General features: G+C 45.1%; 55 protein-coding genes and 1 riboswitch (1 of these 56 cut by a window edge). Of the genes, 26 read left to right on the forward strand and 29 right to left on the reverse strand.

All coding sequences use genetic code 11. The annotated features are described in order from the left end of the window. Positions 1 to 749 precede the first annotated feature (749 nt). The 6 genes from WC958_00820 to WC958_00845 all read right to left on the reverse strand — a co-directional run bounded on the left by WC958_00820 (position 750) and on the right by WC958_00845 (position 5,589). On the reverse strand, positions 750 to 1,097 hold the full coding sequence (locus tag WC958_00820; GenBank protein MFA5628796.1) for a hypothetical protein: 348 nt from the start codon (positions 1,095 to 1,097) through the stop codon (positions 750 to 752). A gap of 40 nt (positions 1,098 to 1,137) precedes the next feature. Beyond that, complete coding sequence (locus tag WC958_00825; GenBank protein MFA5628797.1) at positions 1,138 to 1,947, reverse strand: cytochrome b/b6 domain-containing protein; 810 nt, start codon at positions 1,945 to 1,947, stop codon at positions 1,138 to 1,140. 144 nt (positions 1,948 to 2,091) lie between these two features. Next, on the reverse strand, positions 2,092 to 3,228 hold the full coding sequence (dnaN, locus tag WC958_00830; protein MFA5628798.1) for a DNA polymerase III subunit beta: 1,137 nt from the start codon (positions 3,226 to 3,228) through the stop codon (positions 2,092 to 2,094). Between the two features lie 77 nt (positions 3,229 to 3,305). Continuing rightward, the gene (locus WC958_00835; protein MFA5628799.1) at positions 3,306 to 3,911 is read right to left on the reverse strand and encodes an XTP/dITP diphosphatase; all 606 of its coding nucleotides are present in this window, start codon (positions 3,909 to 3,911) and stop codon (positions 3,306 to 3,308) included. Further along, a complete protein-coding gene (gene fbp, locus WC958_00840) occupies positions 3,912 to 5,012 on the reverse strand; it encodes a fructose-1,6-bisphosphate aldolase/phosphatase (GenBank protein ID MFA5628800.1) in 1,101 nt (366 codons plus the stop codon). A 37-nt stretch (positions 5,013 to 5,049) separates the two neighbouring features. Then, entirely contained in the window at positions 5,050 to 5,589 is a 540-nt protein-coding gene (locus WC958_00845; GenBank protein ID MFA5628801.1) for a cob(I)yrinic acid a,c-diamide adenosyltransferase, read from the reverse strand. A gap of 154 nt (positions 5,590 to 5,743) precedes the next feature. On the opposite strand from WC958_00845, the gene WC958_00850 reads away from it, so the two are divergent. Beyond that, positions 5,744 to 6,511: a fumarylacetoacetate hydrolase family protein gene (locus WC958_00850; GenBank protein MFA5628802.1), complete on the forward strand. Its 768-nt coding sequence runs from the start codon at positions 5,744 to 5,746 to the stop codon at positions 6,509 to 6,511. A 439-nt stretch (positions 6,512 to 6,950) separates the two neighbouring features. Here the strand turns inward: WC958_00850 and mutS are convergent, their stop codons facing one another. Further along, positions 6,951 to 9,524, reverse strand: a complete 2,574-nt coding sequence (gene mutS / locus WC958_00855; protein ID MFA5628803.1) for a DNA mismatch repair protein MutS — start codon at positions 9,522 to 9,524, stop codon at positions 6,951 to 6,953. Position 9,525: 1 nt separating this feature from the next. Between mutS and WC958_00860 the strand changes: the two genes are divergently transcribed. Continuing rightward, a complete protein-coding gene (locus WC958_00860) occupies positions 9,526 to 9,654 on the forward strand; it encodes a hypothetical protein (protein ID MFA5628804.1) in 129 nt (42 codons plus the stop codon). Next, entirely contained in the window at positions 9,651 to 10,475 is an 825-nt protein-coding gene (locus tag WC958_00865; protein MFA5628805.1) for an HAD family hydrolase, read from the forward strand. The genes WC958_00860 and WC958_00865 overlap by 4 nt, the downstream gene beginning before the upstream one ends. On the opposite strand, the gene WC958_00870 is transcribed toward WC958_00865, so the two are convergent. From WC958_00870 to WC958_00880, 3 genes are all read right to left on the reverse strand, one after another. Continuing rightward, positions 10,472 to 10,831 carry a hypothetical protein gene (locus WC958_00870; GenBank protein ID MFA5628806.1) on the reverse strand — a complete coding sequence of 120 codons (360 nt, stop codon included), beginning with the start codon at positions 10,829 to 10,831 and terminating at the stop codon, positions 10,472 to 10,474. The two genes, WC958_00865 and WC958_00870, sit on opposite strands and share 4 nt — an antisense overlap. 585 nt (positions 10,832 to 11,416) lie before the next feature. Then, complete coding sequence (gene uvrC / locus WC958_00875; GenBank protein MFA5628807.1) at positions 11,417 to 13,246, reverse strand: excinuclease ABC subunit UvrC; 1,830 nt, start codon at positions 13,244 to 13,246, stop codon at positions 11,417 to 11,419. A gap of 113 nt (positions 13,247 to 13,359) precedes the next feature. Further along, complete coding sequence (locus WC958_00880) at positions 13,360 to 14,196, reverse strand: hypothetical protein (GenBank protein MFA5628808.1); 837 nt, start codon at positions 14,194 to 14,196, stop codon at positions 13,360 to 13,362. 176 nt (positions 14,197 to 14,372) lie between these two features. Between WC958_00880 and xerD the strand changes: the two genes are divergently transcribed. The 5 genes from xerD (at position 14,373) to fusA (ending at position 19,038) form a co-directional block, all read left to right on the forward strand. Further along, positions 14,373 to 15,281: a site-specific tyrosine recombinase XerD gene (xerD, locus tag WC958_00885; GenBank protein ID MFA5628809.1), complete on the forward strand. Its 909-nt coding sequence runs from the start codon at positions 14,373 to 14,375 to the stop codon at positions 15,279 to 15,281. Positions 15,282 to 15,313: 32 nt separating this feature from the next. Next, positions 15,314 to 15,610: a hypothetical protein gene (locus WC958_00890; protein MFA5628810.1), complete on the forward strand. Its 297-nt coding sequence runs from the start codon at positions 15,314 to 15,316 to the stop codon at positions 15,608 to 15,610. Between the two features lie 24 nt (positions 15,611 to 15,634). Beyond that, positions 15,635 to 16,273, forward strand: a complete 639-nt coding sequence (locus tag WC958_00895; GenBank protein ID MFA5628811.1) for a protein-L-isoaspartate(D-aspartate) O-methyltransferase — start codon at positions 15,635 to 15,637, stop codon at positions 16,271 to 16,273. After that, positions 16,263 to 16,883 carry a stage II sporulation protein M gene (locus WC958_00900; GenBank protein MFA5628812.1) on the forward strand — a complete coding sequence of 207 codons (621 nt, stop codon included), beginning with the start codon at positions 16,263 to 16,265 and terminating at the stop codon, positions 16,881 to 16,883. The genes WC958_00895 and WC958_00900 overlap by 11 nt, the downstream gene beginning before the upstream one ends. A 76-nt stretch (positions 16,884 to 16,959) precedes the next feature. Beyond that, complete coding sequence (gene fusA / locus WC958_00905; protein ID MFA5628813.1) at positions 16,960 to 19,038, forward strand: elongation factor G; 2,079 nt, start codon at positions 16,960 to 16,962, stop codon at positions 19,036 to 19,038. A gap of 751 nt (positions 19,039 to 19,789) precedes the next feature. On the opposite strand, the gene prmC is transcribed toward fusA, so the two are convergent. The 3 genes from prmC to WC958_00920 form a co-directional block, all read right to left on the reverse strand. Beyond that, positions 19,790 to 20,620, reverse strand: coding sequence for a peptide chain release factor N(5)-glutamine methyltransferase (prmC, locus tag WC958_00910; GenBank protein MFA5628814.1), 831 nt, complete (start codon positions 20,618 to 20,620; stop codon positions 19,790 to 19,792). Beyond that, positions 20,617 to 21,687, reverse strand: a complete 1,071-nt coding sequence (gene prfA / locus WC958_00915) for a peptide chain release factor 1 (protein MFA5628815.1) — start codon at positions 21,685 to 21,687, stop codon at positions 20,617 to 20,619. The genes prmC and prfA overlap by 4 nt, the downstream gene beginning before the upstream one ends. A gap of 98 nt (positions 21,688 to 21,785) precedes the next feature. After that, the gene (locus WC958_00920; GenBank protein ID MFA5628816.1) at positions 21,786 to 22,889 is read right to left on the reverse strand and encodes an NDP-sugar synthase; all 1,104 of its coding nucleotides are present in this window, start codon (positions 22,887 to 22,889) and stop codon (positions 21,786 to 21,788) included. 201 nt (positions 22,890 to 23,090) lie between these two features. Between WC958_00920 and WC958_00925 the strand changes: the two genes are divergently transcribed. The 6 genes from WC958_00925 to WC958_00950 all read left to right on the forward strand — a co-directional run bounded on the left by WC958_00925 (position 23,091) and on the right by WC958_00950 (position 28,529). Next, entirely contained in the window at positions 23,091 to 24,350 is a 1,260-nt protein-coding gene (locus WC958_00925; protein MFA5628817.1) for a peptidylprolyl isomerase, read from the forward strand. Positions 24,351 to 24,391: 41 nt separating this feature from the next. Further along, positions 24,392 to 25,693 carry a homoserine dehydrogenase gene (locus WC958_00930; GenBank protein MFA5628818.1) on the forward strand — a complete coding sequence of 434 codons (1,302 nt, stop codon included), beginning with the start codon at positions 24,392 to 24,394 and terminating at the stop codon, positions 25,691 to 25,693. A 1-nt stretch (position 25,694) separates the two neighbouring features. Continuing rightward, positions 25,695 to 26,747: a threonine synthase gene (gene thrC, locus WC958_00935; protein ID MFA5628819.1), complete on the forward strand. Its 1,053-nt coding sequence runs from the start codon at positions 25,695 to 25,697 to the stop codon at positions 26,745 to 26,747. A 140-nt stretch (positions 26,748 to 26,887) separates the two neighbouring features. Beyond that, positions 26,888 to 27,478, forward strand: coding sequence for a flavin reductase family protein (locus WC958_00940; protein MFA5628820.1), 591 nt, complete (start codon positions 26,888 to 26,890; stop codon positions 27,476 to 27,478). Positions 27,479 to 27,550: 72 nt separating this feature from the next. Beyond that, positions 27,551 to 28,117: a GTP cyclohydrolase I FolE gene (gene folE, locus WC958_00945; protein MFA5628821.1), complete on the forward strand. Its 567-nt coding sequence runs from the start codon at positions 27,551 to 27,553 to the stop codon at positions 28,115 to 28,117. Between the two features lie 229 nt (positions 28,118 to 28,346). Further along, on the forward strand, positions 28,347 to 28,529 hold the full coding sequence (locus tag WC958_00950; protein ID MFA5628822.1) for a hypothetical protein: 183 nt from the start codon (positions 28,347 to 28,349) through the stop codon (positions 28,527 to 28,529). Positions 28,530 to 28,797: 268 nt separating this feature from the next. Here the strand turns inward: WC958_00950 and WC958_00955 are convergent, their stop codons facing one another. From WC958_00955 to pdxS, 9 genes are all read right to left on the reverse strand, one after another. Continuing rightward, positions 28,798 to 29,556: a dihydroorotate dehydrogenase electron transfer subunit gene (locus WC958_00955; protein ID MFA5628823.1), complete on the reverse strand. Its 759-nt coding sequence runs from the start codon at positions 29,554 to 29,556 to the stop codon at positions 28,798 to 28,800. A 54-nt stretch (positions 29,557 to 29,610) separates the two neighbouring features. Next, positions 29,611 to 32,850 carry a carbamoyl-phosphate synthase large subunit gene (gene carB / locus WC958_00960; protein MFA5628824.1) on the reverse strand — a complete coding sequence of 1,080 codons (3,240 nt, stop codon included), beginning with the start codon at positions 32,848 to 32,850 and terminating at the stop codon, positions 29,611 to 29,613. Positions 32,851 to 32,887: 37 nt separating this feature from the next. Continuing rightward, positions 32,888 to 33,976 carry a glutamine-hydrolyzing carbamoyl-phosphate synthase small subunit gene (gene carA, locus WC958_00965; GenBank protein MFA5628825.1) on the reverse strand — a complete coding sequence of 363 codons (1,089 nt, stop codon included), beginning with the start codon at positions 33,974 to 33,976 and terminating at the stop codon, positions 32,888 to 32,890. Between the two features lie 3 nt (positions 33,977 to 33,979). Further along, the gene (locus WC958_00970) at positions 33,980 to 35,293 is read right to left on the reverse strand and encodes a dihydroorotase (protein MFA5628826.1); all 1,314 of its coding nucleotides are present in this window, start codon (positions 35,291 to 35,293) and stop codon (positions 33,980 to 33,982) included. Next, on the reverse strand, positions 35,286 to 36,272 hold the full coding sequence (locus WC958_00975) for an aspartate carbamoyltransferase catalytic subunit (protein MFA5628827.1): 987 nt from the start codon (positions 36,270 to 36,272) through the stop codon (positions 35,286 to 35,288). The genes WC958_00970 and WC958_00975 overlap by 8 nt, the downstream gene beginning before the upstream one ends. Before the next feature lie 23 nt (positions 36,273 to 36,295). Beyond that, positions 36,296 to 36,844: a bifunctional pyr operon transcriptional regulator/uracil phosphoribosyltransferase PyrR gene (pyrR, locus tag WC958_00980; protein ID MFA5628828.1), complete on the reverse strand. Its 549-nt coding sequence runs from the start codon at positions 36,842 to 36,844 to the stop codon at positions 36,296 to 36,298. 232 nt (positions 36,845 to 37,076) lie between these two features. Next, a complete protein-coding gene (locus WC958_00985; protein MFA5628829.1) occupies positions 37,077 to 37,850 on the reverse strand; it encodes a phosphoribosylformylglycinamidine synthase subunit PurQ in 774 nt (257 codons plus the stop codon). An 8-nt stretch (positions 37,851 to 37,858) separates the two neighbouring features. Further along, complete coding sequence (gene purL, locus WC958_00990) at positions 37,859 to 40,711, reverse strand: phosphoribosylformylglycinamidine synthase subunit PurL (GenBank protein MFA5628830.1); 2,853 nt, start codon at positions 40,709 to 40,711, stop codon at positions 37,859 to 37,861. Between the two features lie 45 nt (positions 40,712 to 40,756). Next, positions 40,757 to 41,638, reverse strand: a complete 882-nt coding sequence (gene pdxS / locus WC958_00995) for a pyridoxal 5'-phosphate synthase lyase subunit PdxS (protein ID MFA5628831.1) — start codon at positions 41,636 to 41,638, stop codon at positions 40,757 to 40,759. A gap of 235 nt (positions 41,639 to 41,873) precedes the next feature. On the opposite strand from pdxS, the gene rsmG reads away from it, so the two are divergent. The 9 genes from rsmG to WC958_01040 all read left to right on the forward strand — a co-directional run bounded on the left by rsmG (position 41,874) and on the right by WC958_01040 (position 49,421). After that, a complete protein-coding gene (rsmG, locus tag WC958_01000; protein ID MFA5628832.1) occupies positions 41,874 to 42,605 on the forward strand; it encodes a 16S rRNA (guanine(527)-N(7))-methyltransferase RsmG in 732 nt (243 codons plus the stop codon). A gap of 45 nt (positions 42,606 to 42,650) precedes the next feature. Next, positions 42,651 to 43,190, forward strand: coding sequence for a DUF488 domain-containing protein (locus WC958_01005; GenBank protein MFA5628833.1), 540 nt, complete (start codon positions 42,651 to 42,653; stop codon positions 43,188 to 43,190). A gap of 96 nt (positions 43,191 to 43,286) precedes the next feature. Then, positions 43,287 to 43,391, forward strand: a riboswitch (TPP riboswitch). A 49-nt stretch (positions 43,392 to 43,440) separates the two neighbouring features. After that, positions 43,441 to 44,736 (forward strand): phosphomethylpyrimidine synthase ThiC, encoded by a 1,296-nt coding sequence (gene thiC, locus WC958_01010; GenBank protein ID MFA5628834.1) that lies wholly within the window; start codon positions 43,441 to 43,443, stop codon positions 44,734 to 44,736. A gap of 99 nt (positions 44,737 to 44,835) precedes the next feature. Continuing rightward, a complete protein-coding gene (locus WC958_01015) occupies positions 44,836 to 45,393 on the forward strand; it encodes an ATP-binding protein (GenBank protein ID MFA5628835.1) in 558 nt (185 codons plus the stop codon). 27 nt (positions 45,394 to 45,420) lie between these two features. After that, positions 45,421 to 46,926, forward strand: coding sequence for a leucyl aminopeptidase (locus WC958_01020; protein MFA5628836.1), 1,506 nt, complete (start codon positions 45,421 to 45,423; stop codon positions 46,924 to 46,926). A 97-nt stretch (positions 46,927 to 47,023) separates the two neighbouring features. After that, the gene (locus WC958_01025; protein MFA5628837.1) at positions 47,024 to 47,917 is read left to right on the forward strand and encodes an ArsA family ATPase; all 894 of its coding nucleotides are present in this window, start codon (positions 47,024 to 47,026) and stop codon (positions 47,915 to 47,917) included. 116 nt (positions 47,918 to 48,033) lie between these two features. Further along, complete coding sequence (locus WC958_01030; GenBank protein ID MFA5628838.1) at positions 48,034 to 48,708, forward strand: Crp/Fnr family transcriptional regulator; 675 nt, start codon at positions 48,034 to 48,036, stop codon at positions 48,706 to 48,708. A 74-nt stretch (positions 48,709 to 48,782) separates the two neighbouring features. Continuing rightward, a complete protein-coding gene (locus tag WC958_01035; protein ID MFA5628839.1) occupies positions 48,783 to 48,977 on the forward strand; it encodes a 4Fe-4S dicluster domain-containing protein in 195 nt (64 codons plus the stop codon). Positions 48,978 to 49,187: 210 nt separating this feature from the next. After that, on the forward strand, positions 49,188 to 49,421 hold the full coding sequence (locus tag WC958_01040) for a hypothetical protein (GenBank protein MFA5628840.1): 234 nt from the start codon (positions 49,188 to 49,190) through the stop codon (positions 49,419 to 49,421). 15 nt (positions 49,422 to 49,436) lie between these two features. Here WC958_01040 and WC958_01045 read toward each other — a convergent pair whose 3' ends face one another. After that, the gene (locus WC958_01045) at positions 49,437 to 49,766 is read right to left on the reverse strand and encodes a DUF167 domain-containing protein (GenBank protein ID MFA5628841.1); all 330 of its coding nucleotides are present in this window, start codon (positions 49,764 to 49,766) and stop codon (positions 49,437 to 49,439) included. Between the two features lie 149 nt (positions 49,767 to 49,915). Here WC958_01045 and WC958_01050 point away from each other — a divergent pair, with 149 nt between their 5' ends. Further along, positions 49,916 to 50,395 (forward strand): CinA family protein, encoded by a 480-nt coding sequence (locus tag WC958_01050; protein MFA5628842.1) that lies wholly within the window; start codon positions 49,916 to 49,918, stop codon positions 50,393 to 50,395. A 28-nt stretch (positions 50,396 to 50,423) separates the two neighbouring features. Here the strand turns inward: WC958_01050 and WC958_01055 are convergent, their stop codons facing one another. After that, complete coding sequence (locus WC958_01055; protein MFA5628843.1) at positions 50,424 to 50,693, reverse strand: hypothetical protein; 270 nt, start codon at positions 50,691 to 50,693, stop codon at positions 50,424 to 50,426. A 58-nt stretch (positions 50,694 to 50,751) separates the two neighbouring features. Beyond that, entirely contained in the window at positions 50,752 to 51,429 is a 678-nt protein-coding gene (locus WC958_01060) for a glycerol-3-phosphate acyltransferase (GenBank protein MFA5628844.1), read from the reverse strand. Positions 51,430 to 51,592: 163 nt separating this feature from the next. On the opposite strand from WC958_01060, the gene rph reads away from it, so the two are divergent. Then, positions 51,593 to 52,327: a ribonuclease PH gene (gene rph, locus WC958_01065; protein ID MFA5628845.1), complete on the forward strand. Its 735-nt coding sequence runs from the start codon at positions 51,593 to 51,595 to the stop codon at positions 52,325 to 52,327. A gap of 116 nt (positions 52,328 to 52,443) precedes the next feature. Here rph and WC958_01070 read toward each other — a convergent pair whose 3' ends face one another. The 4 genes from WC958_01070 to proB all read right to left on the reverse strand — a co-directional run bounded on the left by WC958_01070 (position 52,444) and on the right by proB (position 56,339). Next, complete coding sequence (locus WC958_01070) at positions 52,444 to 53,721, reverse strand: glutamate-5-semialdehyde dehydrogenase (protein MFA5628846.1); 1,278 nt, start codon at positions 53,719 to 53,721, stop codon at positions 52,444 to 52,446. A 123-nt stretch (positions 53,722 to 53,844) separates the two neighbouring features. Beyond that, positions 53,845 to 54,729 carry a carbon-nitrogen hydrolase family protein gene (locus tag WC958_01075; GenBank protein MFA5628847.1) on the reverse strand — a complete coding sequence of 295 codons (885 nt, stop codon included), beginning with the start codon at positions 54,727 to 54,729 and terminating at the stop codon, positions 53,845 to 53,847. A gap of 195 nt (positions 54,730 to 54,924) precedes the next feature. Beyond that, on the reverse strand, positions 54,925 to 55,188 hold the full coding sequence (locus WC958_01080; GenBank protein ID MFA5628848.1) for a hypothetical protein: 264 nt from the start codon (positions 55,186 to 55,188) through the stop codon (positions 54,925 to 54,927). A gap of 23 nt (positions 55,189 to 55,211) precedes the next feature. Next, positions 55,212 to 56,339: a glutamate 5-kinase gene (gene proB, locus WC958_01085; protein MFA5628849.1), complete on the reverse strand. Its 1,128-nt coding sequence runs from the start codon at positions 56,337 to 56,339 to the stop codon at positions 55,212 to 55,214. 149 nt (positions 56,340 to 56,488) lie between these two features. Here proB and mfd point away from each other — a divergent pair, with 149 nt between their 5' ends. After that, positions 56,489 to 57,671 carry the 5' end (the start) of a transcription-repair coupling factor gene (gene mfd, locus WC958_01090; protein MFA5628850.1) on the forward strand. Its footprint extends 2,261 nt past the window's final position, so 1,183 of the gene's 3,444 nt are visible here — the first part of the coding sequence; it begins with the start codon at positions 56,489 to 56,491; its stop codon lies off the right edge, out of view.

Here is a 57,671-nt window from a genome sequence, read left to right on the forward strand (position 1 = left end):
GTTCGCCCTGAGCCTGTCGAAGGGTCCTACGAACGAGAGAAACAAGGACTACCATTCGACTGCCGTTATGGTTCGACAGGCTCACCATGAACGGCTGGATTTTTCTTCATTTGTCATTCTGAGGTTGCCGAAGAATCTGGGAGTTAGCGAATAGTGCAGCGTTCGGTAACGGATTTTAGGGTAGGGCGCTGCATCTTTTTTGTTTCTGAAGGCACCTCATAGCCTGTATTTCCCATCCTCTTAAATCCTTCATTTCATTCAGGATGACAAAAAAGCCCGTTCGCCCTGAGCTTGTCGAAGGGTTCAACGAACGAGAAGGAACGAGGATTACTACTCGGCCACCGTTATGGTTCGACAAGCTCACCACGAGCGGCTGAGAAGCACCCTGTCTTTGCGAGACCATTCCCGCAGGGAAGGCGAAGCAATCTCATATAGATAAATTCGTTAGAGATTGCCACGTCATTCGCCTGATGGCTCGCTCCTCGCAAAGACGTTACTATTATTGTCATTCTGAGCCTGCCGAAGAATCTGGGAGTTGGCGGATAGTCTAACGTTTGGTAATGGATTTACAGTAGAACGGTGCCTCTTATTTGTAGCCAAGGTCACCTCATAGCCTGTGTTTCCCATCCTCTTAGATCCTTCACTGCGTTCAGGATGACAAGAGTGGGATTGCCACGTTACTCGCCTAACGACTCGCTCTTCGCAAAGATGGTTTGTATGGATTCCTTTGTTGTCGAAAATAATTTTTATTAGTAATGGCACATCGCACAGTTGAAAGTCGTTTTCGCTTCATCCGGTGAGTGTGATGTATGGCATAACAAACAATCCTGAAGTTTTGGTGAGTAGTCTGAGCCGGGTGTGCCGAAGGTAACCGGGTTAATGTTAAGACAGTGATAGTTTAAGTTTTTAGCGGAGTTTTTATCATCGATATTATGGCATATCAAACAGTTCTCGTACCCGGTCCCCATCAGCAAATTTGAAAAACCGGGATTGTCCGTCTCCGGGGTGCCTCCATTATTACCGCCGCAACCGGTGCCTATCATAGGAATAACCGCTAAAGCTATCATAAACGCAATTAAGAGTTTTTTAGATTTCATTAAAATCCCCCGAAATATGTTATTAAACAATTCTCATACATTATTTTGTAAACTGGTCGTACCAAACTTTATGTTCTTCTTTTGCGTACGACTCGCTAACATTGCCGGTAAACCACGATTTAAGCAGCGTACGGTGTTTTGTAGATAGGACAACAAATAGTACATGAACGATAACCATAATAACAAAAAGCAGAGAAAAAATATCATGTATAAGCGTTGTTACCGCTAATGCAGTGTGCGATATTCCCCAAAAGTGTCCCATTATCTTAATAAAACCGGTGATAATTTGGACGCCGCCTAATATTGCATAGACTAAAAATGCCGCTTTTTGCGACGAAAGATATTTCCCCTCGTTACAGCATTCTTTTTTAAATAAATATTTTCCAATCGTGCCCTCCGACAAATCCTTAAAATTAGGAATTAGCGATGAGAGCTTACAAGAAAAGATATAGTCGGTTAGGAAATAAAAGCCGCCTAACAAGGTAATATTTAGCCCGATAAAGTGCATATTGAGCGGGAAAAGTATACTTTTGAGGGTATCGGTAAAATGAGGAAAGAATAAGAAACCGATTATGAATCCCGATATAATTAATAAAAATATCCCAACTACTGTTAACCAGTGTTCTATAAAAGACCCGATTTCGTGTCTTTGAACCTTTCCGTTTTCGATTATTGCTTTGCATGTAAATCTTTTTCTTAGCAGTCCAAGCAAAATTCCCGCCACGGCAGACACTATAAGTAACCACGGCAATTTGGATAAAAGTAACGTGTCCGGAAATGACGACAAAAGAATTCCCCCCGCAAAAACAGCAAGAAGTGCAATACTGACTAACCATTTAGTTCTGCTCATTAGTAACCTCAAATTATTAAGATGGTTTAAAAAATTAAATTAGCAAAATTATAAATCAACAAATCCCTAGTTTTAAATGCTTCGGAATTCAAAAAGCGCCTGATTTTCGCCAGGCGCTTTTATTATCAAAATCTTATTAAATTATCAATCCCATTGGACAAACATCGGCATCACAACATGGGTGTAGTTATCCATCCCCAGCGGCCTAAAGACGCCCGGGCTGGAAGGGCTGGTTACTTCAAGGGCAACCTGGGATTCGTGTAAAACGTTTAGGATTTCGGTAAGATATTTACTGTTAAAGGCAATCTTTGATTCGCTTCCTTGAACCAGCGCATCCACCTCACCCTCATTATCGCCGATTTCTTCCGAGCGCGCAGTAATTTTCAGTTTTCCGGGGGCTTCTTTAACTCCCGGTGTAATCACTAATTTAATGATATTACTACCGTCACGGGCAAAGATACTGGCGGTTCTGGTTGCTCTTAAAAATTCCGCAATATCCACCACGGCGCGTGTTGAATAGCTTTGCGGGATAAGCTGAGAATACTGCGGGAAAGCCCCCTGAATCAGTTGTGAAACAAGTTCAAAATCTTTAAGCTTAAATAAAATCTGTCCTTTGTTTGTATTGACTCGGATCTCAATTGGGGCCTCTTGTTCTGCGGCCATTCGATTAAGTTCCGCTAATGTTTTTGCCGGAATGATAGCGGTAGTTTTCTTTTCAACGGGTGTTGCCAGCGGCATTTTATAAACTGCGAGCCGGAAACCGTCGGCGGCAGCCAGTGTTAAAGTATCTCCTTCAAATTCGGCATTAACGCCGGTCAAAACAGGTCTGGATTCATCGACGGCGGCTGCAAAAACAACTTTTTCGATTCCTTTTCTTAAAGTTTCGGAATCTATGCCGGTTACCACGCCGTCGTCAACGCTGGGTATCGGGGGGAAATCTTTGGCATCAACTCCGCCGATTCTGGCTTCGAATCGGGCGCATTTCAGTTGCATTGTGCGGGTGCGTGCGGACAAGCTCATATTGATTTTATCGTTGGGCAAAGACCCCACGAATTCGGTCAATAGTTTTGCGGGTAAGGTAATCGCACCTTCGTCTTCCACTTTGGCGCCGATCCAAAAAGTAATCGCCATCTCCAAATTGGTTGCCACAAGTTTGAGGCGTCCCTCATCCGTTGCCAATAGGACATTGTTGGTAATTGGCAAGGTTGTTCTGGTTGTTGCGGTTCTGCTGATGTAATTTAAACTGCGATTAAGATTTTCTTGAAGACAAGATAATTTCATGACGCACCCCCGATATATAGTAGTGTCGAGTAGTATATACCAAAATGTGGTATTAAAACAAATATTATTACAATATTTTAGACAATTTGGAGCAGTTTTTTCAATATCGGAACAGCGTTTCGGGCGGCCATTCCGCGATGGCTGATTTCATTTTTTAAATCTTTGGAAATTTCTGCCATTGTTTTTCCGAATTGCGGCAAAAAGAAAATCGGGTCATAGCCGAAGCCGTTTTCACCCCTCGGCTCAAAAGTTATCTCCCCACAACATTCGCCTTTACTAAGTTCGGTCTGCAAATCTCCGGGGGTTGTAATGGCAATAACGCTGCGAAATCGGGCTTGCCTTTGGTTTTGAGGAATCTTTTCCATTTTGCCCAGCAGATATTTAACCCGGTCGCTGTCGGAAGCATTTTCTCCCGCATAGCGTGCAGACATAACACCCGGTTCTCCCCTCAGCGCCTCCACTTCCAACCCCGAATCGTCAGCTAATGTTAAAAGACCGCTTGCCTTGGCAAAAGAAAGGGATTTTAAAGCGGCATTCTCTTCAAAAGTGGCGCCGTTTTCAATAACTTCCAACTCCAAGTTGATATCGAGAGGAGAAATAATAGAACAGGGCAAACCGGCGAATATGAGTTTAAACTCAGCCAGCTTGCCCCGATTGTTAGTGGCAATAAGCAGCGCAGACATTTAGTCTTCCAGGGTTGTAAAGCGCTCCTTGAGTTTTTCCATTACTAGCGGCATGGTGGTATATTCCATTTCCTCCAGCGGTAAGCGGTGCGGCTCAAAAGGACCGTGGCGGCGTAGGTATTCCGCAGCCCAGTTAGCCTGTTTGCGCGCTTCGTCGAAAGAAATATCGTCAAACATATCGCGTGGGCCAATCAATTTTCCGTTCGAAAGTTGGAAACCGAGAGCGGTTACTCGAGGCGGACCGTCAAAGCGGGTCGGCTTGCTGTCGGCAACCGAAACGGGCATTAGCGGGCCGTTGTGCGAGCCGCGCATCCAGCCTTCAACCAGTGACGGCTGAGTAAAGGGTTCAACAACTTCACCGACGGCTGGGAAAGCGCCCTGGCAGCGTACGATGCAAACAGGGTCGTCTTTACCGACATAGCGTCCGGCAATTAAACATAATTTCTGTGTCGAAGAAACGGCGGCTATTTCACCGGTATCTCGGCTGCTAACCGATTTAACGGCATAACGCGCCGGTGCGCCGATAAGAACTAAAAGGTCATAGATTTCTTCGGGGGAATTAAAACAGACCTTTTTACTTTCCTTAACATCGTGGACTTCAAACGAGAAGCCTTTATGCATATTGGGGGCAATTACCAATCCGATGGTGTTAAACGGGTCGGCAAACATTTTGTATAAGGGCATATTCCAAGCGCCGGAAGAAGTTTTATCGGCCATAAAGATTACAATCGGTTCGGAGGTTCTTTCTTCAATTTCCATCTCGGCAACGCCGGGTCCCATTCCTTTAACGTTACCGGAGAAAGCGTCGGATAATAAGTCTTGTCCGGCTCCGTACAATTTTAACTTTTTGGCAACCTCGGTTCCTTTAACAAAGGTATCCCATGCCATTTTGTGGATTTTTTCATTTGCTTCACCCAACTGGTGGGTCATTATCAACTGCAGGTCATCGCCGCACTTGGTGACGTGATAATCAATCAACATTCCTTCGGATTTAGCTTTCTCCATGCTTTCAATTGCCGAAGCAATTACGTCGGGGTGGGAATCGGAATGACCGACAAATCCGCCGATGTCTGCTTTAATTACACTCAAAGTTAGTTTCATTATGCCCTCCAAAAAGACTTAAATAAATAATATTTGCTTAATAATCAATCCCTCGGCGCGCTTGTATGCCGTCATTATAGGGGTGTTTTATCATTAACATTTCGGTTACCAAATCGGCCGCCTGTACTATCTCGGCATCCGCGTATCTTCCGGTTAAAATCATCTCTACGTTGGCCGGTTTTTCTTTGATTAGCGTAAGTAAATCGTCCGTGCAAACCAACCCGAGGTTAACCGCCATGTTAATTTCGTCCATAATCACTACGTCGTATTCTCCGCAGAGGACGGCATTTCTTGAGGCGTCAAACCCCTTTTGGGCCTGTTCAAAATCTTCGGGACGGATGTTGTCTTTATCCACCCAACCTTCGCAGCCGAAGCTTTCAAATTTAACCCCGGAAAGTAAAGACAGGGAATGTTTTTCACCGTGAACGTAGTTGTTGGCTTTTAAAAAGAACGCGAAATAAATTTTTAATCCGTGTCCGGCTGCCCTTGAGGCAATTCCGATGGCGGTTGAAGTTTTCCCTTTGCCATCTCCCGTAAAGACTGAAACCAGTCCTTTTTCCAGTTTATTCGGTGTCATTTCACTCCTAAAATTAACCAACGCGGCTGCAAGTATTACAGCATAACAGTTTAACAATCACACTCGAGTTGTGTCAAGGAACACTGAGGGGTTTGTTAACGTTTTTAAACAGAATGTTTGCATTGAGATAAAGTTTCCATTAAAATAGCTTTCCATGAGGTATGTACGATTTTCAACAAACGGAAAAAGCGAATACGGTGTGCTGAACGACCATACAGTTCAGAAGTATGAAGGGAAACCCTTTAAATATCTTGAACCGACCAATGAGTTCTACCCGCTTGAAAAGATAAAGCTCCTTGCTCCCTGCGAACCGTCCAAGATTATAGCAATGGGTCTGAATTATCATTCGCATGCCAAGGAAATGGATTTACCGCTTCCGAATTCGCCGCTGACATTCTTAAAGCCGTCAACATCGGTTATCGGCCCCGGCGAGAGTATAGTCTATCCCGATTCGTCAAGCAGGGTGGATTATGAGGGAGAGGTGGCGGTTGTAATCAAAAAAGCCGGCTGGCGTATTTCCAAAGAAGACGCGATGGATTACGTTTTAGGTTACTCTTGTTTTAATGATGTTACCGCGAGGGATTTACAGAGGGCGGATCTCCAATGGACAAGAGCAAAGGGATTTGATACTTTTGCCGCTATCGGTCCGTGGATAGAAACCGATTTAGACCCATCCGATATTGGAATTGAAACTTATTTAAACGGTAAACTGAAACAGAAGGGCAATACCGGGGATTTAATCTATACTATTCCCGAGATAATCAACTTTATTTCTAATGTAATGACGCTTTTACCGGGCGATATTATTGCTACCGGTACACCGAGCGGAATAGGGCCGATGTACCCGGGTGATGTTGTTGAAGTTAAAATTGATTCCGTTGGTACTTTGAAAAACAAGGTAATTAATAACGGCTGTCAGTAGAAAATCCAATCGAATTTGTGAGAGAAGGGCGGGAAACCGCCCTCTTTTTTTATGCCCTCAAAAATGTCATCCTGAACAAAGTGAAGGATCTAAGAGAGCGAGAAATGTAGGCTATGAGGCATCCTCGGCGATAAAAAAGAGGCATCGTCCTATCATAAAATCCGTAGCCAAGCGCAGCACTATCCACCAACCCCCAGATTCTTCGGCAAGCTCAGAATGACAATAATAGTAGAAACGTCTTTGCGAGGAACGAGCCTTTGGCGAGCGACGTGGCAATCCCCAATAAATTTAATCTATATGAGATTCTTCGCTTCGCTCTGAAAGACAGAGGAGGATTGCTTCGCTGCGCTCGCAAAGACAAAATGAATCGCTTCGTCTCTTCTATCGAGAACGGTCTTGCAAAGGCAAAGGGAATATCACCCTAAATGAGGCGAATGCCCTACCCCTTTGCTTTTTTCTGCAGTTTGTAGAGTTTATTAAGCGCTTCCAATGGGGTTAGCGAATCTATATCCAACTTCTCAAGCTCTTCCACGACCTCCGGTTTTACCCCAAACAAGGAAAGCTGGGGGTGGGGTTCTTGTTTTTCGGATTTAGCGGAAGCGCTTTTGATACTCTCGGACTCCAGTTCAGCAAGGACTTCATCGGCGCGGCGGATAACGGTCTTTGGCATCCCCGCCAGCTTTGCGACATGTATCCCGTAACTCTTATCCACTCCCCCGGGGATAATGCGGTGTAAAAAGATAACGTTTCCGGCGTCTTCGGCAACGCCAACATTAAAATTTCTTACCCGCGGAAGATAATCGGCAAGCCGCACAAGTTCATGGTAATGGGTGGCAAAAAGGGTTTTGGCTCCCAATCCTTTATGGTTATGAATATATTCCACCACGGCGCGGGCAATCGCCATTCCATCGTAAGTGCTGGTACCGCGCCCGATTTCATCCAATATAAGCAGTGATTTAGAGGTGGCGTTGTTTAAAATATTGGCGGTTTCAACCATTTCAACCATAAAAGTTGATTGGCCGGACGCCAAATCTTCGCGGGCGCCGATTCGGGTAAAAATACGATCGACCAGCCCGATAACGGCTTTTTCAGCCGGAACAAAACTGCCGATTTGCGCCATTAAAACAATCACGGCAATTTGCTTTAGATAGGTCGATTTCCCGGCCATATTGGGGCCGGTTAGGATAATTAATTGAGCATCATCGTTGGAAAGCGTCACGTCATTCGGGATAAACTCGCCTTGCTTGAGGTTACTTTCGACAACCGGATGTCTGCCCTGTTTGATAATGATTTGATTACCTTCGTTAAGCTCGGGTCTGGCGTAATTATTACGAACGGCTACTTCGGCAAAGGCAGAAAAGAGGTCAATCTCGGCAATTGTATTGGCAAGAGCCAGTAAAGCCCCACCGTAATCGGCAACTTGCCGGCAAACGCGTCTGAAGATATCCGTTTCCAGTTCGTTAATTCTGTCCTTGGCATTTAAGATAACCGATTCGTATTCCTTTAATTCGGGCGTAAAAAATCTCTCCCCGCCAACGAGCGTTTGTTTGCGGATATATCTCTCCGGTACCTGTTGCAAGTTGGATTGGGAAACCTCAATGTAGTAACCAAAGACGCGATTGTATCCGACTTTAAGCGATTTAATTCCGGTTTTCTCGCGTTCCTCTTTTTCGAGGTTAGTGAGGTACTGTCCGGCGTCCTTGGAAGCTGTGCGCAGTTTATCAAGCTCTTCGGAGAAACCGCGCCTGATTACCCCTCCGTCTCCCAAAGACGATGTCGGCGGTTCTTCAATCGATTCCTCAATAAGCGAGATTAACTCCGGTTGCGGCTTGAGTTTGTTTTTTAGCCACTCCACCGGCATAAAATCAATGCTTTCAAATATTTGCAAAAGCCTGGGGACGGTTTCAAGGCTGTGTTTTAGGGCGATTAACTCCTGCGGCATTGCAATATTTGCGCGGATGCGGTTTGTTAAGCGCTCAAGGTCGGTTATATTTGCCAGTTCGTTAATAAATTGCCGCCTTGAGATATTATCGTTTAAAAACCATTCGGTGGCGTCTTGTCTGATTGTTAATTCTTGTAAATTCAATAACGGCTGCCCCAGCCAACGCTTCAGCATTCGCCCGCCCATTGATGTTTTGGTTAAATCAATAATTGAGAGCAGCGAACCGCCGATATTACCCGAAACCGCACTTTTAAAAAGCTCCAAATTGAATTGTGTGGTGTTATCCAGCGTCATAAAAAGCGAGGGGTTGTAAGTTGAAAGATGCGTTATTTGTTTTACAACGCCCTTTTGTGTTTGCTTGAGGTAGTGCAATACAGCCCCGGCAGCTTGGGTTGCCGACGGTAATCCGGCGCAGCCGTACCCCTCAAGTGTACTTGCCTCAAAATGGTCAAGCAGGGTCTTACGGGCTACTTCGAATTCAAAGTAATAATTTTCAATATGGCTAACAGTTGGGTTAATCCCGATTTCCGGTAAAGTCGCTCCTTGCGGAATTACAATTTCCGCCGGTTGTAAGCGTTCCAGTTCGGTTTTAAGGTTATCGATATGAATCTGCGCAGTTGCAAACTCGCTGGTGGTAATATCGACATAGGCGATACCGGCTGTTTCTCCGTTTGTTATAATTGCCGCCAAGTAGTTATTGGCTTTCCCTTCCAAAAGCTCGGGCTCAATAACCGTTCCGGGGGTGACCAGTCTTACGACATCGCGTTCAACAATTCCTTTTGTTTCTCCCGGTTTGGTAATTTGCTCACAGAGGGCAACTTTATAACCGCGTTTAATCAGTTTTGCCAAATAATCGTCAAGGGCATGGTGGGGGATTCCGGCCATCGGGATTTTGTAGTTTTTACCCATACTGCGGGTCGTTAACACAATTTCCAGTTCGCGCGCCGTTATTTTGGCGTCTTCATCAAATGTTTCGTAAAAATCCCCCAGCCTAAAAAAAAGGATGGCATGGGGATATTGTTGTTTTATTCTGAGGTATTGTTGACGAATAGGTGTCGGATTATCCTTCATAATGGATATATTCTACTTTAATCGGCTTACAAATAAAAGTAATTTGCCGTTTGAAGATAAACAAACGGGCGGTCTAATCGTCCTTTATGTTAGAATGAAAGGCAGTTTATGCAAAAAGGGTATGGAATGAAATACAAATTAGTGGCAGTGGACGTTGATGGGACGTTGGTCGATAAAAACGGGAAGGTTTCCCAAGTTGATATTTTGGCAATTGCCAAAGCGCAATCAAAGGGTATTCAGGTTTCGCTGGCAACGGGGAGGGTTATCAAGGCTTGTCGCCGCATAATTGAAGAGGTTTCTCTTGGCGGGCATCATATTTTCTACGACGGAGCCGTTGTTACCGACCCGGTTGCAGATGACACCGTTTACATTAAAACAATTAACGAGGGCGTGCTGCGAAGGGCAATCGAATTTGCGCGCGCAAACGAAATTTATTTAGAGCTTTATACGACCGAAAAGTTCTACGCCGAGCGGACAAACTGGTCGGATGTTGTCCATCGCAATTATTTTGGGGTGGATCCGATTATCGAAGATTTGGATAAAATCTGTGAGTGTCACAAAATTGTTAAGGCCGAACTGATTTCACGCAGTAAACAGGAAGATGCTCAAATTGAGATGTTTAAAAATGAATTCAACGGCCTTTTGCGCTTTTCGTCCGCACACTCTCCGGCGCACCCCGATATTGAGTTTGTAAACATTGTTGATCCGCTTGTTTCCAAAGGAGAGGCCTTGCGGGCTTTGGGCGAGCATTTGCAAATCAAAAAGGAAGAAATTCTGGCAATCGGGGACGGGCTTAACGATTTACCCCTTTTTGAAGCGGCCGGAACACGGGTTGCAATGAAAAATGCCTACGATGTTTTAAAGGCAGAGGCCGATGATATAACAAATGATGTGGAAAATGGCGGGGTGGCGGCGGCAATCGAGAAATATATCCTCAACAGCCGATTTTAGTATTCTAAATTAAAGCGTTTCCTAAGTGTTTCCATGCTTGGCGGGTTTGAGCGAATTATCGGCGGGCTTTTTATGCGGGCCTTTTCCTCTGCAATTTGCTCCATTTTGCGGTATTGTGCCGCCAAATTGGTGTTATCGATACTGGCAACACACCTTTGGCACTTGCGGGCAACATAAAGGGCGTTATCTTCAACGGTAAACCTCTGCATTGTATCGTAACGCTGGCGCATTGCCTCAATAGCGCCCCTGCGTCGAAACACGCGAGCCCCTAAGAGTTCTTTACTTGCGGTTTCCCGCGCCTCAATGTAACTCTCGGCTTTGCGGCGGAAATAATTCTCGTCATTACCGTCAAACATTACATAATTCCTTTATTAATCGTATTAAGGTTAATTATGTCTAATAACTTGTATCTAATTTAATATTTAACGGTTGCGTTGTCAAGAGGTTTGGCACCGATAATTCTACAAAATTATGATTGACACGATAATTAATGAGTTAAACTTTATAACAAGGCAATTTATCGAATGGTATAATTTTGCCTTCATCTGCGCTAAGAGCTTCAAAACAATCATTGCAAACTACTATACAATTTTCAGTATTCCTACGTCCGTTCAAAGCTATGAGAATACGAGTAGTATAGTTACAATCCTCTTAACTCAATATTCTTTTACAACATCTGGCACACTTCTCTCCATGACCACTATCAGAACCTTGTCTAAGACTTGCTCCATTTCGAACCCTAAAATTATTGATAATATCCATAATAAGCCCCCTAAATTAGACTGGATAAAAAATGGTAATGATTATAATGTTTGCTTAAATGGCAATTGGACTTGCATATATCTTATGACTAAAAAATGTCTTATCTTACCAACTTCAAATTTAATGCAATATTTAACAAATTATCCGTAATCGGCTTGCGGAGCGCTTACCGATAGCGGTTAAAGCAGTTCTTTTATTTTTTGTGCCAGTAGCGGAGTAATGCCTTTAACTGAGGTTAACTCTTCGAATGTCGCCGTTTTAATTTCGGCTACCGTTCCGAATTCTTTAAGCAGGGCTTTCTTGCGTGCGGGGCCTATTCCCGGTACGCCGTCGAGTGCAGAAACAAAGGTTTTTTTCTTGTGCAGGTGATGATGATAGCCGATTGCAAAACGGTGGGCTTCGTCTCTGACCCGCTGCAGTAACTGTAATGCGGGTGAGTTTTTAGCTAAAATAATCGGTTTTGAAATGCCGGGGAGAAATATTTCTTCGTTTTCTTCCGCTAAACCGATTAGCGCCGGAAGTTCAACCCCAATTTCCGCTAAAACAGCGGTAACCGCGCTGAGTTGTCCTTTTCCGCCGTCGATAAGCACAAGGTCGGGCATTTTACTCCAATTATCCGCAGCCTCTTCTCCCGTTTTTTTGAATCTGCCAAAGCGTCTTCTGATTACTTCTTGCATCATCGCAAAATCGTTGGGCTGCTCTAATGTTTTAATCTTAAAATGGCGGTAAAGCGCTGTTTTGGGGCGTCCTTTTTCAAAAACAACCATACTGCCGACGGCATCTTTTCCCTGTATATTGGAAATATCATAGCCTTCGATACGCAGCGGCAACCCCTCCGTTTTAAGGACTTGCTGTAATTCTTCCAATGCGGCGCCAAGGTTATTCTGGCTTGATATTTGCTTAATCATTAATTCTTTTAATCCCAGCGCGGCGTTTAGAGCAACCGTTTCAATCAGTTGTTTTTTATTCCCCTTTAGCGGGGATTGGGTTTTTACGCTTGCGCCTTTTTTCTTACTAAGCCAGCCTTCGATTACACCTTTATCCAAAATCGGGTATTGCAGAACGATTAACGAGGGGATGTAGGCGGCGGATGAATAGAACTGCTTTACGAAATCGGTCATTACCTGTATCGGTTCTTCGGATTGAACCCCTTTAAGAGCAAAACCCTCTCTGCCGATAATTTTACCGCCGCGGATAAAAAATATCTGTGCGTATGCGGCGTCTTTTTCTTGCGCGAAAGCGATTACATCCTGTTCGCCTTGAACGGTTATTGCCAGTTTTTGGCAGTTGATAACCTCTTTGATGGCTTTAATGCGATCCCTAATCATTGCCGCTTTTTCGTATTCCAATTTCGAAACGGCTTCTTTCATGTTCGCTTCAAGCTCTTTAACAACCTTTTCCTGCTTGCCTTCCAAAAAGAGGATTAATTTTTGAATGGCTTTATCATACTCTTCTTTGGAAATGGCTCTGATGCACGGTGCCGGGCATTTATGGATGTAATATTCCAAACAGGGCCGCGTAATTTTACGGGATAAATCTTTGGTGCAAGGACGGAAAGGGAAAATCTCTTTAATGGTTTTTAATGTTTGCCTGATTGAATAGGCGCTTGCAAACGGGCCGAAATAACGGGCGCCGTCTTCTTCCAGCCTGCGGGTAATTTGAACCCTGGCGTATTCCTCATTGGTTGATATTTTTAAATAGGGGAAGGTTTTATCGTCTTTAAGCCTGATATTATAAAAGGGCTTATGCCTTTTGATTAGGTTAAGTTCAAGGATTAAGGCCTCCTCCTCGGAGGCCGTTATAAAATATTCGATGTCATCAATACGCGGAACCATATGCGTAATTTTAAAGCTCTGTTCCGTTGACTCGGCAAAATAAGACCTGACACGATTCTTTAAATTGATTGCCTTACCGACATAAATAATCGTGCCTTCGCTGTTACGCATAATGTAAACGCCGGGGTTTTCGGGCAGGCGCTCCATTTTTTCGGCTAAAGTGTTATTACCCAATATCTGTTTTAACCTCTTAGTAATATTGTATCACAGGCTAATTTGAGAGCAAGTAAAAAGGGTGCTCCGATTACTTAAAACCGGAGCGCCCCGCGGTTTCCAACAAACTGTAGTTACTTATCGATATTGTTTAAAGCGTCAATGTGCGTTGCCGTTTCTCTCGCCTTATTTAATAACTGCTCGGACAGGACCGAAAGCGTATCGGCGGCGGCAATAATTGAATTAACCGAGAAGACGGCAAGATTCGCAATTTCCGCGGCGGCTTTTGCGGCTTTATTGGCTGCCGCCTCACCGGCTTGACGCAGTTCTTCGGTTTTTCGTGTTGCTTCGTCGGAAAGCTGTTTAAAGGTTTGGATTGCTTCTCTGGCGGCATTTTCCGCTTCATCGGCTCTTTCCGAAGCATTTTGGGCGGCGGCAATCGCACCGGCGGCAATAATTTCGGCCTGATTTACGGCGTTAGCCCCCGCTTCGGTTGCCTTATCGGCTGCCAGCTCGCTGGCACGGCGCTTTTCCTCGGCCTTTGCAATTGCTTCGTCGGACATCGCTTTAAAGGTTTCAATCGCATCCTTGACCGCCCGGTCGGCTTCCTCGGCTTTTTGGGCGGCTTGTTCGGAGGCGCTGATTGCCCCGCCGGCGATTAACTCGGCCTTGGCGGCCGCATCGGTTGCCGCTTTTGTTGCTTGTGCCGCCGCTTCCCGGCCGGCCTGTTTGGCCTCTTCCGCCCTTTTACTGGCTTCGTTTGAGGCCTCGGTTGCCGAAACTGCCGCGGCGTTCGATGTCCTGGCGGCCGCTTCCGCTCTGCGCGCGGCTTCCGCTGCCGCTTCGATGTTGGCATCCATTTCATCCAATATTTGCGGTAAAGGCTTGGTTAAAATTTTGGCCCCCTTAAAAGAGGGCTCTTCGTCAGCAATATTTTCCGGTTGATTGTTTTTATTTTCTTCTTTTTCCAAAACTATTTTAACTCCGTCGTAATAAATTAAATCCCTTTTAATAATATTATAGATTCAATTTTTGAAAATTAAAAACGCCTTTACGCTTAAAAATAATTTACAAACGATTTTTGCTACTTAATTATTTTTGAAGGTTATGTTAAAATAGGGGGAAACTTAAACAGTGAGGAGGCATTGTGAGAGAAGATCTTGATAGCTTTTTAAATTACCTTACTGTAGAAAAAGGCTTTTCGGTTAATACTGTTGAAGCATACCGTAATGACCTGCTGCAGCTTTTGGATTTTGCCGAAAGGGAAAGTGCCGGTAAAGACGTAATCCCATCGTGGGAGGGTTTTAACAGGCAGAGTATGCTAAGTTATGTGTTAAGCCTTAAAGAAAGAAAGTACGCGGTAACAACTACTGCCCGCAAAATTGCGGTGGCCAAGTCCTTTTTCGGGTTTATGTTGTCTGAAGGCAAATTAAAGGAAAATCCGACGGATAACGTAAGCTCACCGAAAGTGGGTAAACCGCTCCCCGAAGCGCTTTCGATAAGCCAGGTACGCAATTTAATCGAACAGCCGGCTAAGCTCGCTACCCCCGATGCCAAGCGTGACCGTGCGATGCTTGAACTTCTTTACGCCAGCGGGATGAGGGTTACCGAACTGATTTCTTTAAATCTCGGCGATATTGATATCGAGAATAATTTTGTGCGCTGTTTTGGCAAGGGAAGCAAAGAGAGAATGATTCCGATTTATCCCCAAGCGGCGAAAGTTATTGATGAGTATATTAAGGATGTGCGTCCGATATGGGCACACAGAGATACAGAGAGGGCCTTGTTCTTAAACCAAAGAGGGGAACGTTTAACAAGGCAGGGTTTGTGGCAGATATTGAAAAATTACGCCAAAGATGCGGGGCTGGATAAACAAGTTACCCCGCACACTTTAAGGCATAGCTTTGCCACCCATATGCTAAGCGGCGGCGCGGACCTGCGGTCGGTTCAGGAATTATTGGGGCATGCCAATATCTCTACTACTCAGATTTATACCCATTTAACCTCGGAGTATGTCCGAAAAACCTATGAAAAAGCCCATCCGAGGGCTAAGTAACCTTAAATTAAATCCGTCTAAAGAGGTCTGTGATGTCTGCAAAACAAAAACGCGGCAAAGGGAAGTACGCATATCAAGCTAAGGTGGGGAAACGTGAAGAACGCCCCGCGGCAGATTCGGAAGTTATCGCCCCTATTGCCGATGAAGATAAAAAAACGGCTGGCGATGTTGATTTAAAGGCGGTTGAAGCTCCCGTTGTTAAAGAGAGCCCCGCCAAAGCCCCCGTCAGCATCGGTAAAATCAGTTTACTGCGCGAGATGAAACGCATTGTTATTTTTGCGGTAGCAATGATTCTGTTATTGGTAGTTTTATCTTTTGTGTTAAAATAATTTGATGGTTGGTTTTTGCCCGTTATGGATTATGAGGCAGCCGGAAATGCGCTGGTTGATGATTTAAAACGTCATATTAAGGATGCGCAAGTCTTAGAGGCAATGTTGCGTGTTCCGCGGGAGCTTTTTATCCCACAGGAAGTAAAACATCTGGCTTACGAAGACAGGCCTCTATCTATTGGCAGAGGGCAAACGATTTCACAACCTTATATTGTGGCCCTGATGACCGAAGCCTTGGGGCTTATCGGTAAGGAAAAAGTTCTGGAACTGGGGACAGGCAGCGGATATCAAACCGCGATTTTAGCCGAATTGGCGGAATTTGTGGTTAGTGTGGAACGCATTCCGGAATTTGCCGTATCAGCCCGGGAAAGGCTGAGTGTACTTGGATATAAGAATATTGATGTTCAGATAGCCGAACCGAATATTGGCTGGCAGGCCGGAGCGCCGTATGATGCGATAATCGTTACCGCCGCCGCTCCGTTTATTCCGGAAAAACTCCTGGATCAATTGGCAATTGGGGGAAGGATGGTAATACCGGTGGGTTCTCGTTACGAACAAAACTTATACAAAGTAACTAAACATAAAGATAAAAACGAAATCCGGGATTTGGGTGGTTGCCGTTTTGTGTCTCTTATCGGGGAAGATGCCTGGGATGAAGAATAACAGTGAATTTTTCGAAACAGGCGTGACGCCGGTGCCGTTTTGGCACAATTTCCCGGATTTGGGTATCAAAAAATGGATTATCATCTCCTCATTACTTTTTACTTTGGGATTAGTTGTCGGTGTTTTTACCCCGGGCGTTGATTTATTCTCAAGTTTGGAAAACCTTACGGAAATTGCCGATGATGTCGCAGTTCTCTCCCCGCTCGGGTTGTTCATCTTTTTTGTGGTCAACAACATTTTTAAAGTGGTCATGTCTTTTATCCTCAGCTCTTTGCTTTGCATTTTCCCCTTGGTTTCATTGATATTAAACGGCTGGCTGATATCGGGTGTCGGCCATTTGATAGTTGAACAATACTCATTCGGTTTTTTTATGATGGGAATAATTCCGCACGGGATTTTTGAGATTCCCGCGCTTATTATCGGTCAAGCCGCCGCATTAAGTTTTGGTTGTATGGCGATTGCATCGATATTCAGTTCTGAAAAAAGGGCCAAGCTGCTCCCTAATTTCCGCGAAAACGTCAAATATCTTGGTGTTGCCGCCGGGTTATTGGTAATTGCAGCCGTAGTTGAAGCGTTTATTACTCCGTCAATATTGAATCTGTTTATATAAATATCTGTTTAGCAAGGATTGCCGGTTAAAGGCATAAAAATATTCTTGGAAATAAAAAAGGAGAGCAGGTGGAAAGATGAAACAGTATCAACCGGAAAATATTCGTAATGTAGTTTTGCTGTCGCACAGCGGGGCCGGGAAGACAACGCTGGCAGAGGCAATGTTATTTAATGCCGGGGTGATAAACCGCCTGGGGAAGGTTGACGCCGGCACTACCGCTTCGGACTTTGAACAAGACGAAATAAAACGCAGAATAAGTATCAGCACAACGATATTGCCCTACGAGTGGAACAGCCATAAAATCAATATTTTGGATACGCCGGGTTTCTCCGATTTTGCAGGAGAAGTTGAGGCTGCCGTTCGTGTTTGTGAGGGGGCGGTTATTGTTGCTTCGGCCTCTTCGGGGATTGAAGTCGGGTTGGAAAAGGCTTGGTCTTATTGCGAAAAGAATAATTTGGCAAGAATTTTTTACATCAATAAAATGGATCGTGAAAATGCCAATTTCGATAAAATAACCGGCGAGATTCAATCCAAATTCGGTACCAAATGTACCCCCGTACAGATGCCGGTTGGAGCACACACCGATTTCGAAGGCGTTGTTAGCCTGATTGCAATGAAATATTACCCCGGAGAAAAGGGCGAAGAAACCGATATTCCGGCGGAAGTTAAGGCCCAAGCCGATGCTTTGCGCGAGAAGATGGTAGAGTCTATCGCCGAAACCGACGACAGTTTGATGGAAAAATACTTAAACGGCGAGGAATTAAGCGAAGTTGAACTGTTGGATACGCTTAAAAAAGCAATCGAATCGGGGCAATTATTCCCGATTTTAGCCGGTTCGGCCCTGCAAAATGTTGCGGTAAATCGCCTAATGAACGTAATCGATGAATATCTGCCGTCGCCAAACGGTGCGGAGATTAAAACCACGGAAGATTCAGCTGTTCAAGATATCAAAATCGCTGCCGACGGCCCTTTGGGGGCGTTGGTATTTAAGACCAGCGCGGATCCTTACGTTGGCAAACTAACCTATTTCAAGGTCTTTTCGGGAGAGCTTGAAAGCAACTCGCAGGTTTGGAACGCCAATCAGGCCAGTATTGAAAGAATCGGCCAGCTCTTCTTGGTAAGGGGCAAAACACAGGAACCGGTAGCCAAAATAGGCGCCGGTGATATGGGTGCGGTTGCCAAGCTTACGATAACAGCAACCGGCGATACCCTTTGCATGCAAGAGAAACAAGTTAAAATCGTTCCGGCCTCATATCCCAAAACACTTTTTACGGTTGCGGTGTTACCTAAAACCAAGGCCGATGTTGATAAAATGGGTCCGTCTTTAACCAGATTAACCGAAGAAGACCCGACACTGAGGGTCTATCGCGACCCCGATACCGGTGAAACCATTATGGCCGGGCTCGGTGAAACTCAACTTGAGGTTGCCGCCGAGAAAATGATGCGCAAGTTCAATGTCGGTGTTGATTTGAAAACCCCCAAAGTCCCTTATAAAGAAACAATTACTAAAGCGGCTAAGGGCGAATATAAGCATAAAAAACAAACCGGCGGACACGGTCAGTACGGTCATGTGATACTTGAATTAGAGCCGATTCACGAGGGCGGCGAGAATGAATTTGAAAACAAGGTAGTCGGCGGTACTATCCCCAAAAACTACATACCGGCGGTTGAAAAAGGCGTACAAGATGCCCTTAAAGAGGGTGTTTTAGCGGGGTATTCGATAGTAAATGTTAGAACCTTGGTAATGGACGGTAGTTTCCACCCGGTTGATTCTTCGGAAATCTGCTTTAAGATTGCCGGTTCGGGGGCTTTTAAGAGGGCAATGGCCGAGGGTAATCCGATTTTACTTGAGCCGATTGTAAACTTAAAAATAACTATCCCCGGCGATAACACGGGTGATATTATCGGTGACCTTAACACCAAACGCGCAAGGGTACAGGGCATGAACCCCGACGGTGATTTTAACGTGGTTGATGCTCAGGTTCCTTTGGCGGAGATTTTGCGCTACGCAATCGATTTGAAATCAATGACGCAGGGCAGAGGCACCTTTAGTTACGATTTTGACCATTACGAAGAAGTTCCTGCCCATGTCGCTCAAAAAGTGATTGAAGAGGCTGAGGCTGAAAAACAGAAATTGGCGGAAGGAAAGGCCTAGCCTTTAAGTAAAAAAACGTTTAAGAATGCCGGCAGGGTAGTAATATTCTGCCGGTTTTCTTTTTGATTTACTTAGGATGACAGTTTCTTTTCGTTCGCCCTGAGCCTGTCGAAGGGTTCGACGAACGAGAAGAAACGAGAATTACTATTTAGCCGCCGTTATGGTTCGACAAGCTCACCACGAACGGCTAAACCATTGTCTTTGCGAGCGTAGCGAAGCAATCTCATATAGATTAATCCCTTGGAGATTGCCGCGTCACTCGCCAAGGCTCGCTCCTCGCAAAGACGTTTATTAACTTGTCATTCTGAGCTTGCCGAAGAATCTAGGGGTTGGCGGATAGTGTGCTGTTCGGTTACTCCTTATACAGTAGGGCGATTTCTTTTTCGTGATTCCGAGTTCACCTCACAGCCTATATTCCCCGTTCTCTTAGATCCTTCACTGTGTTCAGGATGACAAGGAAGAGATTGCCACGTCACTCGCCAAGGCTCGCTCCTCGCAAAGACGTTTATTAACTTGTCATTCTGAGCTTGCCGAAGAATCTGGGAGTTGGCGGATAGAGCACCGTTCGGTTACTCCTTATACAATAGGGTGATTCCTCTTTCGTGATTCTGAGGACGCCTCATAGCTTATATTTCCCATCCTCTTAGATCCTTAATTTTATTCAGGATGACAAGGGGAAAAAAGGATGACAGTTTCTTTTCGTTCGCCCTGAGCCTGTCGAAGGGTCCAACGAACGGGATATTTTTGAAGCCTACCGAAAAGCAGTATGAATTATGCGGTCTATCCCTCTTAAATCGGGGATAATTGCAATATTTTTAATACAGGGAATTACTTTAAGCAAACCAATAACGGCATCCCTTTGCCCCAACCCGATTTCAAGTAACAAATGCCCGCCGTCGTTTATTTTTTCTTCAACTTGCCCGCATAAAAGCCGGATTACATCCAGCCCGTCTTCACCGCCGTCCAATGCCAACTCAGGTTCAGAGCGGACCGCAGGCACATCTTCCGTGCGGACATAAGGCAGGTTCGCGGCAATAATATCGGCTTTTTCAGGCAGAGGTTCGAGCAGGTTACCGTTTAAAAGCGCTACCTTTTTGTTAACGTTATGTTTATGGCAGTTGATATCGGCAACCATTAAAGCATCCAAAGAAATATCGATTGCGTAGATTTTTGCCTGCGCTATTTTGCTTGCTAAGCTAACCGCAATCGCTCCGCTTCCGGTTCCGATATCGGCAATAACAGGGTTTGGGTATCTTTTACTGAGCTCCAGTGCCTTATCAACCAAGTGCTCGGTTTCCGGCCTGGGGATTAAAACCCCTTTTTGAACATAAAAATCAAGACCGTAAAATTCTTTGTTATCGATAATGTATGCGCTGGGTTCGCCGCTAATCCGGCGGTTAATTAAATCCCAAAACAAGTTTAATTCCGGCGGCAACAACTCCTGCTCGGGGTTTTGATAGAGCCGAACCCTGTCAAAACCTAATACATGCCTTAATAGGATTTCACTTTCAAGCGCGGCGTCTTCAACTTTCTGCTCCGACAGCTTGGCAGCGCCCTGTTGAAGGCATTCCCTTACAATCATTCTGTATGCGATTCCAACAGTTTTGTTTGCTCGTCTGTTGCTAATGAATCAAGCAGATCATCGATATTGCCTTCCATAAAATGCGGCAGGTTACGCAAGGTGATTCCCCCGCGGTGGTCGGTAATTCTGTCTTGCGGGAAGTTATAAGTGCGGATTTTTTCAACGCGCTCGGCGGTTCCGACCTGAGAGCGCCTTTCTTCAACAATATTCCCTTCTTGTTTGCTCTGTTCGATATCCAAAAGCCTCGCCCTTAATACGGACATCGCCTTGGTTTTGTTTTTTAGCTGTGAACGTTCGTCTTGGCATGTAACCACAATACCGGTCGGAATATGGGTAATGCGCACGGCAGTGGCGACTTTATTAACATTTTGACCGCCCGCGCCTCCGCTGTGGAAGATATCAATCCTCAGCTCGTTTTGGTTAATATCAATCTCCACTTCATCGGCAACCGGTAATACCGCTACTGTTGCGGTAGATGTGTGAATACGTCCCGAAGCCTCGGTTGTGGGGACTCTTTGTACGCGATGGACGCCTCTTTCGTATTTTAAGCGGCTAAAAGCCCCTCTGCCGCGGATTTCAAAGATAACTTCACGAATTCCGCCGGATCCGATTTCGTTAATATTAATAATATCGGTCGCCCATCCTTTAATTTGGGCATAGCGGGTATACATACGGAATAAGTCGGCGGCAAAAAGACCGGCCTCTTCCCCTCCGGTCCCCGCCCTGATTTCCATAATAATGTCTTTGTCGTCGTTGGGGTCCTTGGGCAGGAGGGATATTTTTAAATCCTGATATTGATTTTCAACATCGGATTCAAGCCCGTCAATTTCCTGCTTGACCATGGCAAGCATTTCATCGTCGAGGTCATCTTTAAGCATTGCTTTGGTTTCTTCCAATGCCTTTACGGAGTGTCGGTACTTGCGGAAAAGAGTTACCAGGTCTTCCAGTTTGGACCTTTCTTGTGCCAGTTCCAACATTTTTTTAGGGTTGGACAAAGCCTCTTCGCTTGTCATCTCAACTTCAAGTTCGTTATATTGCTGCTCTATTTTAGCAAGTCGTTCTAGCATTTATTTGTTTTTCCTCTGATTTATTCCAAAATATTATAACATAAATAAACGCAATGCCATGTGCGGCATTGCGTTTACGAAAGGGTTATATTGAGTCGCTACAACGAGTTATTGAAGCTGATAATGCTATTCGGAGATACAAGTTTTCCGGGTTTAACGTGTTGACCGTATCCGATAATTGTATTGCTTCCGAGTACCGCTCCCTCGATAGTGCTTCCGGAGCCGATATGGCTCTTATCGGCAACAATCGTATGTTTGATTCTTGCAAAGGGTTCGACATGCACCGATTCCCAAATAATGCAATCGTCAACAACCGAGGAGTTTGAAATCTGGCAGTTGGGGCCGATTACAACCGGTCCTTTTATTTGAACATCTTCACCGATAATGCAGTTTTCTCCGATGACAGCCGGTCCGATAATGCGCGCCGATTGGTGGATTTTGCAATTTGAGCCGGCGGCGACTTTCCTTTTGTTGTTATTGAAACTGTACTGGTTGCTTTTGCCGTCAAGCAAATCGTAATGCAACTGGAAATAATTCTCGGGCCTTCCCAAATCCATCCAGTAGCAATCGGTCGGGAAAGCAAAGACATTCTTCTTTTTTCGTAAAAGCATCGGGAAGATATCCCTTTCGAAGCTGCAATTTGTTTCCTCAGGGATAAGCGACATAACTTCGGGTTCAATAATATAGGTGCCGGCGTTAATCATATTGGTGGTAATTTCGTCGGCGCTGGGTTTTTCCAAAAAACGGGTAATCTTGTTTTCCTGATCGGTTTCCACCAATCCGTAGCTGGTTGGGTCTTCAACAGGGGTTAGGGCAATTGTAAGCACAGCCTTATTTTTATTGTGATGCTCAATCATTGCGGCTAAATCAATATCCGTAAAAACGTCGCCGTTAAAAACCAAGGTCGGCTCATCAATAAATCCACCGGCATTCTTTACGGCACCGGCGGTTCCCAAGGGGTTTTTCTCAACGGTGTATGTAAGATTAACGCCGAATTTACTGCCGTCACCAAAGTAATCTTGAATGGGTTCCGCCAAATAACTGACGGCAAGGGCAATATCGGTAACTTTTTGCGCTTTTAAGCGTTTAATAAAATAGTCGAGAAAAGGGGTATTTAAAACCGGAACCATTGATTTGGGGGTGTTGACCGTTAACGGTCTTAACCTGGTACCGAAACCACCGCTTAAAATTACTGCTTTCATAATCCGTTGCCCTCCTTGACAAAGATAAACAATTTCATCGTCGCTCTATGATACATAGTATATAATATCAGGCATAGTTTTAAAAGAATTTAAATTGCACTGTGTCGGCTTTAAGGCTTATAATTACAACATTGCCGGTTAACATACTAACGGTGCAATTTTAAGTTTATATTATGAAAATAACGGGGAGATTAAATAGCATTGAATAAAACACCGCCAAAAAAGAAGATGACACATGTTGTCCGCGAAAAAAAGAGAAAGAATCTTAACGATATACTCAAGTTTGTCGTTTTTTCGATAATTGCGGTTGTGGTGGGGTTGGTCGGAGTAGGGGTCGGTAAATGGTACCAAGACGATTATAAACCGATGCACGAAACCGTTATCGAGGTAAACGGTACAAAATTCGATATGCAATATTATATCGAAATGCTGAGGTACATATCGGGGGAATATATCCAATTTGCCCAGTACTTTACCGATACCGCTTTGCAGTATATTGAATATTATGAGCTCTTAAAGCAGGGCGCCGCGGATTTGGGGATAACTGTTTCCGATAAAGAAGTTAATGCCGAGATTAAGAAAAATAAATACAATAATACCCCGGCCGCAAAGGATATGGTTCGAGCGGGTTTACTTATTCCCTTGTTGGAAGATCATTTCGGCGCACAAATAAATCCGTCCGCCGAGCAAAGTAATCTGCTGGCGATGTTCCTTGAAAGCCAGGCACAGGTTGAGGCGGTAAAAGCACGCCTTGCCGGCGGTGAATCATTCGAAGATATTGCCAAAGAACTCTCATTGGATTCCGCCACTCAAAAAGCCGACGGGGTGCTTAGTTGGTTACCTAAAGGTGTTATCGCTAATATTTTAGGCGCCTCTGCGCTAACCGATGAGCTTATTTTCGGCGCCGCAATCGGGGAGTTAAATACCGTTGAAGATACGAACAAAAATAAACCCGTGGGTTATTGGATATTACAAGTTACCGAACGATCTACCAAGACAGACGAAGATTCCGCGGAAGAAACCGAGGTTGCCAAAGTAAAAGCAATCCTGCTTGGGAGCAAAGAAAAGGCCGATGAGGTTTTATCCCTCTTAAATAACGGCGGTGATTTTGACGCTTTAGCCGAAGAATATTCGTTGATATGGAGCGAAGAAAGCGGTTGTGTTTTGGAAGTTGAGAAAGAAGATAATACCGCAGCATTTGACGGCTTTGTTTTTAATTCCGAAACCGAACTTAATGTCATAAGCGAAGTAATTCAAGATGTTGAAAGAAACACCAAGGGCGGTTATTGGATCTACAAAGTAACCGAAAAGGCCGTCCGTGACATATCGGAAACCAATATGAAGATGTTAATCGGGAATGCCCTTGAAGATTGGATAGACGGTTTTGACGAAGATAGCGCGGTGCTTGCCGAAAACATTGAAGATATGAAAAAATTTGCGGCTGCTAACATTTTACGATAGTTATCGGTCGGTATATTAAAAGATATTAGGTGGTATAAGTTATGGAACAGAAAGCTATTGGTGTGGGGCTCTTGGGTTTTGGAGTTATCGGCAGTCAGGTTGCCCGCGTATTGTTGGATAGGGAACAAAGGAACTCGGAACAGGCGGGTTGTCCGGTTGTTTTACGCAAAATAAAGGTGATTGAAGCCGATTTGGCAAAACCGAAAGCAAAAGCAATGCCGGCTGAGTTATTTACTACCGATGAAGACGAATTCTATAACACCCCAGATATGGATATTGTTATCGAACTTATAGGCGGTGTTAATCCGGCGCTTTTGTATCACGAGCGGGCTATTAAATCGGGGAAACATGTCGTTACCGCCAACAAAGAGCTGATTGCCAAGCACGGCTTTGAGCTAATGGAACTTGCGAAGCTGAATAATGTCAGCATTAGCTACGAGGCGGCGGTGGGCGGGGGTATCCCCCTTATCGGTCCGTTGCAAAAGGATTTAATAGCCAATAATATCGAAGGCATTTATGCCATTATTAACGGCACAACAAACTACATAATTACTCGGATGACGACCGAAGATATCGATTTTCCCGAGGCCTTGGCCGAAGCGCAAAGGCTGGGATATGCCGAAGCCAATCCAACCAATGATATCGAAGGCAAAGATGCCGCTTATAAACTGGCGATTATGGCAGCCCTTACTATGGAAGTTAAGGTTAACCCCGAAGATATTTTCTGTGAGGGTATTTCAAAACTGGAGAGTCGAGATTTCCGCTATGCCAGCGAGCTGGGTTACGCCATTAAACTTTTGGCAATCGCCAAGCAAGACAGCGGTTTCGTGGAGGTCCATGTCTATCCGGCCTTTGTTCCCGCCGAAAGCTTTTTGGCGAAGGTGGACGGGGTCTATAACGCCGTTTTGGTTGAGGGTGATTTGGTTGGTAAGGTTACGTTCTGGGGTGAGGGCGCCGGTGCCAGCCCGACCTCAAGCGCAGTTGTCGCTAATGTAATTCAAACGGCAAAGAAAATCGATAACGGTGATACTTCTTATAACTACTGGAAAATTAAATCCGGTAAGCAAGTAAAACCGATGTCCGAAATTATAAACAGGTATTATATCAGGATGGCGATAAACGATCAGCCCGGGGCACTGGCAAGTATTGCCGGGGTTTTTGGGGATTACGGAATCAGTATTTCGGCTGCATTGCAAAAAGAAGATAACATTGAAGAAAAATCGGCTGAAATTGTAATAATGACCCATCCGGCATCGGAAGAGGCGATGCGAACCGCACTTAATCAATTAAATGATCTAACGGCGGTTAAAGAAATCAATAATTTCATACGTGTTGAGGAATAAGATGTCAAGAGCAGGTGTATTATTCAGATATAAAGATTATTTGCCGATAACACACGATACCCCGCTGTTTTCAATCGGTGAGGGCTCGACCCCTTTGGTAAAATCCAAAAATCTCTATAAAGAAATCGGTTGCGATGAATTGTATTTCAAGCTGGAAGGTTGCAATCCGACCGGTTCGTTTAAAGACAGGGGAATGGTGATGGCAATGGCCAAAGCCATTGAGGACGGCAGCAAGGCGGTTATCTGTGCCTCAACCGGTAATACCAGCGCTTCGGCGGCGGCGTATGCCACGGCGATGGGATTAAAATGTGTCATTATTATTCCGGAAGGTAAAATTGCCAAAGGCAAGCTGGCGCAGGCGATTATTCACGGCGCACAAATTATTGCTATCAGCGGTAATTTTGATCAAGCGCTGCAAATCGTGCGGACCATAACCGAAAAACATCCGATTGCGCTGGTTAACTCGGTTAACCCAAACCGCATTGAGGGGCAAAAAACGGCTGCCTTTGAAATTATAGACGAACTGGGAGAAGCCCCCGATTACCTCTTTATCCCGGTCGGTAATGCCGGTAATATTACCGCTTACTGGAAGGGATTTACGGAATATTACAATCTGCAAAAGGCAACCAAAAAGCCTCAAATGATGGGTTTTCAAGCGGAGGGAGCGGCTCCCATTGTTCACGGTTATCCGATTGAAAAGCCGGAAACGGTGGCAACCGCCATTCGTATCGGTAACCCTGCCAGCTGGGAAAAGGCAACACGGGCGCGAGATGAATCCGGCGGCCTGATTGATATGGTTAGCGACGATGAAATAATGGCGGCACAGAAAATTATGGCGTCACGCGAAGGTGTTTTTGGCGAACCTGCTTCATCGGCGCCTTATGCCGGTCTTTTAAAGATGGCTCGCAGCGGTGTTGATTTTTCCGGCAAAAAAATCGTTTGCGTCGTAACCGGTAACGGGCTTAAAGATACCGATACCGCGATTAAAGATTCCGGCTCTTTCTTACAACTTCCGACCGACCTTGGGGCAATTGAAAAAGCCCTCGGTTTTTAGTTTACTGTCTTAATCAGATATCGGGGCGGGTGGGTTAATACCATCCCCCTCGCTATTTTCTTGCTTTTAAATTAATAACGCTTAGAGCGTAAATATGTCTGCGTCTGTTCCCTTAAATTCAATTAAAATCGGAGGATTAAATGACAAAAGAAATAATTGACAGCCCCGGCGGTTTCTTTCAGCATTATCCGCGTGTTGCCGTGGTGATTACGGCTAAAAGCGGCGCTAAAGAAAATGCGATGACTGTTTGCTGGCATATGCCGATGTCCAAAAAGCCTCCCCTGATTGCCTTTGTTACAGGTACGCGCCATTTTACTTACAAGCTTATTAAGGAAAGCGGTGAATTTGCCGTTAACCTCCTCCCCGATACCCATGCCGAACTGGTTGCCGCAATCGGCGGCACTAAAGGCGAAAGCTGCGATAAATTTGCAACGTTTGCGATTAAAAAAGGAAAATCCGCCGTAACATCCGCTCCTGTCCTTGCGGACGCCTATGTTTCCTTTGAGTGCAAGGTTATCGAAGAGAAATTGTATAACGAACAAAGTATGGTTATCGGCGAAGTGGTGGCTACTCATATGCGTGAAGAATGCTTTAGTAAAGACAGGGATACAATTGATATTCAAAAGGTAAAGCCTGTCCTTTATCTGGGGAATGAACAATACCTTGATATCGAAAGCCCCAAAGTGCGGATATTGAAGCGTGAAGAATGTGCCGAGGATTTAAAAATCTAAAACTATTGCCGAATTATCTTGATGGTGATAAGCTTTAATATTCCGTAAAAACTAAATAAAAAGGAAAATCCGGTGTTTAACGAAGAAAAAATAAAAAGTTGTGTTAAAGATATTATTATCGCCATTGGCGAGGACCCCAACCGCGAGGGCTTATTGGAAACCCCGCGCCGTTTTGCGGAGATGTATGCCGAACTTTTTGTCGGGATGAATATGGATCCGGTTGAAGAACTGAAGGTCGATTACGAGCTTGGGCATCATGAGATGGTAATCCTCAAAGATATCCCTTTTTATTCAATGTGCGAACACCATTTGTTGCCGTTTTTCGGCGTGGTGCATGTCGGCTATATCCCCAATAAAGAGGGAAGGGTGGTCGGCATCAGTAAACTGGCAAGGGTCGTGGAAATTATTGCCAAACGCCCGCAAATTCAGGAACGAATGGCAACCGATATTGCCGATACGATTGTAAAAGGTCTAAACCCCGACGGGGTCGGTGTTGTAATTCAGGCCGAGCATATGTGTATGACAATGCGCGGCATCAAAAAACCGGGTGCCAGCGTTTTGGCATCGGCTCTGAGGGGTATTTTCCGCAGCCGTGCCGATAGCCGCGCCGAATTTTTCTCGTTGATTCAAAACAGATAATAAAGCCGTCGAAATTGTAATCTTGCTTTTCTGAACGGAAAGTTGCGTCCGGCAGTTTTTTAGACAGTCTGCTTTAAACCTCGCAACTCTTTTTTATCTCAAATCGCCTGTTTTATGGGAATTTTCATATTCAAAAAAGACGTTTATGCGTAGATTTGGCAAAAATTTTAACTTGTAGTAAAATGTCTCTTTGTAAAAAATATTTGAATGTAGGAAGAATAGTAGTCACATGTGTAAAAACAAAGCTAATTATTGCCCCAAATGCGGCAGTAAAAGTCTCTATCTTGAAAATGATGAAGGAATTATCTCGGAGCATTGCTTCTTGTGCGGATATGAAGTCCTGTCACGGGAATTGCAATCCCTGATTAATTTGGAAGATTTCGCCGAATCTGCCGAACAAGCTGTCGGTTAAGTTTTCGGCGAAAGCCGTTCGGCTTAAAAATAAAGATCCCCAACGCAAAATAAGAAACAAAATCCGGCCAACCGGCCGGAGGCGTGCTTTTCTTTTTAATACCCTGTTTTACTCTTGGTTCGGGTGTTTTGTGCGCGGACGTTTTTGTAAAACGACAAAATGTGATTTATTGTTTTGGCGGCGGGCGGTTGTTACCGTTTTAATTTTTTATGCCAAACCGACTCATTCGTTGCAATCAAAGAGCTTATCTGTTTTACGGAGGGCTTCTCTAAATATCTGCCAGCTCATCCCATAAAATATCGCTAAATTCAAAAACGGGGCCGTCGTCGCATACCTGTTTTAAACCGCGCGTTGTTTTAATCGTACAGCCGTAACAAACACCGACACCGCATGCCATTCGTATTTCCAAAGAAACCTGGCAAGGCCTGCCTTTTAGCAGTCCGCTTGAATTCATTGTGCGGTACATCGGAGCGGGTCCGCATGCAAAAACAGAATCAATATCCCCCAAACAATCCGGTAAAACATCGGTAGTTCTGCCGCATATGCCAACCGAACCGTCATCTGTTGCAATAATGCACTCCACATCGGCGGGAAGCAAATTTTGGGGCAATAATATTTCATTACTGCGCGCCCCGATAAGCAGCGCAACATTTTTATTTTGAGCGAGGGCTGTTTCGGCAAGAAACGGCATCGGGGCAATCCCCATCCCGCCGGCAATCAGTAACAGGTTTTGAGAACCCTCATCAATGGTATAACCGTTACCCAGAGGCCCTAAAACGCTGATTGAGGCCGACGCTTTCTGTTTTGAAAGCCAATCTGTGCCGCGCCCTAAATTTGCATATAAAACGGCAATTCGGCTATCTTTAACGCGGTGAATACTAATCGGTCTGCGCAGCAGTGTGTCACCGCCGCATTGTAACATCACAAACTGCCCGGGTTTGGCGGAAGCGGCAATTTCAGGCGCTTCCAACCACATTAAAGACACGCTCGGCATTACCTCATCATTGGAGATGATTTTACAGTTCAAATGTACGGTGTTTACTAATTTTTTACTGTTTATTTTATGCCTCCATATCGATATTTAACGGTTACGATATTCCGCCATCGATAACACATCGTAATTATGTTCGCTGTTAGTGATTACTTCGGCAACCGCTTTGGCGGTATCAAGGGAAGTAAAGCAGGGGATACGTCTTTCGGCGGCGGCACGGCGAATATGGAACCCGTCTCGCAATGAAACCCTGCCTCCGGTGATGGTATTAATAACGCCGTCAACAACACCGTCGCGGATAATATCCAGTACGTTAGGGTGTCCTTCGTTCAGTTTTTTGGTAATCATCGATACGGATAAACCGGCGTTTTGTAAGAGTTCGGATGTCCCTTCCGTAGCGTATAATTTAAAACCGGCGTCGTGGAAACTCTTAATAATCGGCAGCGCTTCGGCCTTATCCCTGTCCGCAATACTAAATAGCATACTGCCCTTTTCGGGAAGCATTGAACCTGCGGCCAAAAGCGCCTTTACCAGCGCCCCGTTAAAGGTGGTATCAATCCCCATTACCTCGCCGGTTGATTTCATTTCGGGGCCCAGGTATGTATCGACACCGAACAGTTTCGACATTGAAAACACCGGCGCTTTAATGGCAACCAACTTTTTATTGGGGAATAATCCCGTTTGGTAGCCCTGTTCTTTGAGGGTTTCCCCAAGGATAACTCGTGTTGCGACATCCACTACCGGTATGCCGGTTACTTTGGATATAAAAGGTACGGTACGGCTGGCACGCGGGTTAACTTCAAGCACGTATATCTTTGATTTGCCGTTATTTTCCCTTACAACGTCAAACTGGATATTCATTAATCCCTTTATTTTAAGAGCAAGCCCGATGCGTACCGAGTAATCAACAATAGTATCGGCCTCTGTTTTAGTTAATTTGATTGCGGGATAAATTGCCATTGAATCGCCGCTGTGAACACCGGCTCTTTCGATATGCTCCATAATCCCCGGAATAAAGACACTCTCTCCGTCGCAAACGGCATCTATTTCAACCTCTTTACCGAGCAGATATTTATCGATTAGTATCGGATGCCCGGTATCAAGGTCGGCTGCCAGTTTTGCATAACGGGCAAGCTCATTAACATTGTGGACTATTTCCATCGCCCTGCCGCCCAGTACGTAACTTGGCCTTACCAGTACCGGATAGCCGATAATCTCGGCGACATTAATCGCCTCTTCAACGGTTGTTACGGTTGCCCCCGGCGCTTGCGGAATCCCAAGCTCGTTTAACAACCGCTCAAAACGTTTGCGGTCTTCGGCGAGGTCAATTGTTTCCGAATCCGACCCGATAATCGAAAGCCCCGCCCGTGTCAGCGGTGTTGCCAGATTGATTGCTGTTTGCCCGCCAAACTGCAAAACCGAATGCGGTTCCGAGATTACGGAATCGTCATCCGAATAATAACTCTCATTTTCGATAATATCTCTTACGCTTTCTTCGTCAAGCGCTTCAAAATACAACTTGTCGCTGGTATCGAAATCGGTAGACACCGTTTCGGGGTTTGAGTTAATCATAATGCTTTGGTAGCCTGCTTTTTGTAACGCCCATGCCGAATGCACGCTGCAATAATCGAATTCAATCCCTTGGCCGATGCGAATCGGTCCGCTGCCGATAACAATCGCCTTATTGCGGTTTTCGGTAATCGATTCGTTTTCTTTTTCGTAGGTGCTGTAAAAATAGGGGGTCGTGGCATTAAATTCCGCCGCACAGGTATCAACCATTTTATAAACAGGGGCCAGTTCCCAATCGTGCCGCTGTTGCCGCACCTGTTCCGGCAACCTATCCGCCAAAGTTCCGATTTGAATATCGGAGAAGCCGAGCCTTTTGGCTTGTAATAAAAGCTCCGGCGTCAGAGGTTCCGATAAAAGGCGCTTTTCCATATTGACAATATTCTTAAATTTATTCAAAAACCATAAATCGTAGCCGGTTTGTGCGGCGATTTCTTCAACCGCTTTACCGCGCCGCAGCGCAGCCATTACCGCCCATAACCTGAGATCATTGGGATAAAGCGGGTATGATTTTATATCATCGCTAAGCTCCCACTTGGGGTCTTCCCAAAGCAGTGAACGTTTCCCGAATTCCAGCGAGCGAACGGCTTTTTGGATTGCAGCCTCAAAGCACCTGTCAATCGCCATAACTTCACCGGTCGCTTTCATCTGAGTGCCGATAACCCTGTCTCCGGAATCAAATTTATCAAACGGCCAGCGCGGTATTTTGGCAACGATATAATCAATTGTCGGTTCGGAGGAAGCCAAAGTCTTCCCTGTTATCATGTTCGAAATTTCATCAAGCTTTTTACCGATGGCAATCTTTGAGGCGATGCGGGCAATCGGGTAGCCGGTGGCTTTACTGGCGAGTGCCGAACTGCGGCTTACGCGCGGGTTTACCTCGATTACATAATATTGATTACTTTGCGGGTCGAGCGAGAATTGCACATTACAACCGCCTTCAATCCCCAAAGCGCGGATAATTTTAAAGCTGGCGGTTCTTAATATTTGCACTTGTTTAGCATTTAGGGTTTGCGTGGGGGCGACAACGATACTGTCGCCGGTATGGACACCCATTGGGTCGATATTTTCCATGTTACAAACGGTTATGCAGTTATCGGCACCATCTCTCATTACTTCGTATTCGATTTCTTTCCAACCGACCAAAGATTTTTCCAAAAGCACCTGATGAACCGGGCTGGCATTTAGCCCTGTTGTTACAACCTCGTTAAAATCGCTCCAATTGTTAACAAAACCGCCCCCCGTACCGCCAAGGGTATAAGCAGGACGAATAATTATCGGCAGCCCTAAATTATTGGCAAACTCACGGGCTTCGCGAATGTTATTGACACTGGCGCTTGGCGGAACAGGTTCGCCGATTTCTTCCAGCATTTCCTTAAAAAGCTCCCGGTCTTCGCCTTTGCGGATAGATTCTATCGGGGTTCCCAAAGAGGTAACGTTGTATTTTTCTAAAACACCGGCATCCGCCAGAGCAACCGCCAAATTAAGCCCGGTTTGCCCGCCGAGGGTCGGCAGCAGCCCGTCCGGACGTTCTTTTTCGATAATTCGGGTAATAACTTCAACCGTAAGCGGTTCAATATAGACGATATCGGCGATATCTTCATCGGTCATAATAGTTGCCGGGTTGGAGTTTACAAGTACGGAGATAATGCCTTCTTCACGCATCGCTTTGCATGCCTGTGCTCCGGCATAGTCAAACTCCGCCGCTTGCCCGATAACAATAGGCCCAGAGCCGATAATCAATACTTTTTTAGGTTTAGACAAGGTTTTTACTCCTCTTTTAACAATCTTGTTTTGTAATTTACCGCTTATCAATTAACGCTAAAAACTTTTTAAACAGATAATTCATATCCAACGGGTCGGGAGATGCCTCCGCATAATACTGGACACCGAAAACCGGTAACTCGGTATGCCTTACGCCTTCAACCGATCCGTCGTTAAGGTTAATAAAACTGACCTCAAGCCCGTTGGTTACGGTGTCAGAATCCAGCGCAAATCCGTGGTTTTGGCACGTAATATGCACCCTGCCGCTTTCAAGTTCTTTAACCGGCTGGTTATTGCCGTGATGCCCAAACCCCATTTTGTATGTTTGGGCGCCAAAAGCCCTGCCGATTAAAAGGTTACCGAGGCAAATACCCATTAGAGGTTTATTTTGAGCCAATATTTTTATGTTTTCGACAATATCATCCAAAAGTTCGGGGTTTCCGGGGCCCGGCGAAAGCAGGATCCCATCCGGGTTTGTTCTTAGTATTTCATCTGCCGGTGTGTCGCAGGGAAATATTTTTAAGGAACAATCCATTTCGCTAAGTTTATTTAATAAACTGAATTTAATGCCGCAATCAAGCACGGCAACGGAATATTTATTTGTGGCGCATTTTATTGACGGCCAATCGTAAACGGTAGGGGATGACACTTGTTTTACAAAAACAGAGTCGGCATATTTGGGTTTTAACATTATTTCTCCCAAAGCCTGTTGCGGGGTTAGCTTTGTTGTAATAATACCGCGCATTGCCCCGTATGAACGAATTTGTCTTGTAATTGCCCTTGTATCAACGCCTCCGATTGCGGGCGTTCCGTTTTCAATAAGGTATTCGGCGAGGGTTAGTTTGCTTTGGTAATGGCTGGGTTCCGCACATTCCTCCCTAACAATCAACCCGCCGGCTTGAATGCGTTCGGATTCGAAATCGGCTTCGTTAATGCCGTAATTACCGATCATCGGGTAAGTCGGCATTATGATTTGCCCGGCATAGGAAGGGTCGGTTAACATCTCCTGATAACCCGCCATGCCGGTGTTAAAAATCACTTCGCCGTATGCTTCTTTGTCGGCCCCAAAGGAGTAGCCTTCAAAAATTGAACCGTTTTCAAGTATCAGAATCGCTTTTTTATTCATATTTTAGGCTCCCGGTTCCATCGAGTTATCTTTATAAACTATTTCACCGCCAAAAACGGTTGCTTTAACCTTACCCTTTAGCTTTTGCCCGTTTAAGGGGTTATTCTTCCCCTTGGAAGAGAATTCATTTACATTAACCGTCCACTCTTTATTCGGATCAAATATCGTAATATCGGCTGTTTCGCCTTGCGTCAGCGTTCCCAATTTTCCGAAATTGTTTCCGATAATTTGGGCCGGCGCTTCGGTTAATTTGGATATCATTAGGTTAATATCAATATCACCGTTATGCACCAGTTTCATTAGGCTTCCCAAGGCGGTTTCAAATCCGCTGATACCGAACGGGGCGGTTGCAAATTCGCGTAGCTTTTCGTTATCGGTGTGCGGAGCATGGTCGGTGGCAATCATATCGATCGTGCCGTCCTTTAGCCCCAAAATTAAGGCTTCGACATCTTTTTGCGAGCGCAGCGGCGGGTTGACTTTGGCATTGGTGTCGAATCCGAGCACTGCCTCTTCGGTCATTGTAAGATGGTGCGGGGTCACCTCAGCGCTAATTTTAACCCCGTCCTTTTTAGCGCTGCGAACAAGGTCAACCGCACCTTCCGTGCTGATATGACAGATATGCACTCCGGCACCGGTAAGTTTGGCTAAGGCAATATCCCTGGCAACAATATTTTCTTCGGCGGCATTCGGGATTCCTTTTAATCCGAGCCTTGTTGCCATAATGCCTTCGTTAATCTGCCCCCCTTCGAAAAGGTCAATATCTTCACAGTGGTCGCAGATCGGAATATTAAATATCAGGCTGTATTCAAGCGCCTGTTTCATAATGCGTGAATTTGCAATCGTTGAACCGTCATCGCTTACCGCGACTATTCCGGCCTCAACCATTTCTCCCATATCGGCCAGCTCCTTACCGTTGCGGCCCCTGGTGATACATCCTATCGGCAGGACTCGAATGCAAGAGTCGGCTGCGGCAGTCGCCTTTATAAAATCGACTGTGGCTTTGTTATCAATTGCCGGATTGGTATTGGGCATACAACAGATAGTTGTAAAACCGCCCTTAGCGGCCGCTTTACTGCCTGTTGAGATTGTTTCTTTTTCTTCAAAACCGGGTTGCCTTAAATGGCAATGAAAATCAATAAACCCGGGACAAACAATCATTCCTTTCGCGTCCAAAGAACCACAGTCTTCCGGAATATTTTGAACGGCGGGGGCGATTTCTTTTATTTTACCGTCAACAATCAGTAAATCGCCGATAATATCCAATTTTTGCGAAGGGTCAATAATCCGCCCGCCTTTAATTAACATTGCTTTATTCATCGCGGTTACCTCCTGTCAGCAAGTAAAATAGAGCCATTCGCACAGCCACTCCGTTGGTAACCTGCTCGTTGATTACCGAACGACTGCCGTGAACAACGGATGATGCGATTTCGATATCTTCGTTTACGGGCCCCGGATGCATTACAATTACATCTTTGGCGGCATTTGCCAGTCGTTCTTCCGTAATCCGATACAGTGCGGCGTATTCGCGGATACTGGGAATTAGTCCGTTTTGCTGCCTTTCCAACTGTAACCGCAAACCCATTACAACATCGGCGCCTCGGATTGCGTCGTCGATATTCGTTGTTACTTTAACTTTCGGGAAATGCGGTTGCGGATTTTCGATTCCTTTGGGTAACAGCGTTGACGGGGCACAGACAGTTACATCCGCCCCCATTTTTGTTAGCCCCCAAATATTGGAATGAGCAACGCGGCTGTGAATAATATCTCCGATAATTGCTACCTTTAATCCTTTAATGCTGTTTTTGTGCTGCAGCATTGTGTACAAATCAAGCAAAGCCTGTGTCGGGTGGGCGTGCCAACCGTCACCGGCGTTGATAATACTGGCTTTGACGTGTTTGGATGCCAAATCAGGCGCTCCGGAATGAGGATGGCGGATAACAATAATATCGGCTCCCAGCGCTTCAATCGTTTCTAAGGTATCAATTAAGCTCTCGCCTTTGGTTACGCTGCTTGAGGATACCGTTAGATTACTGATATCGGCGCTTAAATTCTTGGCGCCCAGTTCAAACGACGAGCGCGTGCGTGTACTTGCTTCGTAAAACAATGTAACCACTGTTTTACCGCGTAACGTCGGGACTTTTTTAATCGGCCTCGATAATATCTCATGCATCGCCTTTGTTGTTTGCATTACAAGTTCGATTTCCGCCGTTGTAAAATCATCAAGATCGAGGATATGTTTATGCTGCCATATTTTCTGCTCGGGCGGTGCGCTGTCGGTTTTTAGCTTCGGTTCCATTGTTGTTTGCGATACCTCCATGGCTAATCCTCCCTCCCGGGTTCGGGAATAATGGCGACTTCATCGACATTGTCTGTTTCCGTAAGATAAACTTGAATCTCTTCGTTACGGGCGCTGGGGATATTTTTACCGACATAATCGGCACGTATCGGCAGTTCTCTGTGCCCGCGGTCAACCAGAACCGCCAGTTGTATTGACAGCGGTCTTCCGAAGTCGATAATGGCATCCAGCGCCGCGCGAACACTGCGGCCGGTGTATAAAACATCATCAACTAAAACAATAATTTTACCGTCGATTCCGGTGGGGATATCGGTGCTTTGGACTATCGGCGGAACATTCTGAGAAGAGATATCATCGCGGTAGAGGCTGAAATCAAGAACACCGACCGGAATACTTGCGTTTTCAAACAGTTCAATATTGGCAGCCAATCGCTTGGCAAGAGGAACACCGCGTGTGCGCATTCCGATTAAAACAATGTTTTTGGTGGATTTGTTACGTTCGATTATTTCGTGAGAGATACGGGCCAATGTGCGTTTGATATCGGCCTCATTCATTATAATTTTTCTGGTCATAAAAAAACCTCTTACCGTTATTTTGCCGGCAAGAGGTGAACTCGCGTATTTCCACATTCCCCTTGCCAGCCTCTCTGGACTAGCATTAAAGGTGTTATTTAACTGGAGATAATTATAACACTACCAATGTTGCCATTGCAATCAATTTTTTGCTTAAACAAAAATATTTAAAAACTTTTTTTGCCCTAAATTCGGGAACAAAACACAAGCATCTGATAAAACAAACAAGAAATTAGAGCTGTTTGACCCAGTTTACGGCATTTTGAAAGATTTTAAACCCGTCTCCCTCGTCAGCCAGGTTTTCTGTTGTCCATCTTGGGTGTTGTTTGGCGGAGATGAATCGTTCGGGGTTGGGGATAAGCCCCAAAATACGCCCGCTCTTATCACAAATTCCGGCGATTCCGTTTAAAGAGCCGGTGGGGTTATCGGGATATTGCATAGTTGATATGCCGCACTCATCCGCATAATACAAGGGAACATCAATAGATGCCAACTCCCCGGTATCGGTCATAAATCTGCCCTCGCTGCAAGCAACCGGCAGATACATCTTTTCGATTCCTTTCGTAAAAACACAACTGCTTTCGGGGTTAACTTTTAAGTTTACCCAGCGGCATTCGAATTTACCGGAAGCGTTGTATGTTAGGGTGGCTTTAGGCTGTTTACCGAACATGGCCGGATCAGGCAGCAGGCCGCTTTTAACAAGCGCCGCAAAGCCGTTTGAGATACCGAGGATTAACCCTCCGTCTTCAATAAAGGTTTTTATCTCATCGTTAAGCGCGGTACTTATTTCGCCGGCAATCACTTTACCCGAACCAAGGTCGTCGCCGTAGGTTAAACCGCCCGGCAGTACCAAAATCCGGTAATCTTTTAATAATTTGGCTTTTTGTTTAAGTTCGTCGATATGTACAATCGAAACACTCGCCCCCGCTTTTTCAAAAGCAACAGCGGTTTCCGCTTCGCTTGCCGTGCCCGGTGCCCTTAATATCAGTGTTTTTATAATACTCATTTAAACATTTACCATCCCAGCGGTTTTTGCCAGGCTTCCTTTAAATTTTCTATCTCGACTTTTGAAATTACATCATTATTGAGCCCGATTATTTCTAAGGTACTAACGGCGGTAACTTCGCCGATACGGGCAAAAGGTGCATCTCCCAGTGTTTTCTCAAACTCCGCAGCATCACACGGGGCAACTTCCGCCAAAAAGCGGCTGTTGGATTCGGAGAACAAAATATAATCGTCGCGAGTAATTTCTTCTCCCAGCGGAACATTTGCAAGTTTTACGGTGGCGCCTAAACCTCCGGCAAACGCCATTTCGGCAATCGCAACCCCCAAGCCGCCTTCGCTAAGGTCATGGCAGGCCTGAACCAAGGATTTGGCGGTGGCTTTACTGAGGTTATCCATTATGTTTTTGGATTTTTGGGCATCCACAATGGGTACGTCATTCCCCAAGAATCCGATGGTCTTGTAGTATTCGGAGCCGCCCAGCTCTCTGTAGGTATCTCCGATAATATAAATATAATTACCGGCTGCTTTAAGGTTCATACTGATGGCCTTATTAACATCTTGCATAATTCCCATCGCCGATATTAAAAGCGTATCGGGGATGGCGGTTGTAACTCCGCGGTATTGGAATTCATTGTGCAAACTGTCTTTACCTGAAATAAAGGGTGTACCAAAAGAGATTGCCATATCGTAACAAGCCTGGCAGGCACGCACCAAAGACCCCAATTTCGAGGGGTTGTTGGTATTCCCCCAGCAGAAGTTATCTAATATTGCGACCCTTTCAAGGTTACCGCCGACGGCAACAATTTGCCTTAAGGCTTCATCAATTACCGAAGCCGCCATCCAGTAGGGGTCAATATCACCGTATTTGAAATTGATTCCGTTTGAGACGATAACACCCTTATCGGAGTCAGAGAGCGGTTTTATAATCGCGGCATCACCGGGGCCGTCGTTATTTTTGCCGACTAAGGGTTTTAAAACGCTCATTCCCAGCACTTCATGATCGTACTGACGGATAAACGACTCCTTGCTGCAAACGTTCCAGGAGCCGAGAATCGTTAACAGTGATTCCGTAATATCGGGGCAGATATCTTTGGGCTCGATACAGCTTGCTTTGTACCATAATGCCCTTGATTCAAGCTGAGGGCGTCCGTTATGCAAGAATTCCATATCGAGGTCGCAAACCTGATTGCCATCAAAAAAGAGTTGAATCTTCTGATTATCCGTAAACTCACCTATTACCGCAGCTTCGGTATTTTCGGAGGCAAAGAGAGCCAAGAGTTCATCGACTTTATCAGGCGGAACCGCCATAATCATCCGTTCCTGTGATTCGGATATCCAGATTTCCCAATAGGAGAGCCCTTTATATTTCAAGGGTACCTTATCTAAATAAACCTTGGCGCCGGTTTCAGCGCCCATTTCTCCGACAGCCGAAGAAAGGCCGCCGCCGCCGCAATCGGTTATCCGAACAAACAATTCTTTATCTCTGGCTTGCAAAACGGCATCAATTAAGTTTTTTTCAACGATAGGGTTTCCGAAGGGGATGGAGCTAAAGGTGGCCCCGCCGGGGTCTTTACTTAGTTGTTCGGAGGCAAAGGAAACGCCGCGAACGCCGTCACGGCCGGTTCTGCCGCCGGTAATTACAATTAAATCCCCTGTTTTTTGTTGACCCATTTGCGAATACTTTTTGGGCATTAAGCCGATTGAGCCGCAAAAAATAAGTGGGTTGGCGGTATAGCGCTTATCGAAACAAAAAGTTCCGTTACCGGTTGGGATTCCCAATTTACCGCCGTAATCGGCAGCACCGGCATGCGCCCTCTTCAGTACGTAGCGCGGGTGTAAAACGCCTTCCGGTAATTCTTCGTAGGGCATATCCGGGTTCCCGACACAAAAAATGTCGGTATTAAAAATCGGTTTGGCGGAGAGACCCGTTCCGAGCACATCACGTACAACTCCGCCGATTCCGGTGGCCGCTCCGCTGTAAGGCTCAATCGCCGAGGGGCGATTATGGGTTTCGGCTTTAAAACAGAGCGCCCATTCATCGTTAAATTCGATTACCCCTGCATTATCTTTAAAAACCGAAAGACACCAGGGCTTATTGAGCTCTTTAGTGGCTTTGGCAATTGTTTCCTTAAAAAGATTATCGACAATCTCCCCGTTGTAATTAATTTTGCCTTTAAACGTTTTGTGGCAGCAGTGCTCTGACCACGTTTGAGCAAACGTTTCCAATTCGGCATCGGTCGGGTTGCGTCCAAGTGTGGAGTAGTATTCCTTAATCACCCCAATTTCCTGGAGATTAAAGCCAAAATTACAAGCAACCTTGGCCAGTTCTTCATCGTTTTTATCCAGTATTTCGATATGCTTCAGTTCAAAACAATAATCGGCATTTTCCGAAAAAACAACTGAACCATCGCTAACGACATGCTGGATAGCGGAGTTAACCAGCAGGCGGCTGCAAATTAAATCTGTATCTTCGGGGCCGAGATCGCCTTTAATTAAGAATTTTTTGGAGGTTTTAACGGCCTTAACCTTTTTGATTCCTATATCGTGAATCGCTTTCAGAGTGGTTTCTTCGACCGGGTCGGTAATGCCGGCGTTATAGGTAACTTCTACGGCATACCATTCGTCGGTGTCGGGTTTTTTGATTGCGGAGTCGTAGCTGTAATCTTGTGTAACGGGGTCTGCCAGCAGTTTTGCGCAGATGAATTCAATTTCATCTTTTTCAAGTGCGGCATTTAACCGATAAACATCAACTACACGTACATCGGAAACATTGCCTACACCCAATTCGGCAATATCTTTTGCTAACCTTTGTCCGACGGAATCGGGGAAAGATTCTTTGATACGGACTTCTATTTTATGCATTATTTGTCTCCTCTGTATAATTTGACTCTTTTATAACTAAAGCGATTACGATCCCCTTGATGAGAGCATTTGGTCTTCAGGGATTTGTTTAATTTCGATTCCGGGCATGGCCTCACCCAAGTTTCGGCTAACCTCGGCAATAATTTCGTAGTTTTGATAGTTGGCGACCGCTTTAACAATGGCTTTAGCCCTCTTTTCGGGGTCTTCCGATTTAAAGATGCCTGAGCCGACAAAGACACCCTCGGCGCCGAGCTGCATCATTAAGGCGGCATCGGCCGGTGTGGCAACACCTCCGGCGGCAAAGTTAACAACGGGTAGTTTACCGGTATCGCGGACTAATTTAACCAGTTCGTAGGGAGCGCCGTTTTCTTTGGCGAAGGTAATCAATTTTTCTTGCGGCATGCTGGCAAGCTCTCTGACGCTATCGGTAACCGTTCGCATATGCCTCACGGCTTCAACGATATTACCGGTGCCGGCTTCGCCTTTGGTACGGATCATTGCGGCTCCCTCGGCAATACGCCTTAAGGCTTCGCCGATATTGCGGCAACCGCAAACGAAAGGCACCTTGAAATCGTGCTTCCAGACGTGGGTGGTTTCATCGGCAGGGGTTAGTACTTCGGATTCATCGATAAAGTCAATGCCGATTGATTCTAAGACTCTTGCTTCAACAAAATGACCGATACGGCATTTAGCCATAACGGGGACAGAAACGGCCTTCATAATATTTTCAATAACGGAGATATCGGCCATGCGGGCGACGCCGCCTGCGGCACGGATATCGGCGGGCACTCTTTCGAGGGCCATAACAGAGCAAGCGCCTGCAGCTTCGGCGATTTTGGCTTGTTCGGGATTAACGACATCCATAATAACGCCGCCTTTAAGCATTTGGGCGAGTCCGGATTTAACTTTGTAAGGGTTGGATTCCATGAAAAAACTCCTTTAATAATTGCATAGATTATTGTACCCTTAGTACCTTAGTCATATCAAGCAAAACGACTTGCCGTCCGTTCGTAATTCCTCATTTTTTATGCGCTTTTTTCAAAAAAAATACTTAAAAAAAGGGCTCTCGCATCGGGGGTATCGGTCTTTTTCTGACTTAAAAATGACCCGATACCGTTAACGGTTATAAATAGTGCTATAATGCTTGCGGAGGGCTTATTTGATGGCAGAACCGAAGATGCAAACACTTATTGACGGTGCCCGGGAAATGGGGTTTCCCCTTAATCCCGCGCAGCTGGAACAGTTTGCGATTTACTATCGTGAGCTCTTGGACTGGAACAGCCGCATCAATTTAACGGCTGTAATCGATATCGAAGAAGTTCAAAAAAAACACTTCTTGGATTCTTTGACTTTGGTTAATTTGATAACAAAAAAAGCACCCCGGAACGCTCGGGTTATTGATGTAGGGAGCGGCGCCGGTTTCCCTGGAATTCCCTTAAAAATAGCCTTACCCAATCTCGAAATGACACTTCTTGAATCGACCAATAAAAAGGGGTTGTTTTTAAGCGATATCATTAATAAACTTGGCTTAGATAATACATTTGTAGTTACCGCGCGGGCGGAAGAGATGGGGCAAAACCTTAAGCTGCGCGAGAAGTTTGATGTTGTCGTATCGCGTGCCGTTGCCAACCTTTCTGCGCTGGCGGAGCTGACCCTGCCTTTTTGTTCCGTTGGTGGTTTTCTTATTGCACAAAAAAAGGGAGAGATTACCCTTGAATTGGAGCAATCTTTAAAAGCGATTGAAATCCTTGGCGGAGGCTTACCCCATATTGAAAAAATTGATTTAAGCGCTATTAACGATGAGCGCCTTTTGATTGTTATCGATAAAATAAAACCGACACCGGAAAAATATCCGCGCCGTAACGGCATTCCGCAAAAGAGGCCTCTGGGTTAATTAAAAACATTTTGATATAATGTCATCGGTTGCAAGAGGTTTAAAATGGATAATGGTACAAAAAAGACTGTTTTTACTCTTGGGCATTCCACCAGGCCGATTGAGGAGTTTATTCTCCTGCTTACGGAAAACAATATCCAAAAAGTGGTTGACGTACGCACAATCCCCCGCTCAAGGCATAACCCCCAGTTTAATGCCGACAGCCTCCCCGAATCATTAAAAAAAGCGGGGATTGCTTACCAACATATGGCGGGGTTGGGAGGCTTACGCCATACCCTCAAAGATTCAATCAACATGGGCTGGCACAACACCAGTTTCCGCGGGTTTGCCGATTATATGCAAACACCGGAATTTGCCGATAGTTTGCAAGAACTAATTACACTTTCGCAAAAAGAGATAATTGTATTAATGTGTGCCGAAACACTTCCTTGGCGCTGCCATCGGTCGCTTATCGCCGATGCCTTAACTATACGCGATATCCCCGTTGAGCATATCTATAACCACACGACCCGCAAACCGCATGAGCTTACCTCTTTCGCTCGCGTTAACGGTAACACGATAACTTACCCCGCCTATGAAGAATAGTCATCCAATTTTTCGGTTATCTTTGAAAGAATACGGTGTGTTAAATTGCGGAATGAAAATATCTGTGTTATAGTTTCCTTACAAATGCAGTCACAATAAGACCGCTAGGGGAGCAATACGGCTGAGAGTCCTGAGATTATCGGGCAACCCTAATTACCTGAACTCGGTAATGCGAGCGTAGGAAAGCGGACATCAAGAAACCAGAGTCCGGTGTTTCCGCAGCTCTGGTTTTATTGTTTTAAGGAGAAAAATGACACAGCTTGAACTGGCAAGAAAAGGAATTATTTCCAAACAAATGGAGGCAGTCGCCCAAGCCGAAGGGGTAGAGGCGGATTTTATATGCCAAGGGGTGGCCGAAGGCACAATTGTTATCCCCGCCAATATTAACCACACGGCGCTTATCCCCTGCGGTATCGGCAAGGGGTTGAAAACAAAGGTCAATGCCAATATCGGTAATTCTTCCGACTACGGCGACATCGCAAGCGAACTTAAAAAACTGGCAATGGTTATTGAAACGGGGGCCGATGCGGTAATGGACCTTTCCACAGGCGGGAATGTCAACGAAATTCGCCGCGCCATTGTTAATAAAAGCACAATTGCAATCGGTACCGTTCCCGTCTATCAGGCCGGGTTGGAAGCAACCAAAAAACACGGTGCGATTGTGAATATGACCGCCGATGAATTATTTAACGTGATTGAAGAACATGCCAAAGACGGAATTGATTTTGTTACAGTTCATTGCGGTGTTACCCGCGAATCCGTTGAAAGGCTGCAAAAACAGACGCGCGTTACCGACATTGTGTCGCGCGGCGGCGCTTTTATGATGGGCTGGATGATTCACAACCAAAAAGAGAATCCGCTTTACGAGCATTTTGACAGGTTACTGGAAATTGCTTTGAAATACGATGTTACTTTAAGCCTCGGTGACGGTATGCGCCCCGGTAGTTTGTGCGATGCCACCGATCGGGCACAAGTGCAAGAATTGATTATTCTCGGCGAGTTGGTTAAAAGGTCGCGCGATGCCGGTGTGCAGGTAATGGTGGAAGGGCCGGGGCACTTACCGCTTAACCAAATTGAAGCTAACATTACATTACAGAAAACAATCTGTGAGGGGGCTCCTTTTTACGTTTTAGGGCCGCTGGTAACCGATGTAGCCGCCGGTTACGACCATATTACCGGTGCAATCGGCGGTGCAATTGCCGCCGCTGCCGGAACGGATTTTCTTTGCTATGTAACACCGGCCGAACATTTGTCGCTCCCCAATATCGAGGACGTAAGGCAGGGTATTATTGCCTCGCGCATAGCGGCGCATGCCGGTGATATCGCCAAGGGTGTTAAGGGCGCCATCGAATGGGACAGACAAATGTCACTGGCACGTAAAAACCTTGATTGGGAAGAGCAAGCACGCTTGTCGCTTGACCCCAAACACCACAGAGAGGTACATGCCCAGCACGCCACATTCGGTAAGGCTTGCAGTATGTGCGGGGATTTTTGCGCGATGGAGCTTACGGCTAAATACCTCGACGTGCCGATTCATAAATGCTAACCTTTTTTAACTAATCCGAGAACCCGCTCATTGGTGTGAGCGGGTTTTTTGTTGCCTTCCGATAGCTAAAATGGGCATAAATCGTTTATAATTTATCTTATGGATAAGCCGAAGTATTTTGACGATGCCGATAAGCTTTTTTCATCCCTGCCTAATTTGCCCCCGCCGGTCGAAAAACCCGTACTTGTCCTTCTTTGCGGGCTGCCGGGAACGGGGAAAACCTATTTCGCTCAAAAACTTATTAAACGAGTTCCGGCGGTAATATTGGAAAGTGATTCTTTGCGGCGGATTTTAACTTCTATCCCGGATTACAGTCAGTCGGAAAGCACGCGTCTTTTTAGCGCTATTCATTTTCTTTCTCAAAAATTATTAAAAACGGGGCATTCCGTGATTATCGACGCCACAAATTTAATTGAAAAACAAAGGAGACATTTTTACGATATCGCCGCTTCAGCGAGAGCAAAACTTGTTATTGTTCGAATCGATGCGCCTGTGGGAATTGTTCAAAACAGGTTGAAAAAAAGAAAAGAGATGTCCGTTAGCCGATCGGATGCCGATTGGGGCGTATATCTGGAAATGGCAGAATCATTTGATAAAATCAAGCGTAAGCATTATTCTGTAGATACGTCCGTTGATTATACAGAAATACAATCTTAAAGAAGATGATACAGAAAGGGGAATAAATTGGATATTAAAATAATTAGCGGTGAAATTACCAAACTAGAAACCGGTGCGGTGGTGCTGGGGATGTTTGAAGGTGGGAAAGCGTTAGGGCACGAGCTTGGTATTTTAAACAGAAAGCTTGGCAGGGTTATCAGCACAGCGCTTGAAAACGAAGAAATTAAAGGCAAAGCCGGTGAGATAAATATTTATAATTCTTTGGGCAGAATCCCAGCCAAATATGTTGCGGTGGTGGGGCTTGGTAAAAAAGAGGATTTCAAGCTGGATAACTTGCGTGCCGCTTTGGCGGAATGTTGTCGTGCGCTAAGACAAAAAAAGGTTTCGGATATAACCGTGCTTACCAAGTTTAGAGTCGGCGGCAGGAGATTTTCCGCTCAAGATTATGCTCAGGTTGTTACTGAAGGCGCTGTCTTGGGGCTTTATGCTTTTAGAAAGTATTTTACCAAAGAAAACGATTTTACCGAAGCTAAAAAGCTGACCCTTCTGGCTCCTAAGGCCGAATTGGTTTCCGAGATTAAAAAAGGCAGCGCCAAAGGGAAAATAATTGCCGATGCGGTTTGTATGGCAAGGGACATGATAAATGAACCTGCCAATTATTTAACGCCTGCCGTAATGGCTGAAATCGGCCGGAAGATTGCCGCGGATAACAATTTGGAAATAACCGTTCTTGAACGTGAAGATATGCAAGAGCTCGGCATGGGGGCGTTACTGGGGGTTGCTTTAGGATCCGTCCAGCCCCCTAAAATGATAATTATTAATTACAAGGGCAGGAAATCCAACGAGATAGATTTAGCCTTAGTCGGTAAGGGCATTACCTTTGATACCGGCGGCATCTCTTTAAAAACCGCTACAGGAATGGAAGAGATGAAAAGCGATATGTCGGGCGGGGCTTCCGTTTTGGCGGCAATCAGCGCTATCGCCCAATTGAAATTAAAAACCAACGTTACTGCCGTTGTTCCCACGGTTGAGAATATGCCCGACGGTGCGGCAATCAGGCCGAGCGATGTGCTTAAGGCTTTAACCGGTAAAACGATTGAAATTATTTCGACCGATGCCGAAGGACGCTTGATATTAGCCGATGCCTTGGGGCATATTAATAATTCCAAACCGAAAGCGATTGTTGATGTTGCGACACTGACCGGGGCATGTGTTGTCGCATTAGGTAAGCAATGTACCGGTGTAATGGGGAACAATCAATCTTTAGTAGATAAAATTATCGAATCCGGCGTTACAACCGGCGAGGCTATCTGGCAATTACCGCTTTTTGAAGATTACAGAGAGAACATTAAAAGCGATGTTGCCGATATTAAAAACGCGGGCTCAAAAGGCGCCGGAACAATTACGGCAGCCCTGTTCCTTTCCGAATTTGTGGGTGACACCCCTTGGGCGCACTTGGATATTGCCGGAACCGCTTTTACGGATGCCAAAAAAAAATATAACGTTAAGGGCGGCACCGGTGTGCCGGTCAGAACACTGGTTGACCTGGCGGCAAAAATGTCTGCTAAATAGAAAAATCTTTGGATCTTAAGTTATAACGGTGAGTAAAGCCCCGTCAGCCGGGGTTTTACTCTGAAATTAGGGTTCTGATTTAAATTAAAAAGGGTTTATGATGACAGAAAACAGCGGCAGTATTTATATGTTTTCCGGTAAAGGCGGGGTCGGTAAAACGACTTGTACCGCCGCAACGGCGTTGCATCACGCATCGCTGGGTAAAAAGACACTGGCTATTTCGACCGATGCCGCGCCGTCCCTTGCCCATATCTTTGAAGTAAAAAATGCTGAAAAACCGGCTCAAATCACCGATTCGCTTTTTATCGATGAAATCGGTACACCCGAAGTCGAAGAAATGTGGGATCAAAAATTCGGCAGGGAAGTTTACGAAGTATTTTCATCAATCGTATCTTTGGATTACGATTCATTTAAAGAGTTTATGTCCTCAATGTTACCGGGGCTGGCCGATGAGTTTATGGTCGATTATATCCGTGAACTCAAACTTAGCGGTAAATACGAATCCATAATCTGGGATACCGCTCCGCTGGGGCAAACGCTGGCGCTCTTACATACTCCGTCGATGTTAATTGAACATTTAAGGCTGGCGCCGCGCATTTATTCCAATTTTAAGTTTGGTCAAAAACAAAAAAGCTCAATTATGGAGATAATTAAAGGGTGGCAAAAACTGTCTCAGGATTGCCTTGATTTCTTGCGCGCCGAAGTCCGTTTTAATATCGTAACAATTCCCGAGGCGCTGGCATTTGAGCAACTGGAGAACGTTTTTAGTGAAATGGATAAAAACGGTTTTAAGATAGGGCAGTTGGTAATCAACAATGTAATTAAGGCTGATGAATCGCAGTTTTTAAAATCCAAAGCTGCTCACCAAAGGCAATATCTTGATTTGATACACACAAAGTTTTCCGATACAAAAATAATTGAAATGCCGATGCGCCCTTATGAAATTAAAGGAATCGAGCGCTTAAAAGAGGTTCAAGAGGCCCTTTTTTAGAGGGGGGAGTTCTTTTTGTGCTTATCCCACTGCCTGTAATATTGTTTTTAGACGGTAAATCAATTACTATTATAGTGCTCTGGCAGCAGATGCGAAATTAATTAAGCAATAAAACTATGAAGTCAAAAGCGGAACTGATTCAAACATCAGAGTTTTTTGCCGGGCTAAAGGCCGATGAGCTTGATCCGATAGTCAATCTGATTATCGAAAAGAGGTATGGGCGAGATGATATCCTCTTTTTTGAAGGCGATGCCACCGAGTCTTTAATCTTTTTGGCTTCGGGCGTGGTCAAAATATTCAAAACATCCCCTGATGGTAAAGAACAAATACTGGCGATTGCGCATCCCGAAGAAACGCTAAACGAAGTTCCTTTATTTAACGGCGGCCTAAATACCACCACCGCGCAGGCGATGATGCCGGTTGTGGTTTATGCTATCAGTAAAAGAGATATCGATTCGTTAATGGCTAGATATCCGCTTGTAGCCTCAAACGTTATCCATATCTTGGCTAAAAGAACACGCCAACTGGTTAACCTGGTTGAGGAGCTTTCTTTTAAGAGGGTTAACAGCCGATTAGCCGGGATATTACTGGAAAATGCGATACTGGACGGGCAAGCCGGCGGTGCCAGGCTGACCCAACGCGATATGGCGGCAATGGCAGGGACCGCCCGTGAAGTTATTAGCCGTTCGCTTAAAACAATGGAAGATGACGGAATTATCAGTTTTGACAAACACAGGCTTATTATTAACGACAGAGACGCATTAAAAAGGGTTGCGGAAACCTATTCATGAGATAAATGTCACATACAAACGGAAATAATAGGTATACAATACAGATATATTTGAGGTAGGATGCAGTGTTTTTAATGAAACCGGAAATAGATAAAGAAAAATGCACCGGCTGCGGCTTGTGTGTTGAGGTGTGCCGCGAGAACGGCATTACCGTCATTGATAGGGTTGTTGTTGCCGTCGATGGGGTTGAGTGTGACTGGTGCGGTATCTGCGAAGCGGTATGCCCTGAAGGTGCGATATCCTGCCCGTTCCAAATCGTTTTTGTCTAACGAGGGCCTCCCTTCGTTTCCTTTTATTGTTTCCCCTTCGTTCCCATGTTTGATTCCCTCTTTTTTTTCGTATTTTCAAAAAAGTTTTTATTTTGCGACTAAAGTTACATATATTTTTTTGATACGGCGTTAAAATGTTGGTGTTAAATAAAAAAGATCGTTGCAAACCTTGAATCAAATCCCGTAGTCAACGAAAAAGGGGGGCCTGAAATGGTGATGTGGAAAGCAAAAAAATGCCCCAAATGCGGGGGCGATATGTACATAGATATCGATGAAGATATGTGGTTTGACCACTGCTTGCAGTGTGGCTATATGCAGAATCTGACACAGGTGTTATGCGATAAGTGCGGTGAAATGGTTGCCGTTACCACCGAGGGCGGTAAACAGTGTTATCACTGCGAACAGTGCGGCAATAACACAATGCCCTGCCATTCGCTGCGCTGAAAAAGTCTTTCTCCCTTAAGGATTCGGTCCCGAGAGGAGCTTTTCTAAAACCGCAATCTTGCTTAAGCCGTCAATCGCAATCAGTTTGTTCTTAGAGGTGTGTCCTTTTACAATCTCCAAGCTGCTTTTACTGATACCGAGCAGACGGCTTAAGTAGTTTATCAGCTCTTTATTCGCCTTGCCTTTTGTTGGCGGGGCGTTTATTTTTATCCGTAGTACATCGTCTTGCATCCCGACAATTTCATTTTTAGATGCCGCGGGGGTAATTTGCACCGCTATTTTAGCGTTTGTTTCGCCGGTTTCCTGTAAGTCCAGCGGCATTTGTCGGGTCGGTTTTTTTGCCAATTTCAGTTCTCCCGTCTGCTAATTTTACATCTGTTCTTGAAAAGAGGCCGATAATATGTTTACAATCAGAAGGAATTGGAATATGCTGATACCGACAGTTACAAATAATACTAACGGTATCAAGATAACTTAACAACTTTGAGGGTAAAATGCAAGAATTGGCGTATGAAATCGGTAAATTACTTCGAGATAATAAGCTTACTTTAGGTTGTGTTGAATCGGCAACCGGCGGGTTAATTGCATCTGTAATTACCGAAATTCCCGGCAGTTCCGATTATTTTAAGGGAGCAATAATATCTTACAGCAACGAGGCCAAAATAAACCTTGTTAAAGTCAATAAAGAAACGCTTGATAAGTTCGGTGCGGTTAGCCCTCGTGTTGCTGAGGAAATGGCGCTTGGCGGCAGAAGGGTGCTGGGGGTTGATATTTGCCTGTCGGATACGGGGATTGCCGGCCCCGGCGGGGCAACCGATAAAAAGCCGGTTGGCCTTTTTTATATCGGGTTATCTTGCGAAAAAGGCACCTTTAACCGCAGGCTAAACCTAATTGGGAATCGCAGCGAAAACAGAAAAGCGGCTGCCGAAGCGGTTCTGTTATGGCTTAAAGAGTATCTTCTGGGGGCCAGGTAGGTGCTAAAATCCCTGATTTGCGGATGGCTTACATAAATAACTTAAGGTATATCCAATAAACAAGCGTGTTAACGATTGTAAGCGGTATACCGATTCTTACAAATTCCCCAAACGGGATATTGACGCCGCCTTTATTTTCCGCATTTTGTATAATTATCACATTGCTTGCGGCGCCTAATATTGTAAAATTTCCGGCAATGGTGCTTCCGGCAGCCAATACCATTAAACCGTATGTGCCCACACCCGAATGCAACAGTATCGGCAGGTAAAGTGCCACCGGCGGCACGTTGGAAAGCAATTATTCCAGTCGTTTATTCGGTAGCCAATCCCGAGATAATATCCGTCTTCTCTGGTCTTTACTTCACACTGCGGTCCAACAGTAGGCGGTTTAATAAAACCCGCCCTATCTTTCGTTTGGCTTTAATATCTTCGCTTAAACCTTGGGTAAGCCGACGAATCATAATTATTAGGAATAAAACCGCAAATCCGGCTGTGATTTCCGTTGGTTTGTTTAAAAGATAGGCAATAAAAGGTAATATTAAGAAAGATAACGCCACACCAATCGGCAGTGCATCGGATGTTCCGGCTCCTTTCGTAAAACGGGTGCGGGTACTTTGTTCTTTTATCCTTAATAATCTGACAAGTTTTGAAAGTATACCGATAAAAGCGGGAATAAGAGCGATTAAAGTTATCGAATATGTTAGTGTTACCGCCATTCCCAACCCGACGGTATTTCCTTTTTCCCCGTCGAAGCGGGAAAAAACAGGCCACATCTGTCCGGCCACGGCAACCAGCCCGCAGGTCACAACCAGCCATAAATCAAGCCCTACGGCATAACAAATTAAAACGGTTACAATTCCTTTAAAAACGTCCGCCAGTACCCCCACTATACCCCATAAAGGTCCGGCTCCCTGCCAGAGGTTCATATGCAGGTCTCCGTTAGTATCCAGTTTATGGAGTTTGCATAAAAGATAAAGCTGGGGGAATGCGCCGATAAAGTAAGAAACGACTACCATGGCAATACCGGTAAACATAGTATAACCGTCCTTTTACGTTGTTTTAAATTGATGAATTGTACAGCAAGTTTATAATTGATAGCAATTCGATTTTTGATAACAGCCCTAATTGCCGATATTTAAGTATGGTGTTATACTCTTACAAATTCAATTTAGAGAAAACAGAGAGGAAAAGGGTTTAATGATAAGAAGGATTGACGGCCGTAATTACAATGAACTGAGGCCGGTCAGAATTACCCTCGGATATCAGAGCTTTGCGGAAGGCTCGGTTCTGATTGAGATGGGCAAAACCAAAGTAATTTGCGCCGTTAGCGTTGAAGAAAGGGTTCCCGTTTTTTTAAAAGGCAGCGGAACGGGCTGGATAACGGCAGAGTATTCGATGTTACCGCGCTCCACCAACACCAGAACACAGCGCGATTCATCGTTAGGCAAGGTTTCGGGCAGGAGCCAGGAGATACAACGCTTAATCGGGCGCTCACTGCGCGGCGTGGCAGACCTGTCGGAGCTTGGTGAAAGATCCCTTTATGTCGATTGCGATGTTTTGCAGGCTGACGGCGGCACGCGAACAGCTGCAATTACGGGTGCTTACGTGGCGCTCTACCAGGCGATGAATACACTGGCCAATATGGGCATTATCTCCTCAATTCCCTTAAAATGCGCGGTTGGCGCCGTTAGCGTCGGGATTGTTAACAATAATGTTTTATTGGACTTATGCTACGATGAAGACAGCAAAGCCCAAGCCGATTTTAATATCGTAATGACCGGTAACGGCGAATTTGTTGAAGTACAAGGTACGGCAGAGGGCAAGCCGTATTCTAAATCCACTTTTGATGAGGTTTTATCTCTGGCAGGGGATGGAATTACCGAGCTTTTTAAAATCCAACAGGAAACAATCGACCAAATCAGAAAGCTTTAATTCGAGAGGTTTCGTTAAAAAATTTAGGGACGGCATTTTGCGCCGTCCCTTTTTTATAAATTCGTCTAAATCTATCGATAAGTCAAAGCGTTCTTATCGGATAGCTGCCAAATAAGCTATCCGCGAATTTGCCCGTTGCCGAAAATTATCCATTTGTAGGAAGTCAGCTCTTTTAATCCGAGCGGTCCTCTGGCATGCATTTTCTGGGTACTGATGCCCAGTTCCGCTCCCATCCCGAACTGGCTGCCGTCGGTAAAGCGGGTGCTGGCATTGGCATAAACGCAGGCGGCATCAACTTCGTTTAAGAAACGCATCGCCGAATCGTAATTCTCGGTCACAATCGCTTCGGAGTGGCCGGAACCGTATTTATCAATATGGTCAAGGGCTTCGTTAAGAGAGCCGACCACCTTGATAGCGATAATAAGGGCTAAAAATTCCTTCCCCCAATCTTCTTCGGCAGCCGGGTTTAATTTTACGTTTAAACCGCAATTTTGCAGTATGGCGGTTGATTTTTCGTCACAGCGCAGTTCCACCGAAGCCTTGTTAAGTTCGCTAACAACCGAAGGTAAGTATTTTGCGGCGATATCCTGATGCACCAGCAGCGTATCAAGCGCATTACAGACGGTGGGGCGTTGTACCTTGGCGTTATAAACAATCTTGGTTGCTTTTTCAATATCCGCCGATGCGTCAACATAGGTATGGCAAACACCGATACCGCCGGCAACTACCGGCATTGCGGCATTCTCCTTAACAAATTTAATCAGACCCGCACCGCCGCGAGGAACAATCATATCGATATAATTCGACATTTTCAGCATACGGTCTACCAGAGCGCGGTCGGTATTTTCAACAACCTGCACCACTTCTTCGGAGAGCCCCGCCCGTTTTATGGCCCCGCGAATTACCTTTGCCAGGGCAATATTGGAATTGATTGTTTCCTTACCGCCCCTTAAAATACAGCCGTTACCGGATTTTATACACAGGCTGGCGATATCGATTGTCACGTTGGGGCGGCTTTCGTAAATAGCGCCGATAACCCCCAGCGGTACGCGTTTTTTACCGATTTGCAACCCGTTTTCAATGGTGCGCATTTCGATTATCTCACCGACAGGGTCGGGAAGTTCGGCAACGGTCAGAACATCTTTGGCCATCCCTTGCAACCTTTCCTCGGTTAACAGCAAGCGGTCCAGCATGGCGGTATTCATACCTGATGCTTCGGCTTCAGAATAGTCTATCTTATTTGCAGCCAAAATAGCGTTACTGTTAGAGAGTAAATCGGCGGCAATATTTTTTAAGGCTTGATTTTTTATCGGCGTGCCAACGTAGGCCATGCGTTTTGAAGCGGTTTTAGCGGCCTTGGCAATATTTTCTAATTCAGTGTAGGCTTTCTCCATTCTCTTATCCCCCTTTAAAGATAACAGTCTCTTTTATTATAACCGCCAATCTAAGTAAATGGAAATATTAAATTATGATGCTGTTTTTATCGGGTAACAGCACTCGATGCGCTTTTCAAAATCTTAAATCCGCTTTTTGTTAATGCCCTTGTTATATCTTCTGATACCGGCGATAATATCGGGTTTCATCACACAATTTCGGAAAATGAAATTCCCTTTAATTAAGTCGTTCCCATAAAAGTGTATATCTTTTTTACGGCTTTGTTCGGAAATGTTCGTATCAAAGCCTATTGCCTGTTTGATATCGGAGGCAATACTGTTACCGCAATTTGCATAGATTTTGGATTTGCCGTTCATGGTGAACCCGGCTTTTTTCATTAGCATACCCATTATGCCGGGCATATATTCAAGTTTTCCGGTACTGTTGACATATATTACGGGGGTGCCAAACGTGTTGACATACGTGTTACAGAGATAGTCGTTAGTCATCCTCTCTTCGGTATCTTTTTGGGGGTTTGCAGGCGAACCGTGAGGGAATACAATCATTGCGATTTTTTTATCTTTAATATTCTCATAGAAATTTCTGCGTCTTGCGTCGTAGCAAATTGCAACCGCTACGTTGCCAAAAGGCGTTGCGATAGTATTATCAAAGCGGCCTCTTTTAAAGACCGCCGCCTCTCCCTCGTTTTTGGTAACAACCCCGTACACTTGTTCTTCACCTGCAATCAGGTAACGATTAAAATAGTCGCCCTTATCATAATCAATATACCCGACCCCTACATATGAACGATACCTTTTTGCTATTTTGATTGCCCAAGCGGAGGTATCTTTCCCACAGTCGTCAGCATACTGCCATGCTGCTTGACTTGCCATATAGCTGCATATCGCCATTTCCGGCAGTAAGATAATATCGGGTGACGGGAGTCCTGAAATTAGGGATTCAATATACTCTTTGCGTTCGGCAATCCCTTTTATATCGTTATTTAACTCTAACGCAAAAATTCTCATGAATTTACCCCTCACATTTACCCCGTGTTCCGAAAAGTTTCCCTGAAGCAATAAGAAAGCAGATTTTAAAGGCTATCTAACAATTATTGAAACTAAAACTTTCGTTTCGCATTTGCAGTCTTAGGACGTCAATCCGGCTTAGGGCATTCGGATTCGGTGAGGGTTAGAATAACAAATTTTTTGCAACGGAAAAGCTTATTCCAAATCCCCGATTCCGGTAAAAACGTAGCAAAACAGCGGCGAAAGCCCGTAAACGGCACGGTTGACCTTTTTTCGGAGCGAACACCTGCCTCTTTTACCGTCCGCCAACTCTATAACGTATCCGTTACCTTCTTTGATTTTCTTATATTCAGTGAGGGTCAATTCCCCCCACCAATTTTGTGAAATCCCGTTAAAATATTTGTAATCCACTTCCGCAACAAGTTCCCCGTCGCTGCCGTATAATTTTCCTTGGCTCATTTGTACCCCTTTTCAGAATATAGTTAAAGTATAATAAGGTTATTACGATGAATGACCTCGGCTCCCAAGTCGTGCCCCAATAATGATGCAATCTGTTTGGAATGCGCTCCCATAATAACTTCTACATCGGCGGAGTTGTAATTGGATATCCCGCAGCCGATACGGCCTCCGTCCATGTCTAAAATATTAACAATGTCACCCCTTTGATATTTACCTTGGCTTGCGCGTATTCCCGCCGCTAAAAGGCTGCCGTTTTTCTGTTTTAAGGCGTTAACAGCCCCCTCATCTACGGTTAACTTACCCTTAACGGATAATCCGCTGACCATCCAGCGCTTGCGGCTGTCAATATGTTTGGATGTCGGAAGAAAAAGCGTGCCCACTTCTTCGCCGGCGGCTATTTTCTGCAGAACCTCGGGCTCATATCCGTTAGCAATGATAACCGAAATGCCGGAAGAGGTTGCCAGTTTAGCCGCCTCAATCTTGGTAATCATTCCGCCGGTGCCGATTTTGGTGCCGGCTTTACCGGCCAGTTTTTCGATTTGCGGCGTAATATTTTCGATTTGCTTAATAAGGGTGGCATCTGCATTACAACGCGGGTCCGCGGTGCAGAGGCCGTCGATATCGGTTAAGATTACCAGTAAATCGGCATCAATTAAATTGGCAACAAGCGCCGAAAGGTTATCGTTATCACCGAATTTTTTATCATGCAGTTCGTCAAAGGCAACGACATCATTTTCGTTGATAATGCCGATAATCTTTAATTCCAATAAGTTCAAAAGGGTGCTGCGCGCGTTGAGATATCCGTCTCTGTCCGAAAGGTCGGCTTTGGTAAGTAGGGCCTGAGCAATAACAATTCCATGTTCGTCAAAGAGTTGTTCATAGGTGTTTATCAGCCTAATTTGGCCGACTGCCGCCAGCACCTGCTTGTAAGGGATACCCTTAACGGAGCTGGATTTACCCAGCTTGTGCCTTCCGGCAACAATGGCTGCCGAGGTTACAATTACTATTTCCAGCCCTTGTTTATACAATGCGGCTATCTGGGAAACAATTGAGGACATCATATTGATATCAAGGGATGAACTGCCGTTTGTCAGCAAATTCGAACCGAGTTTGACTACTATTCTTTTATAGGGCAAATCTGTCTTGTTCATTCCTTTCCTCAATCTACCAAATCTTGTATTGTAATAATTATATCAATCGCCTTCAGGTTGGACAAGCAAGCGTTGTATGTTAAAATTTATTAAGAGGGCTAGTTGCGGGAAACTAGCCCTAAAGGCGTTTGTAAAAAGGATCTGTTTCTTTGAATAATATACTAAATCTCATAGCCGAGATGCCGGAATACAGACATCTCTTAAAAGAAATCCGGGCTAAAAAAAACCTTGGCGATATCTCAATTCTGAATGCCGCCAAGCCCTACCTGATTGCCGCTTTACATAAGGCCTTAAAAATTCCGATTGTTGTTATAACGGCCAAAGCCGATAACGCTGCTAAGTTAAGTGACCAAATAGCTTCCTGGTGCTCTCCGGGTTGCAATATTGATGTTTTCCCCGAGCCGGATATGCTTCCTTATCAAAAGGTAACAACCGATAACTATAATGAAATCGAAAGAATACGCTTGCTTTCGCTTTTGGCGGATATCAAAAATAACGATTCCCCGCCTTTAATAATTCTTTCGGCGCGTTCGCTGATGGGGAAAGTTATTCCGGTTACCGATTTTAAAGCCTCGCATCATATCTTACGGCTTGGGATGACTATCGATCCCTACGAACTGCTTAACAGCTGGCAGATTTTAGGATACGAAGCGCAAAGTATTGTTGAACTGCCGGGGACGATGAGCCACCGCGGCGGTATTTTCGATATCTATCCGCTTACGGCCGAAAAGCCGATTAGGCTGGAGTTTATGGGTAATACCATCGATAGCCTGCGCTATTTTGACCCCCAAACGCAACGCTCACAGGAATCAATCCAAAGTATCGAAATTGGCCCGGCAACCGAATTGTTGCTGCCGCTTACCGCCGAAAAAAAGAAACTGCAAAAGATACTGGCCGAAGTTGACCTAACCGGTTGCAATGCCGATGCCAAAAGGAATTTAAAACAGGATTTGGCAAGTTTAGCGGAAGGGCAAATTCCGGCTGAAAAATATTTTTATGCCCCTTTATTTAATGATGGCAGTGTTTTGGATTATATCCACAAAGGGTTTTTGGTTATAACCGATGAACTGCAAAATATCACCCAAACGGTTGAGTATTTGGATACGGAAGCCGATAAATTAAAACAAGATAAACTTATAACCCACGATTTGCCGCGCAATTACCCTTTGCCGTATTTTCAATGGGACGATTTACGCTTGTGTCTGGAGGCAAAGCAAAGTTTAAATATGGTTTCGTGGGGGGAATCTTCCCGAATTTCTTTTTCGGCAGCGCCGAGTTTTGGCGGTAATTTAGTTAATTTTGCCGATGAAGTTAAAAAAATGCTTGCGTCCA

The sequence above is a fragment of the Dehalococcoidales bacterium genome (genome assembly GCA_041656115.1).
In the GTDB taxonomy this organism is placed as follows: domain Bacteria; phylum Chloroflexota; class Dehalococcoidia; order Dehalococcoidales; family UBA5627; genus UBA5627.

Bases quoted from the DNA above. Each gene is read 5' to 3' on its own strand.
- WC958_00820 (MFA5628796.1), bottom strand. From the start codon at position 1,097: ATGAAATCTAAAAAACTCTTAATTGCGTTTATGATAGCTTTAGCGGTT.
- WC958_00825 (MFA5628797.1), bottom strand. From the start codon at position 1,947: ATGAGCAGAACTAAATGGTTAGTCAGTATTGCACTTCTTGCTGTTTTT.
- dnaN (MFA5628798.1), bottom strand. From the start codon at position 3,228: ATGAAATTATCTTGTCTTCAAGAAAATCTTAATCGCAGTTTAAATTAC.
- WC958_00835 (MFA5628799.1), bottom strand. From the start codon at position 3,911: ATGTCTGCGCTGCTTATTGCCACTAACAATCGGGGCAAGCTGGCTGAG.
- fbp (MFA5628800.1), bottom strand. From the start codon at position 5,012: ATGAAACTAACTTTGAGTGTAATTAAAGCAGACATCGGCGGATTTGTC.
- WC958_00845 (MFA5628801.1), bottom strand. From the start codon at position 5,589: ATGACACCGAATAAACTGGAAAAAGGACTGGTTTCAGTCTTTACGGGA.
- WC958_00850 (MFA5628802.1), top strand. From the start codon at position 5,744: ATGAGGTATGTACGATTTTCAACAAACGGAAAAAGCGAATACGGTGTG.
- mutS (MFA5628803.1), bottom strand. From the start codon at position 9,524: ATGAAGGATAATCCGACACCTATTCGTCAACAATACCTCAGAATAAAA.
- WC958_00860 (MFA5628804.1), top strand. From the start codon at position 9,526: ATGGATATATTCTACTTTAATCGGCTTACAAATAAAAGTAATTTGCCG.
- WC958_00865 (MFA5628805.1), top strand. From the start codon at position 9,651: ATGAAATACAAATTAGTGGCAGTGGACGTTGATGGGACGTTGGTCGAT.
- WC958_00870 (MFA5628806.1), bottom strand. From the start codon at position 10,831: ATGTTTGACGGTAATGACGAGAATTATTTCCGCCGCAAAGCCGAGAGT.
- WC958_00890 (MFA5628810.1), top strand. From the start codon at position 15,314: ATGTCTGCAAAACAAAAACGCGGCAAAGGGAAGTACGCATATCAAGCT.
- WC958_00895 (MFA5628811.1), top strand. From the start codon at position 15,635: ATGGATTATGAGGCAGCCGGAAATGCGCTGGTTGATGATTTAAAACGT.
- WC958_00900 (MFA5628812.1), top strand. From the start codon at position 16,263: ATGAAGAATAACAGTGAATTTTTCGAAACAGGCGTGACGCCGGTGCCG.
- fusA (MFA5628813.1), top strand. From the start codon at position 16,960: ATGAAACAGTATCAACCGGAAAATATTCGTAATGTAGTTTTGCTGTCG.
- prmC (MFA5628814.1), bottom strand. From the start codon at position 20,620: ATGATTGTAAGGGAATGCCTTCAACAGGGCGCTGCCAAGCTGTCGGAG.
- prfA (MFA5628815.1), bottom strand. From the start codon at position 21,687: ATGCTAGAACGACTTGCTAAAATAGAGCAGCAATATAACGAACTTGAA.
- WC958_00920 (MFA5628816.1), bottom strand. From the start codon at position 22,889: ATGAAAGCAGTAATTTTAAGCGGTGGTTTCGGTACCAGGTTAAGACCG.
- WC958_00930 (MFA5628818.1), top strand. From the start codon at position 24,392: ATGGAACAGAAAGCTATTGGTGTGGGGCTCTTGGGTTTTGGAGTTATC.
- thrC (MFA5628819.1), top strand. From the start codon at position 25,695: ATGTCAAGAGCAGGTGTATTATTCAGATATAAAGATTATTTGCCGATA.
- WC958_00940 (MFA5628820.1), top strand. From the start codon at position 26,888: ATGACAAAAGAAATAATTGACAGCCCCGGCGGTTTCTTTCAGCATTAT.
- WC958_00950 (MFA5628822.1), top strand. From the start codon at position 28,347: ATGTGTAAAAACAAAGCTAATTATTGCCCCAAATGCGGCAGTAAAAGT.
- carA (MFA5628825.1), bottom strand. From the start codon at position 33,976: ATGAATAAAAAAGCGATTCTGATACTTGAAAACGGTTCAATTTTTGAA.
- WC958_00970 (MFA5628826.1), bottom strand. From the start codon at position 35,293: ATGAATAAAGCAATGTTAATTAAAGGCGGGCGGATTATTGACCCTTCG.
- WC958_00975 (MFA5628827.1), bottom strand. From the start codon at position 36,272: ATGGAACCGAAGCTAAAAACCGACAGCGCACCGCCCGAGCAGAAAATA.
- pyrR (MFA5628828.1), bottom strand. From the start codon at position 36,844: ATGACCAGAAAAATTATAATGAATGAGGCCGATATCAAACGCACATTG.
- WC958_00985 (MFA5628829.1), bottom strand. From the start codon at position 37,850: ATGAGTATTATAAAAACACTGATATTAAGGGCACCGGGCACGGCAAGC.
- purL (MFA5628830.1), bottom strand. From the start codon at position 40,711: ATGCATAAAATAGAAGTCCGTATCAAAGAATCTTTCCCCGATTCCGTC.
- pdxS (MFA5628831.1), bottom strand. From the start codon at position 41,638: ATGGAATCCAACCCTTACAAAGTTAAATCCGGACTCGCCCAAATGCTT.
- rsmG (MFA5628832.1), top strand. From the start codon at position 41,874: ATGGCAGAACCGAAGATGCAAACACTTATTGACGGTGCCCGGGAAATG.
- WC958_01005 (MFA5628833.1), top strand. From the start codon at position 42,651: ATGGATAATGGTACAAAAAAGACTGTTTTTACTCTTGGGCATTCCACC.
- thiC (MFA5628834.1), top strand. From the start codon at position 43,441: ATGACACAGCTTGAACTGGCAAGAAAAGGAATTATTTCCAAACAAATG.
- WC958_01015 (MFA5628835.1), top strand. From the start codon at position 44,836: ATGGATAAGCCGAAGTATTTTGACGATGCCGATAAGCTTTTTTCATCC.
- WC958_01025 (MFA5628837.1), top strand. From the start codon at position 47,024: ATGATGACAGAAAACAGCGGCAGTATTTATATGTTTTCCGGTAAAGGC.
- WC958_01030 (MFA5628838.1), top strand. From the start codon at position 48,034: ATGAAGTCAAAAGCGGAACTGATTCAAACATCAGAGTTTTTTGCCGGG.
- WC958_01035 (MFA5628839.1), top strand. From the start codon at position 48,783: ATGAAACCGGAAATAGATAAAGAAAAATGCACCGGCTGCGGCTTGTGT.
- WC958_01040 (MFA5628840.1), top strand. From the start codon at position 49,188: ATGGTGATGTGGAAAGCAAAAAAATGCCCCAAATGCGGGGGCGATATG.
- WC958_01050 (MFA5628842.1), top strand. From the start codon at position 49,916: ATGCAAGAATTGGCGTATGAAATCGGTAAATTACTTCGAGATAATAAG.
- WC958_01060 (MFA5628844.1), bottom strand. From the start codon at position 51,429: ATGTTTACCGGTATTGCCATGGTAGTCGTTTCTTACTTTATCGGCGCA.
- rph (MFA5628845.1), top strand. From the start codon at position 51,593: ATGATAAGAAGGATTGACGGCCGTAATTACAATGAACTGAGGCCGGTC.
- WC958_01070 (MFA5628846.1), bottom strand. From the start codon at position 53,721: ATGGAGAAAGCCTACACTGAATTAGAAAATATTGCCAAGGCCGCTAAA.
- WC958_01075 (MFA5628847.1), bottom strand. From the start codon at position 54,729: ATGAGAATTTTTGCGTTAGAGTTAAATAACGATATAAAAGGGATTGCC.
- WC958_01080 (MFA5628848.1), bottom strand. From the start codon at position 55,188: ATGAGCCAAGGAAAATTATACGGCAGCGACGGGGAACTTGTTGCGGAA.
- proB (MFA5628849.1), bottom strand. From the start codon at position 56,339: ATGAACAAGACAGATTTGCCCTATAAAAGAATAGTAGTCAAACTCGGT.